The 57,391-nt window shown below is 61.9% G+C and carries 55 protein-coding genes and 1 pseudogene (1 of these 56 cut by a window edge); 31 read left to right on the top strand and 25 right to left on the bottom strand.

All coding sequences use genetic code 11. The features are described from left to right. A protein-coding gene (locus R6U53_RS09520; protein ID WP_410322128.1) for a CPBP family intramembrane glutamic endopeptidase crosses the window boundary here: on the bottom strand, nt 1–613 show its 5' portion. Its footprint begins 92 nt before the window's first position; the window shows 613 of its 705 coding nt (coding positions 1–613); its start codon is at nt 611–613; its stop codon lies off the left edge, out of view. Between the two features lie 691 nt (nt 614–1,304). On the opposite strand from R6U53_RS09520, the gene R6U53_RS09515 reads away from it, so the two are divergent. From R6U53_RS09515 to R6U53_RS09505, 3 genes are all read left to right on the top strand, one after another. Then, entirely contained in the window at nt 1,305–1,634 is a 330-nt protein-coding gene (locus R6U53_RS09515) for a ferredoxin family protein (RefSeq protein ID WP_410322127.1), read from the top strand. A 135-nt stretch (nt 1,635–1,769) separates the two neighbouring features. Next, nucleotides 1,770–2,732: a formyltetrahydrofolate deformylase gene (locus tag R6U53_RS09510; RefSeq protein ID WP_410322126.1), complete on the top strand. Its 963-nt coding sequence runs from the start codon at nt 1,770–1,772 to the stop codon at nt 2,730–2,732. Nucleotides 2,733–2,847: 115 nt separating this feature from the next. Continuing rightward, a complete protein-coding gene (locus R6U53_RS09505) occupies nt 2,848–3,066 on the top strand; it encodes a MoaD/ThiS family protein (protein WP_410322125.1) in 219 nt (72 codons plus the stop codon). 18 nt (nt 3,067–3,084) lie between these two features. On the opposite strand, the gene R6U53_RS09500 is transcribed toward R6U53_RS09505, so the two are convergent. Together R6U53_RS09500 and R6U53_RS09495 are read right to left on the bottom strand one after the other, a co-directional pair. Then, the gene (locus R6U53_RS09500; RefSeq protein ID WP_410322124.1) at nt 3,085–4,389 is read right to left on the bottom strand and encodes an acetamidase/formamidase family protein; all 1,305 of its coding nucleotides are present in this window, start codon (nt 4,387–4,389) and stop codon (nt 3,085–3,087) included. A gap of 711 nt (nt 4,390–5,100) precedes the next feature. Further along, entirely contained in the window at nt 5,101–5,859 is a 759-nt protein-coding gene (locus R6U53_RS09495; protein ID WP_410322123.1) for an IclR family transcriptional regulator, read from the bottom strand. A gap of 164 nt (nt 5,860–6,023) precedes the next feature. On the opposite strand from R6U53_RS09495, the gene R6U53_RS09490 reads away from it, so the two are divergent. Continuing rightward, nucleotides 6,024–6,842 carry an SDR family NAD(P)-dependent oxidoreductase gene (locus tag R6U53_RS09490; RefSeq protein ID WP_410322122.1) on the top strand — a complete coding sequence of 273 codons (819 nt, stop codon included), beginning with the start codon at nt 6,024–6,026 and terminating at the stop codon, nt 6,840–6,842. Nucleotides 6,843–6,854: 12 nt separating this feature from the next. Here R6U53_RS09490 and R6U53_RS09485 read toward each other — a convergent pair whose 3' ends face one another. After that, nucleotides 6,855–7,163, bottom strand: a complete 309-nt coding sequence (locus tag R6U53_RS09485) for a pyrimidine/purine nucleoside phosphorylase (protein ID WP_410322121.1) — start codon at nt 7,161–7,163, stop codon at nt 6,855–6,857. A 163-nt stretch (nt 7,164–7,326) separates the two neighbouring features. Here R6U53_RS09485 and R6U53_RS09480 point away from each other — a divergent pair, with 163 nt between their 5' ends. The 11 genes and pseudogenes from R6U53_RS09480 (at nt 7,327) to R6U53_RS09430 (ending at nt 18,666) form a co-directional block, all read left to right on the top strand. After that, nucleotides 7,327–8,436, top strand: a complete 1,110-nt coding sequence (locus tag R6U53_RS09480) for a Glu/Leu/Phe/Val dehydrogenase dimerization domain-containing protein (RefSeq protein ID WP_410322120.1) — start codon at nt 7,327–7,329, stop codon at nt 8,434–8,436. A 100-nt stretch (nt 8,437–8,536) separates the two neighbouring features. Beyond that, nucleotides 8,537–9,643 carry a pyruvate dehydrogenase (acetyl-transferring) E1 component subunit alpha gene (gene pdhA, locus R6U53_RS09475; protein ID WP_410322119.1) on the top strand — a complete coding sequence of 369 codons (1,107 nt, stop codon included), beginning with the start codon at nt 8,537–8,539 and terminating at the stop codon, nt 9,641–9,643. Nucleotides 9,644–9,646: 3 nt separating this feature from the next. Then, on the top strand, nt 9,647–10,660 hold the full coding sequence (locus tag R6U53_RS09470; RefSeq protein WP_410322118.1) for an alpha-ketoacid dehydrogenase subunit beta: 1,014 nt from the start codon (nt 9,647–9,649) through the stop codon (nt 10,658–10,660). A 12-nt stretch (nt 10,661–10,672) separates the two neighbouring features. Beyond that, nucleotides 10,673–11,344, top strand: a pseudogene (locus tag R6U53_RS09465) (FAD-dependent oxidoreductase); the annotation flags it as partial. 227 nt (nt 11,345–11,571) lie between these two features. Then, nucleotides 11,572–12,906: an ABC transporter substrate-binding protein gene (locus tag R6U53_RS09460; RefSeq protein ID WP_410322117.1), complete on the top strand. Its 1,335-nt coding sequence runs from the start codon at nt 11,572–11,574 to the stop codon at nt 12,904–12,906. 566 nt (nt 12,907–13,472) lie between these two features. After that, a complete protein-coding gene (locus tag R6U53_RS09455) occupies nt 13,473–14,609 on the top strand; it encodes a hypothetical protein (RefSeq protein WP_410322116.1) in 1,137 nt (378 codons plus the stop codon). A gap of 179 nt (nt 14,610–14,788) precedes the next feature. After that, nucleotides 14,789–15,697 carry a branched-chain amino acid ABC transporter permease gene (locus R6U53_RS09450; RefSeq protein ID WP_410322115.1) on the top strand — a complete coding sequence of 303 codons (909 nt, stop codon included), beginning with the start codon at nt 14,789–14,791 and terminating at the stop codon, nt 15,695–15,697. Next, nucleotides 15,694–16,734 carry a branched-chain amino acid ABC transporter permease gene (locus tag R6U53_RS09445; RefSeq protein WP_410322114.1) on the top strand — a complete coding sequence of 347 codons (1,041 nt, stop codon included), beginning with the start codon at nt 15,694–15,696 and terminating at the stop codon, nt 16,732–16,734. The genes R6U53_RS09450 and R6U53_RS09445 overlap by 4 nt, the downstream gene beginning before the upstream one ends. After that, on the top strand, nt 16,731–17,540 hold the full coding sequence (locus R6U53_RS09440) for an ABC transporter ATP-binding protein (protein WP_410322113.1): 810 nt from the start codon (nt 16,731–16,733) through the stop codon (nt 17,538–17,540). The genes R6U53_RS09445 and R6U53_RS09440 overlap by 4 nt, the downstream gene beginning before the upstream one ends. Next, nucleotides 17,540–18,241 carry an ABC transporter ATP-binding protein gene (locus R6U53_RS09435; RefSeq protein ID WP_410322112.1) on the top strand — a complete coding sequence of 234 codons (702 nt, stop codon included), beginning with the start codon at nt 17,540–17,542 and terminating at the stop codon, nt 18,239–18,241. The genes R6U53_RS09440 and R6U53_RS09435 overlap by 1 nt, the downstream gene beginning before the upstream one ends. 17 nt (nt 18,242–18,258) lie before the next feature. Beyond that, nucleotides 18,259–18,666 carry a PPOX class F420-dependent oxidoreductase gene (locus R6U53_RS09430; RefSeq protein WP_410322111.1) on the top strand — a complete coding sequence of 136 codons (408 nt, stop codon included), beginning with the start codon at nt 18,259–18,261 and terminating at the stop codon, nt 18,664–18,666. A 27-nt stretch (nt 18,667–18,693) separates the two neighbouring features. Here the strand turns inward: R6U53_RS09430 and R6U53_RS09425 are convergent, their stop codons facing one another. The 5 genes from R6U53_RS09425 to R6U53_RS09405 form a co-directional block, all read right to left on the bottom strand. Further along, on the bottom strand, nt 18,694–20,331 hold the full coding sequence (locus R6U53_RS09425; protein WP_410322110.1) for a thiamine pyrophosphate-binding protein: 1,638 nt from the start codon (nt 20,329–20,331) through the stop codon (nt 18,694–18,696). Nucleotides 20,332–20,398: 67 nt separating this feature from the next. After that, nucleotides 20,399–22,423 carry a hydantoinase/oxoprolinase family protein gene (locus tag R6U53_RS09420; RefSeq protein ID WP_410322109.1) on the bottom strand — a complete coding sequence of 675 codons (2,025 nt, stop codon included), beginning with the start codon at nt 22,421–22,423 and terminating at the stop codon, nt 20,399–20,401. Next, the gene (locus tag R6U53_RS09415) at nt 22,420–24,171 is read right to left on the bottom strand and encodes a hydantoinase B/oxoprolinase family protein (RefSeq protein WP_410322108.1); all 1,752 of its coding nucleotides are present in this window, start codon (nt 24,169–24,171) and stop codon (nt 22,420–22,422) included. Before R6U53_RS09415 ends, R6U53_RS09420 begins: the two co-directional genes overlap by 4 nt. Nucleotides 24,172–24,280: 109 nt before the next feature. After that, the gene (locus tag R6U53_RS09410) at nt 24,281–25,156 is read right to left on the bottom strand and encodes an NAD-dependent epimerase/dehydratase family protein (protein ID WP_410322107.1); all 876 of its coding nucleotides are present in this window, start codon (nt 25,154–25,156) and stop codon (nt 24,281–24,283) included. A 129-nt stretch (nt 25,157–25,285) separates the two neighbouring features. Next, nucleotides 25,286–26,923 carry a thiamine pyrophosphate-binding protein gene (locus tag R6U53_RS09405; RefSeq protein ID WP_410322106.1) on the bottom strand — a complete coding sequence of 546 codons (1,638 nt, stop codon included), beginning with the start codon at nt 26,921–26,923 and terminating at the stop codon, nt 25,286–25,288. Nucleotides 26,924–27,040: 117 nt separating this feature from the next. Here R6U53_RS09405 and R6U53_RS09400 point away from each other — a divergent pair, with 117 nt between their 5' ends. Further along, nucleotides 27,041–27,880 (top strand): VOC family protein, encoded by an 840-nt coding sequence (locus tag R6U53_RS09400; protein WP_410322105.1) that lies wholly within the window; start codon nt 27,041–27,043, stop codon nt 27,878–27,880. Nucleotides 27,881–27,890: 10 nt separating this feature from the next. On the opposite strand, the gene R6U53_RS09395 is transcribed toward R6U53_RS09400, so the two are convergent. Further along, nucleotides 27,891–28,697: an SDR family NAD(P)-dependent oxidoreductase gene (locus R6U53_RS09395; protein ID WP_410322104.1), complete on the bottom strand. Its 807-nt coding sequence runs from the start codon at nt 28,695–28,697 to the stop codon at nt 27,891–27,893. Nucleotides 28,698–29,379: 682 nt separating this feature from the next. Beyond that, nucleotides 29,380–29,709 (bottom strand): hypothetical protein, encoded by a 330-nt coding sequence (locus tag R6U53_RS09390; protein WP_410322103.1) that lies wholly within the window; start codon nt 29,707–29,709, stop codon nt 29,380–29,382. A gap of 141 nt (nt 29,710–29,850) precedes the next feature. Here R6U53_RS09390 and R6U53_RS09385 point away from each other — a divergent pair, with 141 nt between their 5' ends. The 4 genes from R6U53_RS09385 to purQ all read left to right on the top strand — a co-directional run bounded on the left by R6U53_RS09385 (nt 29,851) and on the right by purQ (nt 34,963). Then, a complete protein-coding gene (locus tag R6U53_RS09385; RefSeq protein ID WP_410322102.1) occupies nt 29,851–32,022 on the top strand; it encodes a type II/IV secretion system ATPase subunit in 2,172 nt (723 codons plus the stop codon). Then, the gene (locus R6U53_RS09380) at nt 32,015–33,862 is read left to right on the top strand and encodes a type II secretion system F family protein (protein WP_410322101.1); all 1,848 of its coding nucleotides are present in this window, start codon (nt 32,015–32,017) and stop codon (nt 33,860–33,862) included. The genes R6U53_RS09385 and R6U53_RS09380 overlap by 8 nt, the downstream gene beginning before the upstream one ends. A 118-nt stretch (nt 33,863–33,980) precedes the next feature. Next, nucleotides 33,981–34,232 (top strand): phosphoribosylformylglycinamidine synthase subunit PurS, encoded by a 252-nt coding sequence (gene purS / locus R6U53_RS09375; RefSeq protein WP_410322100.1) that lies wholly within the window; start codon nt 33,981–33,983, stop codon nt 34,230–34,232. 56 nt (nt 34,233–34,288) lie between these two features. Further along, nucleotides 34,289–34,963: a phosphoribosylformylglycinamidine synthase I gene (gene purQ / locus R6U53_RS09370; RefSeq protein ID WP_410322099.1), complete on the top strand. Its 675-nt coding sequence runs from the start codon at nt 34,289–34,291 to the stop codon at nt 34,961–34,963. 9 nt (nt 34,964–34,972) lie between these two features. On the opposite strand, the gene R6U53_RS09365 is transcribed toward purQ, so the two are convergent. From R6U53_RS09365 to R6U53_RS09355, 3 genes are all read right to left on the bottom strand, one after another. Next, nucleotides 34,973–36,445, bottom strand: coding sequence for an MATE family efflux transporter (locus R6U53_RS09365; RefSeq protein WP_410322098.1), 1,473 nt, complete (start codon nt 36,443–36,445; stop codon nt 34,973–34,975). Nucleotides 36,446–36,591: 146 nt separating this feature from the next. Continuing rightward, entirely contained in the window at nt 36,592–37,668 is a 1,077-nt protein-coding gene (locus R6U53_RS09360) for an archaeosine biosynthesis radical SAM protein RaSEA (protein WP_410322097.1), read from the bottom strand. 51 nt (nt 37,669–37,719) lie between these two features. Further along, complete coding sequence (locus tag R6U53_RS09355) at nt 37,720–38,130, bottom strand: VanZ family protein (protein WP_410322096.1); 411 nt, start codon at nt 38,128–38,130, stop codon at nt 37,720–37,722. A gap of 165 nt (nt 38,131–38,295) precedes the next feature. Here R6U53_RS09355 and R6U53_RS09350 point away from each other — a divergent pair, with 165 nt between their 5' ends. Then, the gene (locus tag R6U53_RS09350) at nt 38,296–40,236 is read left to right on the top strand and encodes an aldehyde ferredoxin oxidoreductase family protein (protein ID WP_410322095.1); all 1,941 of its coding nucleotides are present in this window, start codon (nt 38,296–38,298) and stop codon (nt 40,234–40,236) included. Between the two features lie 399 nt (nt 40,237–40,635). Continuing rightward, entirely contained in the window at nt 40,636–40,941 is a 306-nt protein-coding gene (locus R6U53_RS09345) for a HalOD1 output domain-containing protein (RefSeq protein WP_410322137.1), read from the top strand. 31 nt (nt 40,942–40,972) lie between these two features. Here the strand turns inward: R6U53_RS09345 and R6U53_RS09340 are convergent, their stop codons facing one another. After that, a complete protein-coding gene (locus tag R6U53_RS09340) occupies nt 40,973–42,097 on the bottom strand; it encodes a hypothetical protein (RefSeq protein WP_410322094.1) in 1,125 nt (374 codons plus the stop codon). A gap of 66 nt (nt 42,098–42,163) precedes the next feature. After that, nucleotides 42,164–42,442: a ubiquitin-like small modifier protein 1 gene (locus R6U53_RS09335; protein WP_410322093.1), complete on the bottom strand. Its 279-nt coding sequence runs from the start codon at nt 42,440–42,442 to the stop codon at nt 42,164–42,166. 142 nt (nt 42,443–42,584) lie between these two features. Here R6U53_RS09335 and R6U53_RS09330 point away from each other — a divergent pair, with 142 nt between their 5' ends. Both R6U53_RS09330 and tgtA read left to right on the top strand, forming a co-directional pair. Beyond that, nucleotides 42,585–42,875 (top strand): hypothetical protein, encoded by a 291-nt coding sequence (locus R6U53_RS09330; RefSeq protein WP_410322092.1) that lies wholly within the window; start codon nt 42,585–42,587, stop codon nt 42,873–42,875. 63 nt (nt 42,876–42,938) lie between these two features. Continuing rightward, complete coding sequence (tgtA, locus tag R6U53_RS09325; protein WP_410322091.1) at nt 42,939–44,438, top strand: tRNA guanosine(15) transglycosylase TgtA; 1,500 nt, start codon at nt 42,939–42,941, stop codon at nt 44,436–44,438. Here the strand turns inward: tgtA and R6U53_RS09320 are convergent. Next, nucleotides 44,426–44,698, bottom strand: coding sequence for a hypothetical protein (locus tag R6U53_RS09320; protein ID WP_410322090.1), 273 nt, complete (start codon nt 44,696–44,698; stop codon nt 44,426–44,428). The two genes, tgtA and R6U53_RS09320, sit on opposite strands and share 13 nt — an antisense overlap. A 116-nt stretch (nt 44,699–44,814) precedes the next feature. Here R6U53_RS09320 and R6U53_RS09315 point away from each other — a divergent pair, with 116 nt between their 5' ends. From R6U53_RS09315 to R6U53_RS09290, 6 genes are all read left to right on the top strand, one after another. Then, a complete protein-coding gene (locus R6U53_RS09315; RefSeq protein ID WP_410322089.1) occupies nt 44,815–45,465 on the top strand; it encodes an SWIM zinc finger family protein in 651 nt (216 codons plus the stop codon). Between the two features lie 65 nt (nt 45,466–45,530). Then, complete coding sequence (locus R6U53_RS09310; protein WP_410322088.1) at nt 45,531–45,890, top strand: DUF5518 domain-containing protein; 360 nt, start codon at nt 45,531–45,533, stop codon at nt 45,888–45,890. 65 nt (nt 45,891–45,955) lie between these two features. Beyond that, a complete protein-coding gene (locus R6U53_RS09305; protein ID WP_410322087.1) occupies nt 45,956–46,645 on the top strand; it encodes a YqjF family protein in 690 nt (229 codons plus the stop codon). A 52-nt stretch (nt 46,646–46,697) separates the two neighbouring features. Further along, the gene (locus tag R6U53_RS09300; protein WP_410322086.1) at nt 46,698–47,021 is read left to right on the top strand and encodes an ASCH domain-containing protein; all 324 of its coding nucleotides are present in this window, start codon (nt 46,698–46,700) and stop codon (nt 47,019–47,021) included. A gap of 81 nt (nt 47,022–47,102) precedes the next feature. Further along, nucleotides 47,103–47,528 (top strand): nickel-responsive transcriptional regulator NikR, encoded by a 426-nt coding sequence (gene nikR / locus R6U53_RS09295; RefSeq protein WP_410322085.1) that lies wholly within the window; start codon nt 47,103–47,105, stop codon nt 47,526–47,528. Nucleotides 47,529–47,630: 102 nt separating this feature from the next. Next, nucleotides 47,631–48,296 (top strand): cob(I)yrinic acid a,c-diamide adenosyltransferase, encoded by a 666-nt coding sequence (locus R6U53_RS09290; protein WP_410322084.1) that lies wholly within the window; start codon nt 47,631–47,633, stop codon nt 48,294–48,296. 16 nt (nt 48,297–48,312) lie between these two features. Here the strand turns inward: R6U53_RS09290 and R6U53_RS09285 are convergent, their stop codons facing one another. Continuing rightward, complete coding sequence (locus R6U53_RS09285) at nt 48,313–49,908, bottom strand: class I adenylate-forming enzyme family protein (RefSeq protein ID WP_410322083.1); 1,596 nt, start codon at nt 49,906–49,908, stop codon at nt 48,313–48,315. A 139-nt stretch (nt 49,909–50,047) separates the two neighbouring features. On the opposite strand from R6U53_RS09285, the gene R6U53_RS09280 reads away from it, so the two are divergent. Next, on the top strand, nt 50,048–50,857 hold the full coding sequence (locus R6U53_RS09280) for an enoyl-CoA hydratase/isomerase family protein (protein ID WP_410322082.1): 810 nt from the start codon (nt 50,048–50,050) through the stop codon (nt 50,855–50,857). A 20-nt stretch (nt 50,858–50,877) separates the two neighbouring features. Here the strand turns inward: R6U53_RS09280 and R6U53_RS09275 are convergent, their stop codons facing one another. The 7 genes from R6U53_RS09275 to R6U53_RS09245 all read right to left on the bottom strand — a co-directional run. Then, nucleotides 50,878–51,579: a thioredoxin family protein gene (locus R6U53_RS09275; protein ID WP_410322081.1), complete on the bottom strand. Its 702-nt coding sequence runs from the start codon at nt 51,577–51,579 to the stop codon at nt 50,878–50,880. Continuing rightward, nucleotides 51,576–52,319, bottom strand: a complete 744-nt coding sequence (locus R6U53_RS09270) for an ABC transporter ATP-binding protein (protein WP_410322080.1) — start codon at nt 52,317–52,319, stop codon at nt 51,576–51,578. The genes R6U53_RS09275 and R6U53_RS09270 overlap by 4 nt, the downstream gene beginning before the upstream one ends. After that, a complete protein-coding gene (locus R6U53_RS09265) occupies nt 52,316–53,074 on the bottom strand; it encodes an ABC transporter ATP-binding protein (protein ID WP_410322079.1) in 759 nt (252 codons plus the stop codon). Before R6U53_RS09265 ends, R6U53_RS09270 begins: the two co-directional genes overlap by 4 nt. Then, nucleotides 53,071–54,156, bottom strand: a complete 1,086-nt coding sequence (locus tag R6U53_RS09260) for a branched-chain amino acid ABC transporter permease (RefSeq protein WP_410322078.1) — start codon at nt 54,154–54,156, stop codon at nt 53,071–53,073. Before R6U53_RS09260 ends, R6U53_RS09265 begins: the two co-directional genes overlap by 4 nt. Beyond that, nucleotides 54,153–55,088: a branched-chain amino acid ABC transporter permease gene (locus R6U53_RS09255; RefSeq protein ID WP_410322077.1), complete on the bottom strand. Its 936-nt coding sequence runs from the start codon at nt 55,086–55,088 to the stop codon at nt 54,153–54,155. The genes R6U53_RS09260 and R6U53_RS09255 overlap by 4 nt, the downstream gene beginning before the upstream one ends. Before the next feature lie 83 nt (nt 55,089–55,171). Beyond that, complete coding sequence (locus R6U53_RS09250; protein WP_410322076.1) at nt 55,172–56,590, bottom strand: substrate-binding protein; 1,419 nt, start codon at nt 56,588–56,590, stop codon at nt 55,172–55,174. Between the two features lie 39 nt (nt 56,591–56,629). Further along, the coding region (locus R6U53_RS09245; RefSeq protein WP_410322075.1) for an AMP-binding enzyme at nt 56,630–57,391 on the bottom strand (762 nt) is incomplete at its 5' end.

Here is a 57,391-nt window from a genome sequence, read left to right as displayed (position 1 = left end):
GCTCGTAGAGAGTGCCGAAGACCACACCGACGGCGGAGATCAACAGCGCACCCGAAACGATCGGGAGGATCGAACCGGTGTAGTTGCTCAGGTGCATCGCGCCGAACAGGAGGCTCGATCCGACGATCGCCGAAAGCGGGCCGAACTGGCCGCGCAGTCGTCCCTGAATGACGCCGCGAAAGAGAAATTCCTCGACCGGAGCGACCAGTATCACCGAAAGGACGGCGAGTGCGAGAAAGAACGTCGGATCCCGAACGCCGACGTCCTCGATGACCGACCCGGGAACGAGGTCCAACACCGACAGGACGTACGAGAGTCCGATCGCGACGAACAGCGCGACGATCGTCCCCACACCGACGTAGCCAAGGTCGCGTCTCGATGGTATCTCGATCGACACCGTCACGTCCCGGTACCGAGCGTATCCGTACGCGACGGCGAAGAAGCCGAGTTGTCCGGCCGCCGTCGAGCCCACGAGTACCGGCGTCGAGTCGATATCGTATCCCAACACGAACATCGGGACGAGAAAGACGATACCGGCGGCGACGGCGATGACGAACGCGAGGATCACGAGTGCGATCACGCCGAGTATCGTTCGGCCGCTCTGTCGTGACATAGCCGAGAGTCGCGCTGCGTCGATACCAATTTGGTGGGCGATTCTCACGGGGGGTGATTACCGCGTCCCACGGCCGGATGGTCGTCGAACCACGCCACGAACGGGAACACTTCGCTTGGATATCACTTTCGAATATAGTCTCTATCCCTGAGAGATATGGTTTGGAGCGAGCGATTCACTGCCCACGCTTCGGTTCACGAGGTCGACCTACAGCCCAAGGGTGGACGAGACGTGGATCACGTCGCGGCCGACGGGACCGTGATCAAACGTAACGACGAGCAGTGCTGGCAGTGCGCTGCTGTTGATCCTGAATCAAACGACTTGCTCCACGCAAAGTCGAGCGGGTAAGAGCGACCGTTTTGCTCACGCGCTCTTCTCCGAGCTACGCGAGAAACGCGATGTCGATGACGCCGCGGTCCTCGTTGGTGGGGCACCGATGCTCCAAGCTGCTTGTGCTCGACACGGCCTCGATTTCAGATGCGAACGACGTGGGGACCGGAAAGTCCCGGATATACATTTTATGACGGGGAAATTATATTTTTCTGTTTCTCAAACGAGTTTGTCAACGTCGAAGCAGAAAATGCCGACGAGCGGCGCCGATCGTTCACGTTCGCGTGGAATCAGCGTCTCTGAACACCACCGATTCGTTCGGGCAAGTATTTAACTCAATAGCGACTCTGATACGAGTAGAATGGGTATCGATCCGAACTTCGAGGAGAATCGCGAAAACGAGGGCCAAGAGCAGGGCGTCGACGTCTGGGGACCGACGAACCCGCCCGAAGAGCTCGGCATTCGGGGTACGCACGTCGCCGTCGATTTCGATATCTGTCTCGCCGACGGGGCCTGTCTGGAGGACTGTCCGGTCGACGTGTTCGAGTGGGTTAATACCCCGGGCCATCCCGAAAGTGAAATCAAGGCCAACCCCACGAACGAGGCGCAGTGTATCGACTGTATGCTCTGTGTCGACGTCTGTCCGGTCGACGCCATCGACGTCGATCCCGGCCGTGAAAACCGGATCTGAAAGCCTCAATCGAACCGACGACGCAACCGCTGTCCTGAACGTGTCCGCGCCGACGTGGAACGTCGCCCTTTTGAAACCCCGCCCCCCAATCGGTAGTATGACTCACCCCGTCGAAACGCCCCGGAGGTGGCGGCGATGAGCCGAGAGTACACCGAGATCACGGTCGTCGGCGAGGACTCGACCGGACTCATCGCCCGCGTCACGACGCTGCTCTTCGAGCGCGACATCAACATCGAGGACCTCGATCAGGCGGTTCGCGACCGGGTATTCCGGATGACGATGACTGTCGACACCGCCGAGATGAGTTGCACCCAAGACGAACTCCGCGAGGCGCTCTCGGATCTCGCCGACGAGTTGGGCGTCGACATCCAAGTCCGGTTCCCGGCCGACCGCGAAACCCAGACTATCGCCGTGCTCGTCACCAAGGAGTCACACTGCCTCGAGGCGCTCTTCGAGGCGTGGGCGGACGGGAAACTGGGGGCCGACATCAGCGTCATCATCGGCAACCACGACGACCTCGAACCGCTGGCCGACCACTACGGCGTCGACTTTCACGACGTTGGCGACGAGAAGGGTAGTCCGGACGAGGAGCGACTCCTCGAACTCCTCGACGAGTACGACACGGACCTCATCGTGTTGGCGCGCTACATGCGCATCCTCAGCCCGAACGTCGTCTTCCGGTACGAGGACCGGATCATCAACATTCATCCCTCCCTTCTGCCCTCGTTCCCCGGCGCGGAACCGTACCGACAGGCCAGAGAGGAGGGTGTCCGCATCGCGGGTGTCACGGCCCACTACGTGACGACGGACCTCGATCAGGGACCGGTCATCGCCCAGCGCGCGTTCAACGCGCCGCCGGGCGCCTCCGTCGAGGAACTGGAGCGACGCGGCCAACCGCTGGAGGCCGAGACGCTGTTGGAGGCCGTCAGACTCCACCTCGATAAGGCGGTCTCGGTCTACCACGGTCGGACGGAGCTGCGTGACGACGCCGACGCGAGCGGCTACCAGTTCGGACTGCCGGCGTCGGTCGACGAGATGCTCGCGGATCGCCCCGTCGACGGCCTCGGCGAGGCGGTCTCGAGCGAAAGCACCGAGTGAGGACGTCGCACCCGTCCGTTTCTTGGGCATCGGCGGCGTATCGACGGGCATGCAGATTACCGTCTACGGCTAGCTTCGATCGGCGACAGGTGAGAAGACCGTCGAGTTGGATCCGGTGGAATCGGGCGCTGGGGGCGTCGAAACCGTCGGCGAAGCGCTCGAACGCTTTCTCGACACGTATCCGCGGGCTCGGCGAGACGTGCTCGATGAGACCAGGTCGATACGAAGCAGCGTTCGGATCCTCGTCGACGGCGAGCGGGCTGGCCTCGACGATGACTACCCGCCGGACGTCCGGATCCAGCTGTTCCCCGCGATGCAGGGCGGCGAGCGGTGAGGGCGCAGAGATCGGATCTTACAGGCCGTACTGCTCACGGACGACACCGTCGAGCCCGCACCCCTCGAGCAGTTCCATCGGCGCGAGCATTGACAACTGAACGACGCCCGGAAGCCGGGCGACCTCGACGCCGCCGGTGAACGTACACCGGGCGCGGACCTCGCCCTCGGTCATCCCGAACAGCGCCGACGCGCGATCGAAGGCGTTCTGCGTCGCGTCGTTGATCGTCGCGCCGGAGCCGACGAACTGGATCGGCGCGGCGTCGCCGGGGTCGTCGAGGGCGTACTCGGCGGCGAGCGCTTCGCCGGCCTCGCGCTCGGCGTCCGTGTACGGTTTCGCGATGTGCGGGAGGTCGCTCTCGTTTGGCAGCAACAGTGGGCCGTCGAGCCCGACGTCTTTGACGACCTCGACCTCCAGTTCCGTCCGACCGCTCACGTCGGTCGTGTGTAAGGAGAGTTCGCCGTCGCCCTGATTCGCGTGGAGGTCGCCGACGTACAGCCCCGCACCGTCGATCTCGACCGGACAGATCAGCGTCGCGCCGGCCCGAACGTCGTTGGAGTCCATGTGCCCGTCGGTGCGGGCTTCGAGTGCCGCCTCATCCGGCAGTCCCCAGTCGTGATCGGCTCCGATCAGGAACTGCCCGAAGTCGCCGGCGTTGTGCGAGTCGGGAAACTCCCTCGTCGGCGTCGTCCCGATATTGCCGATGAACGGCCTGAGGCGACCGAGCGTCCCGGGAATCTCGTCGGGCTTGTACAGGAGGATCGGATGTTGGCGGGAGTGTTCGGGGAGGGCCATCGCGTCGTCGGCGCGTTCTGCGAGATCGGACGCCCCCTCCGGACCGACGGTGACTCCGACGGATCGGTCGTCGTCGAAGGCGACGGTGTAGCCGAACTCGAAGCCGAACGACGACGCGTTCGCGCCGCACTCCGCACACCGAATCGACTCCTCGCCGGTCCCCTCGACGACGCTTTTCGGCCACTCGGTGCCACACTCCGGGCAGACGTGATCGACGAAGGGGTCGTCGCCGAACGCGCCTTCGCGCTCGCGCATGCTGCCCGTGCTGGTGGCGACGCTCGTCACCTCGACGTTCTTGATTCGGACGACCAGCGCGTCCCCCGGTTCGGCGTTCTCGACTCTGATTGGACGCGTCACCTCGTGACCGCCGCGGAACTCCGGCGTAATCATCGGCCCCCAACACGCCGGCGGCGTGTGCGTTCGAACCGTCCCGCCATCGGCTACCGTGCCCGCCCACTCCTGATCGGGACCGACGAGTCCGAGCGTGTACCTGTCGACATCGAGTTCTTTCTGTACTTGTTGAGACATGCGGTCGTGTGTTAGTGAACGACAAGTATAACTCCGATAGTTATCCGTTGGATAACATACGATCTAATAGTGTCTATTACCGGGGGAGAACAATTATATATATGAGATATGTGACGTTAAAGTATAATATAAAAAGAAAAATATATATGTTGAATTCGTGGAAAAGCCATCCATAATTTATATAACTGGTTGTAATACGGTTCGGGCCCAAATAAAGTATCTTCTAAAAATACAATATAAGTTATATAATAGAAAAATAGACAACTATCTGTAAGTTATTGCTTTCGTATTGTTGTATGTTAATACTGGCATCACCGTTGATTTTTTGAATTGAGTAAAATACTGATGATATCATGTTTTGTACAAATAACTGTGTCTAAATAACATTTAGTATGGCAGTATGTACAATAATAAGCTGTAAAAATAATAAATTAGAAGTATTTTCCACCACATCCTGGCTAATACGATAGATGTCTCACTAACAGGCATAATGCTGTTTGAGATACGCTGGAAGCCGCGTCATCGCTCAAGATGAGAACCGAACTCTAACGTCCATCACATGTGTATACGAGATAGTGCGTTGTTGTCCCAGATAGTGCAAATTTTCTATTATATCAGGCGGATCGGTTCTTAAAAGTCACGGATCCCATATGGTGGAGAACTCGACAGTGGTGGCGCGGTATCAAATGACGGGTATCGACGGAGCACTCCTCAAGCGAAGCGGTAGTTTATCTCGATGACGTTAGCGGCTTCTGTGACCAGTTCAGGCAACTGCTGTTCGAAAAAGTCGCCTTTCACGCGGCTTTTCGGACCGGAGACGCTGATCGCACCGACTGGCTTCTCACCTGATGGATTGATCGGAACGGCGATGCACCTAACACCTGAGACCCGCTCACCACGGTCGATGGCATACCCACGCTCACGGGTTTCGGCGAGTTCCGTCATCAACCGGTCTCGGTCAGTGATCGTGTTAGGAGTCGCTCTCGGGAGGCCGTGTTCGTCGATTATCGTATCGACCTCCGCTTCACTGAGTTCCGAGAGGATCGCCTTGCCGAGTCCGGTCTGATGAAGGTACGTCCGCTTTCCGGGCCGTGCATCCAAATACACTGCTTTGTCTCCGCTGTGGAGATACACGTACACGCCTTTGTTGTGCTCTTCGACAAGCAAGCCCGCGAGTTCACCGGTTCGATCGGCGAGTTCGTCGATCTCCGGCATGGCGATTTTGCGGATCTGGAGGCGATCTTCGATGTGCTTTCCGAGCCCTAAAAAGCGGAGACTCACTCGATACGTTTTGTCATCCTTGATCAGATATTCGTTCGCTTCAAGCGTCTGGAGGTAGTTGTGAATCGTACTTGTGGGGCGACCGAGTTCGGCAGCGATATCGGCAACACCCGCCCCGTCTAGCGTTTTGATCGTTTCGATGATTCGTAGCGTGGTTTCGGCGGACTTGATCCGGGTTTGGTTTGCCATACCGACCCAATTGATGTAGCATCATAAATGTCTATCCCATATGGTGCAATTACTGCTGATCGATCAGCGATACAGCGAGACCGAACACCTTACCGATGAGGCGAGTCGAAATGAGTGATGGTTGGCAAAACTGATTTAATCTATCCCTCAGATGATCAGCGTGTATGTCCGAAAGATTAGCCGACGAAACAGCGGTTGTAACCGGCTCAAGTAGCGGTATCGGCGCAGCGATCGCAACCAAGTTCGCCGAGGAGGGTGCGAACGTCATCACGAACTCGCGTGCGCTCGAACGCGCACAAGAAACCGCCGATGAAATAACCGCCAACGGTGGAACCGCGACCGCCGTCGAGGCTGACATCTCGAATCCCGACGATGCCCACGCACTCGCCGAATCGGCGATCGAAGAGTACGGTTCGATAGACATCATGGTCAACAATGCAGGGATCTCCGTGATCGAACCCGCGATGGAGATGGATCCGGAGGACTGGCAAAGCGTCATTAACACCAACCTCTCAGGCGTATTTTACGGCGCTCAAGCGGCCGGAACACGGATGATCGACCAGGGAACGGGTGGTCAGATCATCAACATCTCCAGTATATTTGGAAAGATCGGGATCCAGGGCCGAGCCCCCTATAACGCCTCGAAGGGCGGTGTCAACAACCTCACCCGGAACCTCGCGGTCGAACTCGCTGAACACGACATCCAGGTCAACGCACTCGCACCCGGGTTTATCAAAACCCAACTGGACGAGCAGACGCGCGAAAGCGGCGACGACGAAATGCTCGACGAGGACAACTGGCCGTACTACGGCTACGACGATACGCACATCGAACACCGCGTCCCCCTGGATCGATTCGGAACGCTCGACGAGATGCAGAACGTCGCGTTGTTTCTCGCCGAGGGGAACCACTACACGACCGGCGAGATTCTCAATGCCGACGGCGGCTGGCTGGCCTTCGGCTGGGGGAGCAAGGGTCGCTAATCTGCGAGGTGGCTACTCGTACGTACAGCAGTAATCGACGAGATCGGAAACCGAAACGTCGAATGTCGTGTTCGCTGGGACGATGAAGCTGTCACCGGCTTCGTAGGTGGTGGTTTCACCGTCGATCGTGACCTCGAGTCGCCCCGCGTACAGATCAAGATGTTCCTCGCAATCGGTTTCGAACTCGTAGTCACCGGGGTGCATGATTCCGAGCGTCCGGCGAGCGCCGTCGTCGACGAGCGTTCGGCTGGTGACACCGCCGTCGTAGTACACGTTGGCCCGTTTCGTTACCGTAACATCGTCGAACGCTTCGTTTGACATACGACGGATCTGCCGCTTCCACGTACAAAATAGTATCGGCGAGTGGAGTTCGAGTTCGACGGACACAGTGTATCGCCGCGACCGTGCTTCGGGGAGTGGCGACGAGTCGAAAGGTGAAGCGCCAGGGGACACGTTCCAAAACACATAACAACACCTGGTCTGTATGGTAATCGACGACATGGTAAATCTGCAAGCGTTACTAGCCGAGCATGGCCACAACGAATTCAAGGCGTTCCGGGACGACGAAGTCGGGCTTCGCGGATTCATCGCGATTCACGACACGACGCTCGGTCCGGCCGCGGGCGGAACCCGACGATATGCCTTCGAATCCGAAGAGGAAGCCATCGTCGACGCGCTTCGGCTCTCGCGTGCGATGACCTACAAATACGCGATCTCCGGGATCAACATGGGCGGCGGGAAGGCCGTGATCTGGGTCGACGATCCCGACCAGCGCAGCGAGGAGCTATATCGCGCGTACGGGCGCATGGTCGACAGTTTCGGCGGTCGGTTCGTCACGGGAGCGGATGTCGGGACGAACGAGGAAGCGATGCGCTGGATCGGCGACGAGACCGACTACATCATCGGACTACCCGAGCAGTTCGATCACCCCGATGGATATCACGGCGGCGGACTCGGCGTGATCAAGGCGATGGAAGCCTGTTGTGACCTCACGTACGACGATCGGGAGCTCTCCGATCTGCACATCGTCGTGCAGGGCGTCGGCGAGATGGGGACGAGCATCGTTCAGTACCTCCACGAGAGAGGGGCGCAGGTGACGGTCTCAGACATCAATGAGGCGCAAGTCGATTACCTCGAAAGCGAGTATGGCGTCGGCTCGGTCGACCCCGACGACGTCTTTGACGTCGACTGCGACGTGTTCGCGCCCTCGGCGCTCGGGTTCGTGTTGAACGACGAGACGATCCCGCGGCTACAGTGCGACATCGTCTGCGGAGCGGCGAACAATCAACTCGACGACGAGGAGCGCCACGGAACGATGCTCCACGAGGAGGACATCCTGTACGCACCCGACTACCTCGCCAACTCTGGCCGGACGATCGACGACACGGATCTCCTCCGCAGGGGCGGCTACAAACATCACAGAGCCCGCGCGATGATCGACGGCATCTACGACCGGATGATGACGATCGGACAGCGAGCGGCGGAGACGGACGAGCCGACCTACGCGATCGCCAACGGGATCGCCAGCCAGCGGATTGAGGCGATGAGGGCGATGCGCGAAAAGGTGCACACGACGCGGAAGCCACAGTGGTGACGGATGGCGAAGATCGAGGTCGACACTCCGCCGGGCGTCGACACTGTGGATGCCGACGGAGCGGCCGCGAGCTAGGCGGGAGACTACAGAAACATAACACATGAGTATCGAACCAGATTTCAGAGCGGACGAACAGATACTTGACACCGAGGGAAGAGTCCTGGAAGGCGAATCGCCGCCGGATCTCGAAGACGACGTATTCGTCGACATGTACAGCCAGATGCGGCTCTGTCGACAGTTCGACGAGCGAGCCGTGAGCCTCCAACGCCAGGGTCGTATGGGGACGTACTCGACGATGCAGGCCCACGAGGGAGCGCTCGTTGGAAGCGCTTTCGCCTTAGATGACGACGATTGGATCGTCCCGTACTACCGAGATCACGGCGCGACGATCACCCACGGACTCGGACTCGAACACATCTTGCAATACTACATGGGCTACGAGGAGGGAAGCGTCGTCCCGGAGGGTACAAACGTGTTCCCGATCTGCATCACGATCGGCGATCAGATCCCACACGCCACCGGCGCGGGAATGGTGTCGAAACTCGATGATAACGACGACAGCGCCGTCATCTGTTATTTCGGCGACGGCGCGACGAGCGAAGGTGACTTTCACGAGGGGCTCAACTTCGCGGGCGTGTTCGATACGCCGAACGTGTTCTTTTGTCTGAACAACCAGTGGGCGATCTCCACGCCGATCGAAAAGCAGACAGCAGCGTCGACTCTCGCGTCGCGTGCGGCGGGATACGGTTTCGAGGGGGTCCGAGTCGACGGGATGGACCCACTCGCCGTCTACGAGGTGACCAAACGGGCGCTCGGGAAGGCGCGCACCCCCGGCCCTGACCAGCTCCGTCCGACACTCGTCGAGGCGCTGTTGTATCGCTCGGGGGCGCACAACACGAGCGACGATCCGTCCAACTACCGCGAAGAGGCCGAGACGGAGCCGTGGCGGAAGCGCGATCCGATCTTGCGCTTGGAGACGTTCCTGCGGGATCGAGGGATTCTGAGCGACGAGCAGATCGGCGCGATCGACGAGGCGAACACCGAGGAGATCGAAGCGGCGGTTGAGATCGCCGAAGCGAACGAACCGGACCCCGACGACATCTTCGAGTACGTCTTCGAGGAGCTTCCGGACCGAATCCAAGCACAGCGCGACGAGTTCCGTAAACTGCACGAACGCTACGGTGACGAGGCGTTCCTACGGGATTGACCAATGGGAGCAACGAATCAAGATCCGGCGGCCGTCGAAACGCAGACGTTGACGCTGGTACAGGCGGTTCGGGAGGGACTGGACACGGAGATGAAACGCGACGAGCGGGTCGTCGTCCTCGGCGAAGACGTCGGTGACAACGACGGTGTGTTCCGGGCAACAGAGGGGTTGTTGGACGAGTTCGGTCCGGATCGGGTCATGGACACACCGCTTGCGGAGTCGGCCATCATCGGCACGTCGATCGGGATGGCGGTCCGGGGGCTCCGCCCCGTACCTGAGCTCCAGTTTATGGGGTTCGTCTATCCCGCGTTCGACCAGTTGGTAAACCACGCGGCGCGGTTTCGAACGCGGTCTCGGGGACGCTTTACCTGCCCGCTGACGGTTCGAGTCCCGTACGGCGGTGGTATCCGCGCGCCCGAACACCACTCCGAATCGACGGAGGCGTTCTTTGCACACCAGCCGGGGCTCAAGGTGGTCGTGCCGTCGACGCCGTACGACGCGAAGGGACTCCTCGCCAGCGCGATCGAGGACCCGGATCCGGTGATGTTTCTCGAGCCGAAGCTCATCTACCGCTCGTTCAAACACGAGGTGCCGGATGAGCGATACACGATCCCGATCGGCGAAGCGAAGGTGCTTCGCGAGGGGACGGACGTCGCCGTGTTTACCTGGGGGGCGATGACTCGACCGACGATGGAAGCCGTGGAGAAGCTCGCTAAAGACGGCATCGACTGTCACGTCGTCGACGTGCGGTCCATTTATCCCCTCGACGAAGAGACGATCGTCGAGGCGTTCAAGCGAACTGGGCGCGGCGTCGTCGTCCACGAGGCACCCGAAACTGCGGGGATGGCGGCCGAACTGACGTCCACGATTCAGCGCGAAGCCATGCTCTACCAGGAAGCGCCAATCGGGCGCGTCACCGGATACGACACACCGTTCCCGCTGTACGCGCTCGAGGACTACTATCTGCCGAGTGCGGCCCGAATCGAGCACGGGATCCGAGAGACACTCGAGTTCTAAGGCCACATGACGAGCAAGGAGTTCGAGTATGGAAGTGACGACGGGATGTTAATTACCGAGACGGAGTCCGGCGATCGCTCGACCTACGCCGCCGACCGAGTGTTAGTCGCCCTCGGTCGAGAGCCGGGTTTCGATACACTCTCGATCGAAAACGCAGAGATCGAGGCCGACGAATGGGGGTTCATCCCCACGAATGACCGCGCCCGAACTAGTCAGAAACACATCTTCGCTGCGGGCGGCGTGACCGGCGAACCGATGTTGGCGCACGTCGCGAGCATCGAAGGTATCGTCGCCGCTGAGGGGGTCGCGGGAGAAGCGGCGGCGCTCGATCGGTACGCGATTCCCGCCGCGGTCTTTCCCGACCCTGAAATCGCGACAGTCGGGCGGACGGAAGCCGAAGCACGCGAAGCTGGGGTCGAGCCGATAGTCGGACAAGTTCCCTTTTGATCGAACGAACGAGCCCTGACCGCCGCCGCCGACACTGGGTTCGTTCGGATCGTCGCGGACGGTCGAGCGAGGGTGATCCTGGGCGGGCAGATCGTTGGCCGGGAGGCGTCGGAGTTGATAACAGAGGTCGGGTTGGCGGTCGAAATGGGAGCGACGCTCGAGGACGTGTACGCGACTGTTCACATCCACCCGACGCTATCGGAAGCGATCGGGGAGGCTGCCGAACGCGCCCGCTGACGAGCGATCCACACGGTAAATTAGGAGCATCCGCAACCGAGCGACGGGAGGTATCGAAGACCCGGGAAGACGGATTGTCGAAAGCGGCTATCAGTGATACGTTCGGCGGACAACCCGTCGAGAAAAACCCTTTATGCCGACGATTATTCGAGTATTCGACGTGGTGTGGTAGATGTTACAATAGACCGGAATGTATATGTGCTCTCATCCACCATGCGGTAACAGCGATGGATAGTAACATATCACGTAGAGCAGTACTGGCTGGAACTGGCGTCTCCGTTATCGGCTCTCTGGCGGGTTGCATCGAGGGGGGTAACGGTAATGGCAACGGCGGCAACGGTGGCGGAAACGGCGGTGGCAACGGCGACGGGAACGGGAACGGCGATGGCGGAAACGGCGGCGGCAGTGATCTCGACGCCTACACGATCGGCATGATCACGCCGGAAACCGGGACGCTCGCACCATACGGACAGTACAACCTTCGTGGGCTCGAACTCGCGCTCGAGGACATCAATGCGATCGGTATCGGGCCGGACAACCTGGAGTTGGACGTCATCATCGAAGACAGCGAGAGTTCGAACGAAGCCGGGGTCAACGCCGCACAGCGGCTCATAAATCAAGAAGGCGTTCCGATGCTGTTCGGCGCCGTCAGCAGTGGTGTCTCGATCGCGATCCACGAGAGCGTCATCCAGGGAACCGACGTGGTCCAGATCGCACAGTCGAGTTCGGGGGCGACCGTGTCCGATTACCCCGACTTGCTCCGGCCAGTCCCGAGCGGTGCCGGAAAGAGTGTCGTCATGGCGGACATGATCTCCAACGACGGTCACGATACCATCGCGATCACGTGGATCAACAACGATTACGGCGAGGCACTCGGCAACGGGATCCAGGATATCTTCGAGAATGAGTACGATGGAACGGTCGCGTACAACGGCTCACACGACCCAGGTGAGGCGAGCTACGCGCCGGATCTTTCGGACATGGCAGCGACGGATGCGACTGCGTGGGTGTTCGTGACGTACGCCGACGAGGCGACGGTCATGTTCAACAACGCCTACGATCAGGGGTACCACGAGGAGGTCGACTACTACGGTGCAGAGAGCGTCATCGCCGACACGATTCTCGAGAACACGGAGCCGGGAAGCCAAGAGAACCTCAAGGGCGTTCGTGAGGGGCCGCCCTCGGATTCCGACGTGTACGACGAGTTCGAAGCCCGCTTCGAAGACGAGTACGGCGAATCGCCGACCGTCTACTCGGCGTACGTGTACGACGCGGTGCACTGGGTGGCGATGGCGATCGAGGCCGCCGACGAGTTCACGGGGCCGGGCATTGCCGAACACATCCGCGAGGTCACGAGACCGCCGGGAGAACAGATTAGTACGTTCGAAGCGGCAAAGGAGATCCTCCAAGATGGCAGCTCGGACGACGTTGACTTCATCGGCACGGGCGGCCCGGGACAGCTCGACGAGAACGGCGATCCGGTCGGCGTGTACGAAGTGTACTCCGTAGAGGACCACGAGTATCAGATCGCAGAGGAGACGATTTCGGGAGACGATATTTAATATCGCCTCCATATACAGTAAATCGTTATCCGATATCACCCAGGCAGTGTTAACGTAGCGGGAAGTTTGGACGCTTTGGCTCCTTTTGGAATTGATCGACATGAACCTCCCCGAATCGAGAAGTGCGCCGTCTATTGCACGCGTCGGTCGCGCCGTCGAGAAACACCCTGATAAATCGACGATTTTGTCCAGGAATCCCCGAGTGTGTCGCCGCGAACCGCCGATCGTACAGACAGGCGAGCTAGGACACGGTCGTCACCAGGTTTACCCGTACACAGATCACCCGTCGCCGTAGCGTGAGAACCCCGAACGCTGGCTTCAAGAACTGAAACGCCGTACTGACACGTTCTACGCCCCTTTCAGGGGAACGATGTCGAAGCCCCCGAACCATTGACTCCTTTCACATCCCCCGTTCAGACGACCAGTCCCTACGCCATCAGTGGGTTCAATAGAGCCCTGTGAACGGCGGGGCATGCTCCTAGAAATTCCGAAAACATTAAATAAGGATGTTGGTTGTTTCGCGTATGGTGCGAGATAGAACAGTACTCATCGCCGGCCTGGGCGGCGTGGGCTACGAAACGATCCAGATCCTCTGTGGTGATCCCGCGATCGACGAGATCATCGCCGCGGATGTTATGGCCGAACTCGGGCAGACAAGGTCGAACACGGCTAGATACCGGTCACTCCATCTCGGCAAAAACCCGAAGATACGTTTCGAACCCCTCGATCTATTGGATGTGGATGACATCGTCGAGCTGATCGAGTCCGTTGAGCCGGATATCGTTTTTACGGCGGCGACGCTGCTCCGGTACGCTCCTTTCGAGGAACTGCCCGAAGAACAGCGTGACAGACTCATCGGGTTCACCGCGACGGGGCCGGGATACGCCCCTATCGTTCCCGGACAGATCCCACTTGTCTACAATGTGATGCGCGGGATAGAGCGGGCCGATAGGACCGACCCTCACGTCATAAACGCCTCGATGCCGGATGTGGTGAATCCAGCGCTGGCGGGGGCCGGTTACCAGCCCCTCGTAGGTACGGGGAACGTCGGCCACCTCGTTCCACCGATAAAACGTGTCGCGAGCGATATGTATGATGTACCGATGACAGAGGTATCGGCGTACGTGGTTGCTGCCCACTCGGTCATCCACCCGATCTTATTTTATCGCAGCACCGAGGACAGACCCTTCTACGCTAAAGTCCTCGTTGACGGACGGGACGTATCAGACGAGATCGACATCGACGCCGAGTTCGAATCCCGCAGACTCCCGTTCCCGACCGAACCGTCGGCTCGGGAAATCAGCGTCCTCACCGGAACGCTCTCAGCAAGGATCGTCAAGTCCGTGTTGTGCGACTCTGGCTTGGTGATCCACGCTCCAGGACCCAATGGGATGGAGGGCGGTTACCCGGTGCGGCTGGATCGGGATGGCGCGGAGGTCGTACTCCCGGACGACATATCGCTTAACGAGGCGGAGCGGCTGAGCCAAGAGGCGAACAGGTACGACGGCATCGAGCGGATCGAAAACGACGGGGCAATCTTGTTTACCGAAACCGCTCGCGATGCAATGGACGAGATTCTGGGAGTCGATATAAAATCGTTCAGGCCGGATGAGGCGTTGGACACCACGGAGGAAATAATCCAGGGATACCAGACAGTCGCCGAGGACAACGGGATCGAACCGAAACTAGCGATCAACTGGTGACAGTGACTGACAGACCAGGAAGCCGTCCCGATGCTGTTTATTTCGGTCAGCAGCGGTGTCCGGATCGCGATCGACGGGAGCATCATCTAGGGAACCGACGTGGTCCAGATCGCAGAAAAAATAACCCCAGCGGAAGATCTATAATGGTACCCTTACGAGTATACCATCACTATTAGACGATGTCAGCGCTACAACTAGCAATAGACGGAATAGTATACGGGAGCATCATCGTTCTCGGCGGCGTGGGACTGTCGCTCGTGTACAGCATCGGCGATTTCCCGAACTTTGCTCACGGAGATCTGATGGTCCTGGGCGCGTACGGCGGACTGATGGCGAACCTGGGGCTCGTTCGACTGGGATTCGAACCGGAGAGCGTATTTTCACTCATCCTGCTCGCGACGATCGCGGTCGGCGTCGTGGTCGGCATCGTCGTCGCCGTCGGGACACATTACCTCATCTTCAAACCGCTCGACAGCGGACCGATAGCGCTGCTGATTACGAGCTTCGGCGTCGCGCTCGTGTATCGGTCACTCGTGTGGATCGGATTCGGGGCGGACGCGAACACCTACTCGTTCCCGAGAAGCGGACCGATCGGTCCGATTCGGGAGGCGACCGGTCTGGCGATCACGAACCGGATGCTCGTTATCGTGTTGACCACCGCGATCGTTGTTCTACTGCTGCACTTCGTGCTGCAGTACTCGATGCTCGGGAAGAAAATGCGTGCGGCCGCCGATAATCGCGACCTCGCTAGAATAAGCGGCATTCGACCGCGGGAAACCGTGTTGACCATGTGGGTCGGAGGCGGCGGGCTCGCCGCCCTCGGCGGTATCTTCCTCGGCCTGTTCACACTCGTTCGGCCGCTCATGGGGTTCGACATCCTGCTTCTCGTATTCGCCGCCGTGATTCTCGGCGGGATCGGTAGCATCTACGGCGCCATGCTCGGCGGGTTCGCGATCGGGCTCGCACACGAGATGACAACGCTGCTGCCCGGACTCGACTCCGAATACGGCGCCGCGGTCGCATTCGTCATCATGATACTCATCCTTCTGGTCAGACCGAGCGGAATACTCGGGAGGGCGGCGACATGAACGTTACCCTGCCGAGAACCGAGACGTCCATAGGCACCACCTCGTTAGTGTTGCTCGCGCTCACCGCGCTCACGGTGATCGCGGTGGCAGTCGGTGCGCTGAGTTTTTCGTACCTGTTGTACCTGCTCGCGCTCTCTGGCATGTACGTAATGCTCGCACTCGGCTTGAACGTCCAATGGGGGTACGGGGGGATAATTAACTTCGCAGTCGTCGCGTTTTGGGGCCTTGGTATGTACGTCACCGCGCTCTCGACCGCGCGAACATCCCCGCTTGGGCTGGATTGGCATCCACTCGTTGCACTCGTCGTCGCGATCGTTCTCAGCGTCGTCGCCGCGATCATCGTCGGGCTTCCGGCGATTCGACTCCGAGCCGATTACCTCGCCATCGCGACGCTCGGCTTCTCGGAGATATTCCGGCTGATCATGGCGAACGAGAGCGACTTCACCGCAGGAATGGCCGGGTTAGCAGGTATCCCGCGGATACTCGAAGAACTATTTCTCACCACGACGGCGACGAACCTGATGATCATCACGATACTGTCCGTCGTGGTGTACCTGCTGTTGCGCCGGATTCATCGGTCCCCATGGGGACGCGTCATGCGAACGATAAAAGCCGACGAGGAGCTGGCCGAGTCGCTCGGCAAGGACAGCTTTAGTTTCAAGATGCAGGCGTTCGTCATCGGCTGTGTAATAATGACGATCGCGGGCGTCTACTACGCCCACTTCATCAACTACGTCGATCCAACGGATCTCCAACCGCTTCAGACGTTCTACATCTGGGTGGCAGTGATCCTCGGCGGAAGCGGAAGTAATCGCGGCGCGGTCGTCGGTGGAATCGTCCTCGTCGCGGTGCTCGAAGGTACTCGGTTTGTCACGAGTATCGGGGCGTTGGCGGCGATATCCACCGGACCGGTCCGTGTGTTGACTATCGGACTCCTGATCATCCTGATAATGCGATTCAAGCCAGAGGGGATCTACCCGCCGCGAGACGAACTGATCTGGCCAAAGAGCATGACCTCAACGGAGGACGGAAAATGAGTTCGTACGACCTCACGTACGACGGTGCCCACCTGAACAAGGAAAACGCCGTCTTGGAGGTGCGAAATATTAAAAAGAGCTTCGGTGGACTGGTCGCCGCCGATGACGTCTCGCTGGACGTCGAATCCGGAACGATAACTGGTATTATCGGTCCGAACGGAGCCGGTAAATCGACGCTTTTCAACCTCATCTCCGGCTTTTACGAACCGGATGCCGGAAGCGTCGTGGTGAACGGAACCGAGGTGACCGGACGACAACCGAACCAGATCGTACAGGAAGGACTACTCAGGACGTTTCAGACGCCTCGGCGGCTCGAGAGCATGACCGTCCGAGAGGCCATGCTCACCGGAGCTCAATCGCAACTCGGCGAATCGATCCCACAGTTGTTCCTCTCCGGATCTGACGTCACGGAACAGGAACGCGAGAACCTCCACCGGGCGAGCGAACTGTTGGATTTCTTTGAGATCGACCATCTCGCGAACGAACCGACGACGAGCCTGTCGGGCGGACAAATGAAACTGTTGGCGCTCGCACGCGCACTGATGGCCGAACCCGACGTACTACTGCTCGACGAGCCGGTGGCGGGAATCAACCCGGTTCTAGTAAACGAGATCGCATCGTTCATTCGCGAACTCAACGAGGAACAGGGGTACACATTCTTTATTATCGAACACGACATCGACTTTCTCATGGAACTGGCCGAGGATGTGATCGTTCTCAACCGCGGTCGTGTGTTGCTCGAGGGCAATCCACGAACCGTGCAATCGGACGAACGCGTCATCGAAGCGTACCTGGGTGGTGCCTGATGAGCGTACTCGACGTCGAGAACGTCGACAGCGGATACGGGGACTTACAGATCCTCAACGACGTCTCGATGCATCTCGAGGAGGAGGAGATCGTGTGCATTATCGGTCCCAACGGCGCCGGAAAGAGCACGGCGATAAAAACCATATTCGGCCTTGTCCAGCCATGGAACGGGCGAATCACGCTTCGCGGAACTGAGATATCCGGACTGCTCCCCGAGGACATCGTTCGGAAAGGCGTCAGCTACGTTCCCCAGACCGACAACGTGTTCGGCACGTTGACGATCGAGGAGAACCTCGAGATCGGCGGGGTGACCGTCGATAAAACCGAGGAAATGATCGGCGAACTGTTTAATCGGTTCCCGATCCTCGAAGAGAAGCGATCCGAGAAGGCGAACACGCTCTCGGGCGGCCAGCGCCAACTGTTGGCGTTCTCGCGCGCGTTGATGATCGATCCGGACGTACTGTTGATCGACGAACCGAGCGCTGGATTGGCCCCTTCGCTCATCGAGGAAGTGTTCGAAGATATAAAGGAAATCAATGATCTGGGAACGTCGGTTTTGATGGTCGAACAAAACGCTCGAGCAGGATTGGGCATCTCAGATCGGGGGCTTGTGTTAGCCCAAGGACAGGTTAGATACGAGGACAGCGCCGACGAACTGCTCGAGAATCCAGAAGTAAACAAGCTATACCTGGGCGGATAGCCGTATACGAAAGCCAAATGCAGTCGATACCCAACGACTACGCCGACCTGTTGACGGGCACACACGTCGCACACATCGGAACGATACTCCCGGACGGCCGACCACACCAAGCGCCCGTTTGGGTCGACTACGACGGCGAGTACCTCTACGTCGGCGGCAAGGCGAACGCAAGGAAGATGAAGAACGTCGACGGCGATCCGAACGTGTCGGTCTCAGTGACCGATTCGGAGGACCCGTATCGGTTCCTTATCATCCAGGGAACGGTGATCGATCATACGACCGAGGACGCGCTCGAATTCATCGACCGGTTGTCCGAGCGATACTGGGGCTGTCCGTATCCGAACGATCGGAACGCCGATCGAAGAAATCTGACCATCGAACCAGACCACGTCGTCGCACAGACGATCGACCGACCGGACCCATAAACGCGCCGCCCCACGGCTAACCCGGCCCTACTCGTTCATGAACTCGCTGGCCTGCGGCTCGGTCGGGTCGACCGGCACCTCAACGAGAAATGGGGACGTCGACGAGAGACCGTCGGCGATCGCATCCGAGAGCTCCCCCGGAGTTCGGACACGGGTACTGGAAACGCCCATACCTTCGGCGATCGAAATGAAATCGAGCGGGGCGTTCGACCACCCGTACTCGTCGGGGTCGAGTTCGTAACGTCGTCCGGCCTCCTCGCTGATGATCGCATAATCGTTGTTGTTCAACACGACGACAGTGACGGGAATCCCCTCGGCGGCGAGCGTATGTAGCTCGTGTATACACATCATGAGGCCGCCGTCGCCGGTCACCGCGACGACCGGCATCTCCGGGTTCGCGAACTGCGCGCCGATCGCCGACGGGAGGCCCGTACCCATCGTCGCCCACGACCCCGGGTTGACGTACCGACGCGGCCCGTAGGCGTCGAAAACGTTGAGTCCCCACACGCGGAAGCCGCCCGCGTCGACGGCGACGATCGCCTCCCGTGGGAGTGCCTCGCGAACCGTCTGGAGCGCGCGAACCGACGTGATCGGTGGCATGTCGTCGAGTAACGGCTCGATCCGCCGACTGATGGCTCGCCGAACGTTCGAGGCACGGTCGTCGCCGGCGTTCGAGACGCCAGCTGCAGTGAGTCGGGTATCTAGCATATCGAGCGTCGCGCTCGCGTCGGCCACGATACCTATCGTGAGGTCGTACCCTGTTCCGATGTCGTCGATATCGAGCGCCACATGCACAAGTTGTGTCGGTAGCTCGACGGTGAAACCGCGGGTCGCGACGGCGTCGAGATCCGACCCCACCACGAGGCCGACGTCGGCCGTTCGCATGAGCGAGAGAAGTTCCGGGGACGCACTGGCGCTCAACACGCCCGCGCTCAGCTCGTGGTCTTCCGGAAAGACGCCTTTTCCTTTGTACGTAGTCACGACGGGCGAACGGAGCCGTTCGGCGACCTTCCTAAGTGACGACGCTGCGTTTGAGGCACGAACGCCACCACCGGCGATGAGTATGGGATCGTCAGCTGCTGCGAGTAAGTCGACGGCCGCCGCAAGCGGCTCCTCGGGAGGATGGTGGACGCCCTCGTCGTCGTCTTCGTCGATATCCACCTGTGTCACGTCCATCGCGAGGTGGGGTTTTGGGATGCCGACTCGGACGGGACCTCGGGGCGAGGAGCGAGCGATACTGATGGCCCGGTCGACGGTCGCAGCAACGCTGTTGGGATTCGTCACAATGAGGTTCTCCTTGAGGATTGGATCGTACGTATCCGGCGGCGTCTCGTGGATCGCATCACCACCCCGAAGCCTCGGATCAGTTTCGATAGCGACGTGTAACATCGGCGTACAGTCGTTGAGCGCGTTCTTCAAACCGTTCATCGCGTTCATATCACCCGGACCCGGGATGACGACCGTCGCGGCCATCCGACCGCTGGTTTCGGCGTACCCCCATGCCTGGTGGGTGACCGCGGTCTCGTGGCGGGCGACGATGAAATCGATTCCATCGCGGTGCTCAATGGCTTCGTTCAGTGGTAGCGACTGCTTTCCCGGGATTCCGAAGACGGTGTCGATTCCGCGTTCGATCATCCGTTCAGTTACGGCTCGACCGACGATCATACACAGACTCCCGCCCACGCCGTCTTAACGGTACGGTACCACCGACGTGGAGAGCGCGGCGGATCGGTCAGAGGTCGATGATCACGTTTCTGTCTGCGGAGATTTCGGCGGTCGTTCCCGGCGGGAGCAGCGACGTACAACCGGGTTCCTCGAGGAGGGCTGGACCTTTGAGTCGTTGTCCGCCCTCGAGGACGGATCGGCCGTAGATCGGCGTCGATCGGAATCCCCTGTCATCGAAGTACACGTTTCGCTCGTCGTGTGCGGCGACAGCGGATCTGCCGGATGACGCGGCGAGAGTTGGCGTTTCGGCTGTTCCGGTCTCGCGAAGCGTGACGACTTCGATCGGTTCGTTGCGCATTGCGTAGCCGTACAGCTGCTCGTGACGGTCGTGGAATCGGGCGACGGTCGTCGAGACGGTGGTATCAGTGACCGACTCACCGGCGAACGGGATGGTCTGTTCGTACGATTGGCCGGCGTATCGGGCGTCTATGGCGTAGCTGATCTCGATCTCGTCAGGAGCGACGTCCTGCGCGTCGAACCGACTGCGAAGCGTCGTCTCCATCGCATCGAACTGAGACCGAATACGTTCCACATCGATCGACTCGCCGCGATACGCCTGGGATTCGTCCAGTCGGACGTCGGCGAGCAAGAGTCCCCTGGCGGAGAACACGCCGGGACTCTGCGGGAGCACGACCGATTCCATATCCATCTGCCGACCGACTGCGGCCGCCTGCAGCGGCCCGGCCCCGCCGAAGGCGACCAGCGAAAACTCCGCTGGGTCCCGACCCCGTTCAACGGTGACCTTCCGGATCTGCCGACTCATCTTCGCGTTCGCCACTTTGAGAACGCTCAGCGCGGCATCCTCGATCGATTCGTCCAGCGGATCGGCGATCACGCGTCCGAAGCGCTCGCGTGCTCGGTCGGCGGCCGTCGACATGTCCCCATCGAGGAATGCGTCCGGATCGATCCGCCCCAAAACGAGGTTCGCGTCGGTGACGGTCGGATCGGTGCCGCCGCGGTCGTAGCAAATCGGCCCCGGATCGGCGCCCGAACTCTGCGGACCGACCCGGAGGCCACCCCCCTCGTCGATCCAGACGATGCTTCCGCCACCGGCACCGACGGTGTGAATATCGATCATCGGGGTGTTTATCGGGAGGTCATTGATTTCTCCGTCTGTCGAGCGGATGATGTCCCCGTCGGCGACGATACTGACGTCGGTGCTCGTCCCACCCATATCGAGTCCGATGACGTTGTCAAGCGATTCGGTCCGACACACGTCGCGGGTCGCGACGGCGCCAGCGGCGGGACCCGAAAGTACCGTCCGAATCGCGAAGTCGATCGCCTGTTGAGTCCCGAAGATACCGCCGCCGGAGTGCATGATGTTGAGCGGGACCTCGAGGTTCCGTGCGGCGATGCCGTCGTCGAGACGGGCAAAGTAGTCCTGAATCGTGATTTTGACGGCCTCGTTGAGGACCGTCGTCACGGTCCGATCGTACTCGCGGCGTTCGGGATACACCGCCGAGGAAAGCGTGTACGGGACGGACGTCGTCTCCTCGATGATCTCGCCGATTCGTCGCTCGTGGGTATCGTTGAGGTGCGAAAAGAGCATCGAGACGACGATAGAGTCGACGTCCCCGTCGGCCAACGACGTGACGACCTCGCGAACCTGCGCTTCGTCGAGCGGGTCGACGACGGAACCGGTCGCGTCGAGACGACCAAGAACCTCTCGGCGCCGCCGCCGTGGGATCAACACCGGCGGTTTCTCCGCCTGCAGATCGTACATCTCCGGGCGAGTCTGATCGCCGATCTCGAGGACGTCCCGCAGCCCCTCGTTTGTTATCAACCCGAGCGTCGGCATCTCGCCTTCCAACACCGCGTTCGTGCCGACGGTCGTACCGTGGCTCAAAAATGACACCGCTTCCGGCTCCGTCCCAGTCTGTGCGAGGATTTTGTCGATCCCCCGCAACACCCCTTCGTCGAAATTCGGTGGCGTCGAGGGGGTCTTCGTCACGTGAACGTCCTCGGAATCGGTGTCGTACAGCACCACGTCGGTGAACGTCCCGCCCGTATCGACACCGATTCGGGCGGTCATCGTGACACCTCGCCGTCGGCTGCGGCCTCCGAACGAATCTCCTCGCGGTGGGCGTTCGTGGCGTCGCAGTCGACCGTTTCACCGTCATCGGAGAGGATGACCGAGTACGCTTGCTTTGCCCGCTCGGTCGATACTTTGCCGTCGAGAACGTCGTCGAGGACCGCATCGGGGTCGCGTTCTATCGGATCGCCGTAGCCGCCCCCACCCGGAGTTCGAATGCTCACCACGTCGCCAGGGTCGAGTTTCGTCGTCGACTTCGAGCCGAGTTCTGTCTCCTCGCCCGTATCGGGGTTTCGAACGAATTTCGAAGGCTGTGCGCTCCGTCCGCCGAACACGCCCCACGGTCTCGATCGTGTTCGATCCGTCAGAAGCGAAAACGAAGCGCTGTGGTCGTAGAATTCGAGGTCTCGCCGGATACCGAGACCACCGCGCTGTCGGCCGGCACCCTCCGAATCAGCGATCAACTCGTAGCGACGGACGTAGAGTGGAATTTCCGATTCCAGCTCTTCGATCGGGCTGTTAGCGGTGTTTTGAAAGTGCGTCTGGACGCCGTCCATTCCGTCCTTCGTCGCCCGCCCGCCGTACCCGCCGGCGACCGTCTCGTAGTAGACGTACTCACCGTCGTCACGCGGATCGGTCCCGCCGTATGCGACGTTACACACCATCCCCTTCGTCGCGCCGATAGTTCGTTCGGGGACGGCATCCGCGAGCGCCTTCGTCACCAGGTCGCCCGCGCGCATCGGGATCTCCCAGCCGCCGGCGACGGGTGCGTTCTCCCCCGGGTTCACCATCGTCCCCTCCGGCGTGATTATCTCGAAGGGGCGGTAGAAGCCGTCGTTTTTCGGGAGATCTGTGCCGATGAACGCCATGATGACAGACATCGTCCCGGCGAACGCCATCGCAGGAGTGCAGTTCAGCGGGCCGACGTTCTCGGGCGCCGTTCCCGTGAAGTCGATCGTCATCTCGTCGCCGTCGACGGTGAGCGCGAGTCGTAACCGGACGGGCTCGTCGACGATCCCGTCGCCGTCCATGTGATCTTCTGCGGCGTAGTGGCCGTCAGGAAGGTCCGATATCGCCGCCCGAACCCGCCGCTCCGTGTACTCAAGGAGTTCGTCGAGATACGTTTTGACCCCCGCGTGTCCATAGGAGTCGTACAGATCGCCGAATCGCTCCTCGCCGATTCGGTTGGCACCAAGTTGTGCCTGGTAGTCACCCCGACGCATCTGGGGACTCCGGACGTTCCGAAGCACGAGGGAGAGCACGTCGTCGTCGTACTCCCAGTCACGGACCGCACGCACGCCCGGAATGATGAGCCCCTCGGCGTACAGTTCGGTGCTGTCGTTCGGGATTCCACCGGGGGTCCCACCGCCGATATCGACGTGGTGGGCGGAGTTCGCAGCGTATCCAACGATCTCGTCGTGATAAAACAGCGGCGAGATGAGCATCACATCGGGTAGGTGGACGGCCCCCTTGTCAGGATCGTTGATCAGGATTCCGTCGCCCGGGTCGAGATTGTCCTCCCAGTCGGGGACGTTCTTCGGGACGACAGAAACGAGCGAACCGATGTGTTGAGGGGCGATATCGTGTTGGGCGATATGGCGGAGGTCCGCATCGAACAGCGCGCACGTATGATCGCGCCGTATCTTGATGTTCGTCGAGTACGCGGTCCGCTGTAACGTTACACCCATTTCCTCCACGATGCTTTTCAACGAGTGTCTAAAGATCTCGAGCTCACCGGTGTCGACCATACCGTATGATCAACATCCCAGCTGATAAATGCACAGGGCGGCCGGAATACCACCGTAAGACGGCCGTTCACTACCGATACCGCTTAGACCGATCACTCCTCACGGACGGTTACTCGTCCGACGGTGGCCCGGTCCACGTCGCACCGTTGTCCTGTGGCTCGTAATCGAGAATGTCGCGGTTGTGATCGAGGTCGACCCACCGGGCGTCGTTACCGCTGACGCCCCAGAAAACGTCGAATTCGACGGTTTCGTCGGTGAGACACGCCTCGATCAACTGGTTGAGATCGCGGTGGGAGAGCCACGTTGCCTTCAGTCGATCGGCCATGTACTCGTAATCCTTGCTGTCCCGTTCCCACAGCCCCTCCTCGACGCCCTCCTCGGCGAGGCCGTACGGATGATCGTGTTCGGCGTCGCGGACGCTTTTGATCCGAAGCGAGTAAAACCGGTTGGGATACTCGCGCGTGTTCGTCCCGAACGCCGGGTGGACCGATCCCAGTGGGCTCTCGTGGCTTTCGACGTAGAGGCGACCGAGCGCCTCGCCGAACACCTTCGACAGTCCGTAGAACGAATCGGGTCGGACGGGCGTTTCGTGGTCGATCTCGAGATCGTAAGCGGGGTCGTAGATCTCGGGGGCAAAGTCGAGTTCGTACATCCCGACCGTGTGGATCGACGACGCGAAGACGAACCGTTCGACTCCGGCGTCTGCGGCCGCTTCGAGGACGTTGTACGTGCCGATTACGTTCGCCCGGAGAATCTCGTCCCACGACGCGCTGAGATCGACCAGCGCCGCGAGGTGGATCACCGCGTCTTTGTCTTCGAAATGCGGTCGGATGTCGTCGTAGTCGGTGATGTCCGCGACGACGGTCTCGCGCTCCGGGTGGTCTTCGACGTCGAGACGGGCGAACGTGAACTCCGGTCGGTCACCGATCCCCGAGAGGATCGCCTCGCCGACGGTGCCGTTGGCACCGGTGAGCAGTATATCCATAGTCAATCGAAAGGAGTTCCGAACCGACATATACGTTCGGATACCACCTAAGAGGGCCACAGAGGTTTCACAGCGAAGAATCAGACTTCCATCGTCGTCGCGAGTGTCCACGTCGCTGGGTGTGCCCCGTCAGTACGGCGGGAATCCGGGGCGGGAAACGTCGGGATCGGTTCGAACGTCGAGTACCAGTGGCTTCGATGACGCAGACCGGAGGTGTCCGTCGATCGCATCAAATCCGTCGAGCGAGCGGACGGTCTCGGCACGAGCGCCAAGTCCGCGCGCGACAGTTGCAAAATCCGGGCTTTCGTAGTCGGCAGCTGTCTGACGGCCGTACTCAAGCTGCTGGCGATGTCGAATGATCCCGTAGCTTTCGTCGTTCAGGACGATCACGATGATCGGAAGTCCGAGACGTGAGGCGGTTTCGATGTCCTGGACGACCTGTAATAATGACCCGTCACCCGCATAACAGACGACGGTTCGGTCCGGGGCGGCGACCTGTGCACCCAAAGCAGCCGGGAGCGCGTAGCCCATCGTTCCAAAGTTCCCGTTTACCAGCATCCGTCCGTCGGCGCCCATCGGGTGAAACACTGCCGGGAAGCCGGTGTTGTTACCGGAGTCGATCGTGACGATCGAATCGTCGGGGATGCGGGCGGCGACCTCACGGGTCGCCTCACGGGGGTCGAGCACACCGTCGGGCGACGAGGGTTCGAATTCGAAGCCGTTCTCGGCCCGTTCGACGATCCCTTTTACCCGTTCGGTCCGGTCGGGGACCGGGGCGATCCGCTCGGTCAACGCGTCGACAGTGGCGGCCGCGTCGCCCAGAAGTGACACCGACGGGGACCGATAGCGTGCGATCGCGTCGGGATCGATGTCTATCTGGATCACGTCGGCGTCGGCGTACAGATCACCGTATCGGGTCACCTTGCCGGACAGCTGTGCCCCGGCGGTGACGACGACGTCGGCGTCCCAAAGCAGTTCGTCATTCGCGGGCGACATGAACGTCCCCGCGATCCCCGAATACAGCGGTGCATCCGCATCGAAGAGACCCTTCCCGAAGTACGTAACCGCGATCGGGGCACCGAGCCGTTCGGCAAGCGAGGAGAGCGCGTCGGCCGCCTGGGACGCCATCGCGCCGCCACCGGCCAAAATGACTGGCGATTCGGCATTGTCGAGTAGTTCGACGGCCTCGACCACAACGGACGGGTCCGGCGAGGTTCGCTGTGACAGGACCGGTTTGGGACGGTAGGTCGCCTCGGGGGCGTCGGCCGTCTGGACGTCCGAAGGGATTTCCACGATCGCGGGACCGTGTTGTGTTCGTGCCTTTCCGAACGCGCGTCTGATCGTCTCGGGTGCAGTTTCGATCGACTCGATCCGCGTCTGGTAAACTGATATCGGACGGGTAAAAGATTGGTGGTCGAGATACTGGAGTGACGTCTCCCGGCCCTCTATCCCGGTGTCTCCGACGATGATCATGAGCGGAACGTTGTCGCGGTCCGCGGCTGCGATCCCGGTCGCACCGTTCGTGACACCTGGTCCGTGGGTCAGCGTACAGACACCGACCGAGCCGGTCGTCCGGGCGTACGCGTCAGCCATCGTGACGGCGACCTGTTCGTGGCGCGCGTAGGCGAACTCGATATCGTGGTCGTTGACCCGATCGAGAAGGTGGGCGTTCCCCTCTCCGATGAGGCCAAAGAGGGTCGACGTTCCTTCAGCTTCGAGAGCCTCCAGAATGTAATCGCTTCCCGTGGCTGGACTCTCACCTGTCATTACGTTGGATGTGCACCGCACACATAAATAGGCGTTCCGACGGGTGGCGTGAGCGAGACCGCGACGCTCGATGGGGGATACGTTTTTGCCAGAACCCGCCAAACGACAGGTAGCCACATGAAAAGACCCATCGATCATGTCGTTTTCGCTGGACGGGATCTGGACGTGCTGCAAGAATCGTTCGAAGCCGCCGGGTTCGAGACCGCCTACGGCGGCACGCACTCGAACGGCATCACCCACATGCATCTCATCGGATTCGGTAATCGATCGTACATCGAACTCATCTCCAAGAACGATCCGAACGGAACCGCCCCGTGGTGGAACGAGCAGATCGATTCCGACGCGGGCGCGACCGCGTGGTCGATCACCGTCGACGACATCGCCGCGCGCAGCGAAGAACTCGCCGCGGAGGGGATAGATATCGAGGGACCGACGAAGTTTTCCAGGGACCGGCCCGACGGGAAGAGCGTCGAGTGGGAGCTGACGATCGTCGGCGGGCGACCACAGGGAACGCCGCTCCCGATGTTGGAGATGGATCACACCCCGCTTGAGTGGCGGGTCGATATCACCACGGATCCGAAGACGACGGGGATCATGGGGTTGACCGACGTGGTGATCGGGACCGATCGGTTCGACGAGACGGTCGAAGCGTTCGAGGAGTTCTACGACGGAGCCGAAGCCGAGATCCGACGCGAGGAGGCGTTCGGTGCGCGGGTCGCCTCGATCGGGGGGACGGCCGCGACGATCGCCGAACCGCTCGAAGATGATTCGTGGCTGGCAGAGCGGATCGACCGCCACGACGCGCTGTTACCGTGTGCGTTTCTCGTCGAGGCGACCGACGTCGACGCACTCGAAGAACAGTTCGAAATCGACGAGCAGACCGCGTGGGGTGACGATACGGTGTACTGGTTCGACGTCGACATCGACGGTCGGTTCGGTTCGATCGATCGCTCCTGATCGCGGACCCCTACCGGCTCTTGCTCCCCCAGCCGAACGCGATCCAGCCACCGTCGAGCGTTAAAACTTCGCCAGTCATGTAGTGCTCACCCGCGGCCAGAAAGGCCGCACAGTTGTTGACCGCCTCGTGCGTGCCGAACCTACCGAGTGGGGTCCTGTTTTCGATGTGTTCGTCCGCGTACTCGTAGTAGGGCCACTCAGGGTGGTCCTCGATCGATTCCCCCCACGGCGCTTCCGCCAATCTTGTTCTGATGTAGCCGGGGGCGAGCGCGTTCACCTGCACGCTGCCATCGGCGAGTTCGACGGCGACGTTTCGAGTGAGGTTCTCGATACCGGCTTTCGACGCGTTGTACGGTGCACGGCCTTGCACGCCACCGCTACCGTAGATGCTGCTCATATTGATTATCTGGCAGTCGTCGTCGGTGTCGAGCATGTGTTCGCCAGCGACCTGACAGCCGAAAAACGTCCCCGTGAGATTCGTCTCGATGACGGAGCGCCACTCCGCTGGTGTCTGCTCGATGAGCGGCTTTTCGACCGTGGTGCCGGCGTTGTTTACCATTATGTCGATCGAACCGTACGTCTCGACGGCCGTCTCGATGAGTTCGATCACGTCCGCTTTTCGGGTTACATCCGCACCCACGCCGATCGACTCACCACCGGAGTCACGGATCGCCTCCGCAGTGGCCGCTGCCCGTTCCGTAGACCGTGCGTTCGTGACGACGTTCGCTCCCTCTTCGGCGAATCGCTCCGCGATCCCCTGTCCGAGTCCCGTGCTCGACCCGGTGACTACGGCGGTCTTTCCAGCTAAGCGTTTCATGCGTTTTCGAGACAAGCGCTATCGATACATAAAACAATTACGCCGGAGAGTTCCCTCCCCGAAATCTTTAGTATATATTTTGGTACGAGTAAATAAATATAAGTGAAAGTATATTAACTTATAAGTAACAATTTTATTATATTTATCGGATGAGGTCAGTACACTACCTACATCCCGGGGGGAAGAACGAGAAACTAACCGAACACGTACAGGACACTTCAGACGTGAGCGATAGCGGGTAAAGCAAACAGATCGGAGACCATCGGTTCATTTCGGAGTGATCAGGCGGTTCGTACGTAGTGGAACGGCACTGTTTAGTTAATCCAACTGAGAAGCGAGCAGTTCGTTGGTGGCTCCGACTATCAGACATCGTTCAATCGATTAGGATGGGACGATCGGCCCGACGTAATCGGGCCGAACTGGTCGAAGAGTGGTTCCACACGCAACATAGGAGTTGATTGCTTCCGTAATCCGTGGATGAGTGGTCAAGCACACGCGGATCTATTGAACAGCTTGCGCATTCCTGCAATCACTGCAGACCGTATCAATCGCTCGACGGACGAACGCCAGCCGACAAGGTCCTAAACTGGGCGGTACCAGTGGAACCCACTTCTAATGATATTAATTCATCATATATGCGAACAGTGCCGAAATCACATATAAATATTAATAACAGGATTACTTATAAGTCTGCATGCCTGTCGTCCTCGACATCTGCCAACCCCTCCGGCGAGAGTTCCTCCATCCGGCCGGCGAGCGTGGCCGCGTCCCCGGCGACCGTCGCCGGATCGACACCGGCTTCGTTCGAGACGATCCGAACGTGCGTCGCGAGCAACGACAACGCCTGTAGCCCCTCCTGTTCGGGATCATCGGCGGTCTGGGCGAACGTCGTATCGGCGGTCTCGCCGTCGCGAATGACACCCAGATAAAACGCGGTGATCGACTCGTCGTCCAGTAGTTCCCGTGCGTTCTGTCGCTCGTCGTCGAACGCCTTCTCAGAATCGTCTGCCATACTGGTCATCCGGGGGCGGAACGCAAAAAGGCGTGGGGAGCGCGGATCGTGAACGGCACGGCCTGACACACAATCCGACCGCGTGTTCGTTCGCGTTACGCCACGAGCCTTTAACTAACCCCGGCGGACAGAACGGAACGGATGGACGTTGATATACCGATAGTACCCAATCCGGTACCGCCGGACGACCACGGGGCGTGGTACGCTCCCGACGTGCACGACCAGTACGAGATCGTTCCGGGCGTCGTCGCGACGGTCGAAGCGGACGGGAGCGGGTTTTCCTACGACGTTCGCGAGCCGTCGCTTTCGGCCTCGGACGCAGCGGATCTGCGAGCCGTTTCGGAGCACTTCGCCGACGCGAAGTTGCGTCGACCGCGAACCCGACAGGGGACCGCAGAGCGGTTCGAAGCCGGCTTCGACGAGCGGTACGAGCGAATCATCGATCGCATCACGTCGTGTCGACCTGCTGGGCGTCGGCGCCTCGAATACCACGCGCTCGCCGAGTTGCGATGTCTGGGAACGCTGACGCCGCACGCACTCGACACGAAGGTGGAAGTCAGTGACGATACCGCGGACGAACTGGCGGTTCACCTCACCGATTACGCTCCCGCCAAAACGGGCATCGAGGACGCGACGTTCGCCGAACGTTTCACCGCCGAGCGGATCGAGCGCTACACCGTCGAGTTCGCCGGCTACGAACTCCCGGTCGTGCGATACCGCGAACGGGTCCTCGGCGGCGACCCCTTCGAGCGGAAATACGCGGTGCTCGAGCCAGATCGGCTCCCCGGCGACGACGAACTCATCGCCGAATGTAAAGCCCAGATTTGGGACGGTGGCGTCGACGGAATCGGTGACGAGGCGGCGTTCGAGGACCGCCTAGGGGCCGTCCGGGAGCGGAGTCGACAGCTCGTGTCGAGACGGCTGGGGGCGACGAACACCGACACGTGGATTCGGACGCTCCGACACGGGGCGAACGCAACGCTCGCCGCGTACGATCTCGCCGTCTCATCGGTCGATCGACGGTTTTCGGACGATCGAATCGACGACCTCGTCTATTACGTTCTGCGGGATCTGATCGGCTACGGACAGCTCACGATCCCGATCCGGGATCCGAACTTGGAAGACATCGAGGCGAACCGCGTCGGGGAGCGCATCAAAGTCGTTCCCCGCGGAAGCGGGCGCGAGCCGACCAACCTGGCCTTCGAGTCCGAAACCGCGTTCGTCAACGTGGTCACCCAATTAGCCGCGGACGACGGCGTGGAACTCTCGGCGAACCGACCGACCGCGAAGATCACGATCGAACCCGACGGGCTCGACCAGCCGATTCGATGTGCCGTCGCGCTCCCGGCGGTATCGGAGGGGGGGCCGCACGTCTCCATCAGAAAACAGGCCCCGGAGGCGCTTACTCCGGTCGATCTGATCGACTCCGGTTCGATCTCGACTGCGCTCGTTACGCTCCTTTGGATGCTGTACAAACACGCCGGTGTCGTGCTTTTTTCCGGGCCGACGGGCGTCGGAAAGACCACGCTACTCAACGCACACCTGCCGTTCGTCGATTACGATGCCCGGCCGATAAGTATCGATAGCGGGGCGAAAGACGTGCACGTCCCGCACGAGACCGGCGTGTCGCTCGTGAGCCGCGAACACCGAGACGAGTTCAAGGGGGTCTCGGTATCTGATCTACTGACCGAGACGGGTGATCTGAATCCGGATATCGACGTCATCGCCGAAATCGATGCCTCGGCATCCTTCGACGCCTTCGGGTCGGTGCTGCGGACCGGACGCGGTATGTTGGGGACCACGCGGGCCGAGAACGTCGACGCGTTTCTCAATCGACTCGTCGAAAAGGGACTCCCGACCCACCTGCTGTCGAAGATCGACCTCATCGTGGTTCCCACGCACGTGGATGGTGACCGCTACGTCGAGACGGCGGTCGAAGTGCTCTCCGAGGACGAAGCCGAGCAGTTAGTCTGCCCGACCGAGACGGTAGCCGCGCCGGGAGGTGCGATCCACTACAACCGGGTCGCACATCGAACCGCAGAGGACGGGTGGACGTTCGCCTACCGACATCCGAAACTCGGCGATCCGACGAGCACGCGGGAGTTGCGGACACTCGATCGGCTCGCGACGCGAACGAACCGCGTCGTATCGGACGTCGAAGCGGAGTTTCACCGAAAGCACGGGTACGTTGAGTACCTGGTTCGCGAGGGGATCTCCGATCACGACGCGTTCTTTGGGTTCTTGAACGATCTTCGGACGAACGAGGCGGCGACCGTAGAGCGGATCCATCGACAAAGAGACGACGATGAGTAACCGCCGGACCGACTCGGTGACGGCGCGGATCGATCGGCGGGTGTACGCGCTGTTTTCGCGACACGCGGATCGCGCACGTCACGGCATCGATCGGGAGCGATACCGGGGAACTAACCTCCCGATCACGTTCGAACTGTATCTCGCGCGGCTCTACGCCCTCTCGTGGGTCATCGGCGCGTGTGTCGGTGGGGTGGTGCTCGTGGTCGGGCACGCTTCGGCCGGTCCGGCACTCGTCAACGTCGTGGGCGTTCTTCCGGGAGATAGTCCCGTTCTGGCTCTCTCGCCGGGATACGTCGTGAGCACCGTCGCCGCCGGCTGCGGAGCGCTCGCAAAGCGCCTCACGATCACGGCGGGAGGTACGTACCTCCGGTGGCGGTCGAACGCCCGGCGGGCGAGCATCGAACGCACCGTCACGGGGGCGGTTCGCTACCTGCGGACGCTCGCCGACGGGAGCGACAGTCGACGGGAGATGCTCCGGAGTGTCGCGTCGCGGGACGCGTACGGCGAGACTGGAGTTGCGCTCGAACGGGTGCTCGAAACGGCTGTGCTGACGGGGAGCCTCGATACCGGTCTCCGACGTGTCGCCAAAGATACGCCGTCGAGAGAGCTCCTATCGCCGTTCCTGTTACAGTTCCGCAAGCACGCCAGCCAGGGATCGGACTCGCTCGAGGAGTATCTCCGGATGAAGTCACAGCTGTTGTCGCACCGACGCTCGCGGGCTCGCCAGCGGTCCGGCGACTACCTCGAGTTGCTCGCCGAGCTGTTCGTCGTGTTGCTCGTCTTGCCCGCGCTGATCGTCGTGGCCGTGACAGTGCTTGGCGTGCTCACTCCGGGGCTGTCGTCGACGGTCGATCTCGGGATCGCGGGTGAACCGACGCTCCGATCGGTGCTGGTCTACGGGAGCGTGACGTTCATCATCGGGGTCGGCCTGTGTGCCGCACTCCTCGTCTCGGAACTGCGGCCGTCGACGCACGGCCGGAGCTACGAGCGACCGGCGGGCGTCGACACGATACGGACGACAACGACGAATCCGGCGAGCGCAGCGTTCGCGTTCGCGTTCCCCGCCGTGGTTGTGGCGTGGCTCCTGTGGCTGCTCGACGCGCCGGCCGCAAACGTCGTCCTGTTGAGCTACGCCGCATACGGGTTTCCGGTCGGTGCTGTCGCGGTAAAACGCGAGCAGTTCGACGACGCGATGGATCGGTCGCTGCGCGATTTCGTGTACGTCGTCGCCGGACACGTGGGGCTCGGGAAACCGTTCGCCGCCGCGGTCGAGGCGGTCGCCGGTGAGGAGAGCTTCGGCCCGCTGCACGGCGACGTCGAGGATCTCGCCTTCCGACTCGGACTGACGACCGGGACCGACGGGACGGCCACCCAGCGGGAGGCGCTCGATCGGTTCGCCGAACGTATCGGAACGCCGCTGGCAGCGCAGACCGTCGGGCTGCTCACCGGTGCGTTAGAGGTCGGCAGCGACGTCGAGACCACGTTCGAGGCGCTGCAGGTCGAGGTTGGCTCGCTGTACCATCGGCGAAAGAAACTTCGATCGGCGATGTTGGTCTACGTCGTCATCGGATGGACGCTGGCGATAGTGATCATCGGCCTCGTCGTCGCCGTGAACGCGTACGTCCTCGACGGAATGGCACATCTGGCGACTGCTCCCCAAAGCGTCGCGGTCGACGTCGAACGCGATAGCTGGCGATCCTATCTCGTCACGCAGGCGACGATGCTCGCGTGTGGCTGGTTCGCCGGCGTCGCCTCCCGAGGGCGCTATGAGGCGCTGTTGCACTCGTCGGCGCTCGTCGTGATCTGCTATCTGGTCTTCGCGGGGGCCGGGATGGGCTGAGAGCGCGTGCATCGGGTCACGGACGGTGATCGAGTGCCGGGAGGGAGAGCATACACATATTCGTGTATAACAAAACGAACCCACAACCGTTTTGACGCACGAACGCGCTTTCTCACGTATGACCGCCTACACCGCGACCGTGATCGTTCGGCTGAAACGGGGTGTCCTCGATCCCGAAGCCGAAACCACGAAGCAGGCGCTCGAACGGCTCGGGTTCGAACTCGAAGATCTCCGATCGGCAGACCGATTCGAGGTAGACCTGGATGCCGACGATCTCGCCGCCGCTGAATCGCGAGCCACCGAGATGGCAGAGCGGCTGTTGGCGAATCCGACCATCCACGACTACGAAGTCGAGATCGCCGAGGCGTAGATGACCGTTTCGCTCACCACGATCAGAACGCTCGATTCGCCCACGGGAGGCTCACTGTGACCGTCGCCGTTATCCGCTTCGGCGGCTCGAACTGCGACCGCGACGCCCTGCGCGCGCTCGAGTACCTCGGGATCGACGCCGAGATCGTCTGGCACGCAGACGGTCTCTCGGACGACCCCTCCGGCATCGTCATTCCCGGCGGATTCTCCTACGGCGATTACCTCCGGGCCGGCGCGATGGCCGCCCGAACGCCGATCATCGACGAAGTCAGGGCGGCCGCCGACGCGGGGACTCCCGTGCTCGGCGTCTGTAACGGCGCACAGATCGGCTCCGAGAGCGGCCTCACTCCCGGCGCGTTCACCACGAACCGGAGCGCCAGATTCCAGTGTGAACCGGTCCACTTGCGGGTGGAAAACGCGGACACGCCCTGGACCGACGCCTACGAAGCGGGTGAGGTGATCGAAGTGCCGATCGCCCACGGTGAGGGGCGTTTCGAGATAGAGGACGATCGACTGGCCGCACTCGAGGACGACGACCGCGTCCTCTTTCGGTACTGCGACGCCGACGGCGGGGTCACCGACGAGGCCAACCCGAACGGATCGAAGCACAACATCGCGGGGATCACGGGCGCGAGCGACACCGTCGCCGTCTTGATGCCGCACCCGGAACGCGCCACGCTCCCGGATATCGCCCCGACAGGCGGCCAGGGAATTCTGAAGGCGTTCGAGTAGCCGATCCGGTCACGCCGGCGTTCCCGATTCGGGGTCGTCGATCACGCGATTCGCCCACGTTCCTCGGAGGAAGTAGCCACCGGCCAGTAGCATCATCGAGACGTTCGCGATCGCCTCGCCGTACCAGATTCCGGTCGCGCCGAAGCCCCCGGGGACCGCGAGCAGGTACGCAAACGCGGCCCGGAAAACGATGAACCCGAAGAACGCGAAGATCATCGCGAGTCGGGTGCTCCCGCTCCCGCGAAACCCGCCCTGAACGACGTAGAATACGCCCAAAAAGACGTACGTCGTGCCGACGATGCGGAGATACTCCCCGCCGATCCGAGTGACGGTCGCCGCGCCCGGTCCCTGGATGAAGATTCCGATAATCGGGTCCGCAAGGGTGTAGATCGCGAGGCTGAACAGGAGCAGACTCCCCGTGATCATCACCACGGCGGCGGCGACGCCACGTTTGGCGCGGTCGGCCTGTTCGGCACCGAGGTTCTGCCCGACGACGGTCTCGACCCCGCGAGCGAGCCCGAGCGCCGGCAACACGACCATCGAGGTAACCCGCGAGCCGATCCCGTAGGCTGCGACGGCGTCCGAGCCGGCGATGGCGACGAGCGCGGTCAGCACCGTCACGCTCAAAGCGCTCGTGCTGACCTCGACGCTGGCTGGCGCGCCGATGCGGACGAGATTGCGGATCGTCTCCGCCTCCGGGCGGAGATCCGACAGGGAGAGTTCGATGCCGACGGAGCCCGAAAAGAGCAGCCAAAAGCCGATCGCCGCACCGATACCACGCGCGGTTATCGTCGCGAGCGCCGCACCCTGGACGCCGAACCCGGCGAACCCGGTCGCCTCGTAGAGCGTCGCCTCCAGCCCCTCGAGGCCGATCCACGCGAACAGAGCGTTGTCCTGAAAGCCGAGAATAAAGAACGGGTCGATGAAGACGTTCAACGCGACGCCGAACGTCATGAGATACAGTGGCGTTCGGGTGTCACCCCATCCCTGCAACAGCGACTGGAACACGAAGAAGCCGAAGATAAACGGGATGCCGACGAACATCGTCCGGGTGTACTCGACGGCGAGTCGGTGCTCGGCGGAGCCGGGGACCGCACCGACCAACTCCAGCAGGGTCGGTGCGAGCGCGAAGCCCACGACCGAGAACACCGCCGAGACGCCCACGATGACGGTGATCGTCTGTCCGGCGACCCGGCTCACGCGATCGATGGTGCCCGCCCCTTTGTACTGGGCGACCAACACCGTCCCGGCCACCGAAAAGCCGAGCGAGAGGCTGATGATCAAAAAGACGATCGCCCACGAGTACGACAGCGCCGCGACCGCGGGCTGGCCGAGTCGGCCGACCCAGAACGTATCGGCGAGGTTGTAGCCGACCTGCAACACGTTCGTGAGAATGATCGGAACCGACAGAACGATCAGCGGCTTGATCAGATCGCCGTCGGTGACGTTGACGGCTCGATCGTGTGTCGGCGTCCGGCTCATTCGGTCGGCTCACGCTCGCTCACGGAATCCGCCGAATCGGGGGTCGCGACGTTGGGAGGGCTCATGGTGAATGAATGTTCATTTATCGGGATAACGGTTGTCTTTTCGCCGCCAGCCATCGGAGCGAACGCATTCGAAAGCGGAGGTTACCGTACCAACGGCTGGTTGTACGCAGTCTCCTCGCCCATCACGTATTGCCACGTCGCCTCACAGTCACAGAAGACCTCCTCGAACACCGATGGATCCTGTCGGAGGTTGAAGTCCTTGATAGCCCGCTGGACGAGATCGTCGCACTCCCCGCAGTTGTGCGGGCCGCGATCGGAGCCGTGGCCGACGGGGTCGGAGACGACGAGCGCGTCCTCGTCGGCGGTCGACGCGAGTATGTCGGCGACCGACCACAGCCACGGCGGGCGATAGCCGCCGTCGTGATACAGCTCCTCGACCATCGTGTACCGCTGGACGTTGCAGGGGTTCATCGAGACCGTGTGGCAGCCGTCGACGGCGGCACACCGGCGGATCGATCGCGTCATGTCCGCAGCGGCGTCGGGTTCGGCGAGAAACGGCGGTTTCATGAGTAGATACGCTTTCACGCCCGCACCGGCTGCTCGCGCCTCCGCACAGGCCCCCTCGAAGTCAGCGAAATCGAAGTACTTGTTGACGCTGTCGTGGCGGACGCGGTCGGTCGCGGTTTCGAGCCCGATCGCGACGTCGATTTCGAGGCCCTGATCGGTGAAATCCGCGAGTTTCTCGCGATCGACGAAATCGGGGAGCGATTCGAGGACCAGCCGCTCGCGGTCGGCGAAGGTTTCGGCGATCGCATCGCGCGTCTCGGCGGGGACCTCCCGCTCGTCGAGGAACGACCCGGACGTGTAAATCTTGATGAGTTCCGCGGCCTCGTCGTCGTTGTCCGCCTCGTGGTCGAGACAGTACTCGATCTGTCGCATCAAGTTCCCGTGACCGACGCTCCCCCCATCGACCGATTCGGCGACGTAGCCGCACATCGTACAGCCGCCCGCGCGGGCCCACCGACAGCCGCCGGTGTTGAGGATGATCGTGAGGGAGTTTCGTACCCCGTCGGGGGTGTTGTCCTCGTCGAGCCACACTCGGGTCGGCTCCGTTGGATCGTAACTCTGGTCGTTTCGCGCCCTGATCTCGCGCATCACCTCGTTGTGGGCGTCCATCCCCCGCCCCGTCTCGTAAACCTCCGGCGTCGGCTGACTCATTGGCCGAACTAACCGGGCGGGCCGTAAATCCGTGTCGAAAGCCCCGTCGGACTACGCCTCGGCGGTCTGTTGGTCGCCCCCGTCGGCACCGAACCACGGCGCGACGAGCCACCACCACGCCGCGCCCGCCGTCGCTCCGGCCGCGTTTATCAGTATATCCAGCGCGGACATCGTCCGATAGGGGATCGTCGCTTGAACGAGTTCGACCGCGATACCGTACAGCGCCGCAACCGTCGCGGCGACGAGAAGCGTTCGACGATCAGTCGAGAGCACGGCGTAGCAGAGAGCACCCGTGAAGCCGGCGTAGGCGATGAAGTGCAGGTAGACGGTGAAGCCGATCCCGAAGAGCGTCCGCGGGACTCCGTCGCCGGGGTCAATGACCGACCCATAGAGAATCACGATCGCACAGCCGATCGCACCGACGTATCGGAGCGACCGCGGGAGCGGCGAAATGTGTGTCACGCCCACCACTACGCACGCGAGCGTTTCAAGACGACGATTCCGCAATCGGACAGGCGAACGCGGCTACGCTCGATCTGCTCGAACCGGCGAGTAATCTATTCCGGTTACGTGGAGGTAGCAACTATTACCACAGTAGCGCACTACTAGCTAGTGTTGAACACTATCATGACCGATTTAGGCGGATTCCACGACCACGTCGCTCGCGTCGACCTCTCCGAGGCGAGCGTCGACTACGAGAGCATCGATCAAGAAGACGCGGAGAAGTATATCGGCGCGCGCGGTCTCGGCGTCAAATACGTTTTCGACCAGGGCCCCGACGTCGATCCGCTCGAACCCGAGAACCTCCTCGCGTTCATGAACGGCCCACTGACGGGGTCACAAGTGACGATGAGCGGCCGGATCGCCGTCTGTACCAAGTCACCGCTGACCGGCACCGTCACCGACTCCCACCACGGCGGCTGGTCCGGCGCCCGACTCAAGTGGGCCGGCTTCGACGGCCTCCTGTTCGAGGGAAAAGCGGACGACCCCGTCTACGCCGTCGTCGAGGACGGCGAAGTCGAGTTGCGCGACGCCTCCCACCTGTGGGGGATGGGCTTCCACGAGACGCGCGATACGCTCGAAGCCGAAGTCGACGGCGCCTACGGCAAGAACCTCTCCGTGATGGGCATCGGTGAGGCCGGCGAAAACGGCGTTCGATACGCCTGCATCATGAACGAGGACGACCGCGCCTCGGGTCGCGGCGGCACCGGCTGCGTCATGGGCTCGAAGAATCTCAAAGCCGTCGTCGTCAAATCCAGGACGAAGATGCCGAAACCCGCGGATCCAGAGACGTTCAAAAAAGGTCACAAACAGGCCATGCAGCTCATTCAGGAGTCCGACGTGACCGCGCCCAACGAGGGCGGCCTCTCGCTGTACGGCACGAACGTCCTCATGAACGCCACAGAGGAGATGTCCGGGCTCCCGACGAAAAACGGCAAGTTCACCTCGACCGGCGACGCCCGCGATGGCGGCTACAGTGACGAGAGCTTCGACGCCGAGAAGGTCTCCGGGGAGAACGTCCGCGAGAACATCCTCGTCGACGAACCGACCTGTCACTCCTGTCCCGTCGCCTGCAAGAAGGAAGTCGAAGTCGACGTGATGCACAAAGGCGAGGAGATGAACGTTCGCACGGAGTCCTACGAGTACGAATCGGCGTGGGCGCTCGGGCCGAACGCCGGGCACACCGACCGCGACGAAATCGCGCTCATGCTCCAACGCTGTAACGACCACGGCATGGACACCATCGAGGCGGGCAACATGCTCGCGATGGCCATGGAGATGACCGAGGAGGGCAAACTCGACGACCTCGGCGAGGGGATCGACTGGGGCGACTCCGAAGAGATGATCGAGATGCTCACGAAGGTCGCGAACCGCGACGGCGACCTCGCCGACCTCCTCGCCGAGGGGCCACGCCGCGTCGCAGAGCGCATGGACGCCCACGACAACTCCCTCGCGGTGAAGGGCCAGACGATCGCCGCCTACGACCCCCGCTGTATGAAGGGCATGGGTATCGCCTTCGCGACCTCGAACCGTGGCGCGTGCCACCTGCGCGGCTACACGCCATCGGCGGAGATCTTGGGCATCCCCGAGAAGGTCGACCCCGTCGAATGGGAGGGCAAGGGTGAGCTCACCGCGCTGTTCCAGGATCTGCACTCGATCTCCGACAGCTTCGATATCTGTAAATTCAACGCCTTCGCGGAAGGCATCGAGGAGTACGTCCTTCAGTACAACGGCATGACCGGCCGGGACGTGACCGAGGACGAACTGATGACCACCGGTGAGCGTATCTACGCCCTCGAGCGCTACTACAACAACCTCAACGGCTTCGACGGGGCGGACGACGATCTTCCCGCGCGGTTCGTCGAGGGTGCCGAGGGCGCGGTGCCCGGACAGGGCGGCGTCGACGGCAGCCTCGTCGAACTCGACGAGATGAAAGCCGAGTACTACGACGTCCGCGGCTGGGTCGACGGCGTCGTTACCGACGAGAAACTCGACGAGCTCGACATCGACGTCGGACCGGGAACCGGCGTCTCCGCCGGCGATTCGGCAGCCCCCGCAGACGACTAAGCGGGCGGTCCGATAGACGCGTTTTTTCCCCGCACGGTCGAAACCGGACGAGTCCGGCGATCGCGGCGTGCCATTCGAGAGCAAGCTGCCACGCTCTGAAGAGTGTAGCATTCAGCGTGAACTCCCGTTCTAACCCGATAGAAGGCCAGACGGATACTCGCCATTCAGCTTCAACGTCCCGCCGTTCGAACGCACGCCTACGGGTGCGCCTCTGCGACCGGGCTTTTGCCGACCGCAGAGATAGTTAATCCCGATGTTCTCCGACGCGGTATGAAAATGTAGCAATTGCGGAACGTACGCTTGAAAACACACATCGAACGCGGATATGAGCGAGATAGTACAGCATCTTCGAGCTAAATCGTTTTACCTACAGAGTACGTATTCGAAACGGTGACACTCATGGTTCCCGATATGAACGTGGACGGCGAGACCACCGTCAGCGAAACCCTGATCGAAGCCGTGGCGGACGCGGCACACGTCGATACGACGGTCCTCCCACCGCTGTACTACTACGTCGATCCCGACGCGCTCGATAAACTGTTCGCTCGGGGACGAACGAAATCCCCGGCGATCACGACGGAGTTCGTCTACGCCGGGTACGACGTCCGAATCACCGGCGGGGACGAGGTCACCGTGACGATCGAAGAGCGAACCCTCCCCGGATCGACAGCCGGAACGGTCGGCATCGACGCTGACATCGAGTGATCCGACGCCGGCGGTCGTCGAATCGAACCGTTCACCGCCGAAGGTCGAAGCCGACGGCCGCCGATCCGCCGATCACACCCCAAAAGACGAAGCGATACCGACCCGACTGGAGATCCGGACAGACCCGTGCGTGGTCGTGCGTCGACGTCGCTTCGATACCGTCTTCGGTCAGCCCGAACGACCACTCGAAGCCGTCACCAGGAGCGTGACCGATCGCCTCGTCGGTGTAGGCGAACGGACGATTCTCGTCGCTGACTCTCACGTCCTGCCAGCCGGCTTCGGTGTACGCCTGCAGGTTGTATTTCGCGTCGTTGCCGGTTTCGATCGGTCGGTCGGCGACGTTCGTCAGTCGAACGCGAGCCTCGTCGCCGTACTCGTAGTCGGGGTGATCGATCCGCAGCGCGAGGATCGGGTCGTCGTCGCGTTCGACGGTTCCCCACGCGAGGTCGTCGCTGTCGAACCCCGAATAGTGTCGCTCGACCCCCTCCTCGTCACACTCTAAGGCGGCGATCGGCTCCGGGTCACCGTCCGGCCGAACGACACCGTCGAGCGAGTCGAGATCGGGGCCGATCGGGTCGTCGCTGGTGGCCCGTACGGTCGCCGTTTCACCCCAGCCGTCGGTCAACTCGACGGTCGCCTCGTCGGGCGGTGCGCTATCGAAAGCGACTCTGGCGAGCGACGATGGGAACGTGATCACCTCGGCACAGCCGGTCGAGCCGTCGCTCGAATCGACGACGACCGCGTCCGCGAGGAGGTCGTCGTTCCCGACGCGAACCGAATCGATCTCGAGTTCATCGTGGCAGGCGTTCGGTCCCACCGACTCGACCGACAGGAGGCGTTCGGTTTCGTAGTCGATCCCCGAGAGGAACGCCCGGAGATCCTCCCGTCGCGACTCGGAAAGGTCGTATCGGCCGAGGACGGCTCGTTGACGCTCGCTGTCGTCGACGAGGATAACCCGACCGATGTCGTCCTCGCCGTGCCACCACGGAGAGGTGGTGTGCGTGACGAACGGGATCGTCTCCGACGCGTCGACGCCGTCGTCCGGATCGTCGCCGTTCCCGCCGTCGTCCGGTCCGTTTCGGCCGAGACAGCCAGCGAACGCGGCGATGAGGCCGGCCGCGGTACGTCGAAGCAACGTCCGTCTATTGGAGGGCATGATCGGTACGCAGATGCTCGGATGGTGAATCGCTTCCGAAACGTCAAACGATCCCTTGAGTTATCTTCACCCGCCGCTGACGGGCGGGAACAGCGCGAGTTGGTCGTCGGTCTCGAGGACGGTGTCGAACCCCTCGCCGCCGGTAAACGGATCGTCGCCGTTGTGCAACAGGCGGATGTGCTCTCGGAGGTCGCCGTCGGCGTCGACGACGATGGGTTCGAGGTCGGGATGACCACCGAGGAGTTGTTCGAAGGCGTCGCCGAGCGTGTCACCGGCCGCCGCGTCGACCTCGGCGCGCTTGGTGCCGGCGGCCTCTGCGAGGTTCGCGAAGAGTCGCCATTCCATACAGGAGGGTGGCGATCGGTCGTCTTATGCGTTTGGCATCCGGATCGAGAACGCCCCATCGGGATCCCCTACAGCCGCCCCGAAGCCGACTGCACTCGAAGCGTCGGGTTCGAACGCACGTGTCGAGGTCAGCGTACTCCTCGTGGACGACCTCCTCGATGAGATCAAGTTCGCGCTTGCCGTACCGGTCGTTCGCGACGAAGTACGGACCGAGACGCTGTCTTGCGATCCGATGCCCGTAGAGTCAATCGGCTTCGAACGCTCGGACCGCTTCGCTGAGATCGCCCTTCGTGGGGTCGGAACCGAACTCGAAGTCCGCGCCGCGATCGGACGCCAGGCGATCGAGGAGCCGCTTCGTGTCGATCGTTACCGGTGCAGGCTCGAGGAGCGACACAAAGACCCCCGAGCGTATTTTGGCTGCGACCCGAAATGAAGGGACGATCCGCGACAACCGGGTTTCAATCGGCTTATCCCTCCCGACACCGTCGACCCGCCAATGCGTGAGATCTTCGAGCTTCGGGACGCCGACGGCGCCGGGAGGATCGGCGAGTTGACCGTCCCCCGTGCTGGCGTGACCGTCGAAACGCCGGCGCTGTTGCCGGTCATCAATCCGCATCTCCGAACCGTAGAGCCCGCGACCCTCGAATCGGAGTTCGACGCGGAGATCCTCATCACGAACGGGTACATCCTGTACAAGAGCGATGAGTTCCGGGAGCGGGCGCTCGAGGACGGACTCGCCGAATTGTACGATTTCTCCGGGGCGATCATGACCGATTCGGGCTCGTTTCAGCTCTCCGAGTACGGCGAGATATCCGTGACGAACGCCGAGATACTCGAGTTCCAACGCGATATCGGCTCGCACGTTGGCACGCCGATCGACATCCCGACCCCGCCGGGCGTGTCGCGCGAACGAGCCGAATCGGAACTGGAGACGACGAAATCGAGGCTCGACGCCGCCCGATCGGTCGACGTCGGCGAGATGCTGGTCAATGCACCGATTCAGGGCTCGACGTATCCCGACCTCCGTGAATCGGCCGCGGCACACGCGTACGGGACAAACCTCGACGTGTTCCCGGTCGGAGCCGTCGTCCCGCTGATGAACGGCTACCGCTACGCCGAGATGGTCGACGTCGTCCGGGCCGCAAAGCGCGGGCTCGGAGCGGACGCACCGGTCCACCTCTTCGGAGCCGGCCACCCGATGATGTTCGCGCTCGCGGTCGCCGCCGGCTGCGACCTGTTCGACTCGGCCGCCTACGCGCTCTACGCTCGCGACGGCCGCTATCTCACCGTCGCCGGCACCGACCACCTCGACGATCTCGACTACTTCCCCTGCTCGTGTCACGTGTGTGCTGAGCACACGCCCGAATCGCTCCGATCGCTGCCGGCGGATCGGCGCGAAGAGCTGTTGGCCCGACACAACCTCCACGTCAGCTACAGGGAGCTTCGGACGGTGAAACAGGCCATCCGCGAGGGGAACCTCTTCGAGTTGCTCGAACGACGCGCGCGGAATCACCCGGCGATGGTCGACGGCTACCGGGCGCTGCTCGACGATTCGGCCGCGCTCGAACGGGCCGATCCCGTCTCGAAGGGATCGTTTTTTTACCTCTCCGCCGACTCGGCACGCCGACCGGAAGTCCACAGGCATCACGACCGCCTCTCGCGGCTCTCGGTCGAGTGCGATCGGGTGTTGCTCTCGGCGGGTGACGACAACGGCCGCTTCGACGAGACGTGGCGGCTCAACCCGCCGTTCGGCCCCGTTCCACCCGCCCTCTCCGATAGCTATCCGCTAACGGTCGAACGGCCCGAGCGGCTCGATCGAGCCGGGTACGAGGCGGCCGCCGACGGCGTTGTCACGTTGGTGGAAGCAAACCCCGACACCGAGTTCAGCGTGGCTCAGTGGGATTGGCCGGACTCGGCGCTCCGGCGGCTCCCCGACGGCGTCGACGTGCTGTCGCTCGGGCCCGAGAGCGAAGATCCCGGGACTCAATCGTCGTAGACTTCGACGCTCTCGTCGGTGATGATCGTCGGATGGTCCCAGATGATCGTCGAAACGCGGAGCGGTCGTCCCGAGTCCCAATCGAACCGTTCGAGACAGTCGATCGGGACCCAATCGTACAACGGCTCGTCGCGGTCGTACGTATCCACGCCGGCGGCACCGAATGCCCGGACGATGGCCTCGACGACAGTCTCGTCGTCCTCGATCGCGTACGTCACGAGCGGGGTAAGACCGTCCTGAATGGACGGCAACGTATCCATGACACGTCATAGCGTGTCTATTAGATAACGGTTTATGTTCGGCCGAAGGCGCCGCCTTCGTGCGGATACGGTTCGCCGAACGGCTCAATACCGTCGAGCACGTGTATTTATATACAATGACGCATCCAGCATACACACCCGCGTCATCGGACTCGCCGGCTCGCCGGCCGCTATCGCCCGATACGGAGCGGCTCGACGCTCGGGCTGCCAGAGCCTGGACCGAACCGATGGCCGTTCGACCGCTCGGTCGCGGGCGATACGCCGTCGACAGCGCCTCCGGAGCGACGTACGTCGTCGACCTGTCGGCGAGCGAATGTAGCTGTCCGGACCACGAGATCCGCGGTGAACGCTGTAAACACCTCCGGCGCGTCGCGATCGAAGTCACGGAGCGACGGGTCCCACCACCGGGGCGACGCCTCGCCGACTGTGCGGTCTGTCGCCGCCCGTCGTTCGTTCCCGAATCGACGGCGATACCCGTCTGCGACGACTGCCGACTCGGACGCAGCGATATCGCCACGGATCGCGAAACCGGCGACACCGTCGTCGTCTACCGGATGACCGACGAGACGGCCGCCGAACGCTACGTCGAGGCCGCCGACTGTACCGTCGCGGAGTACCCGAAGAACGACGGCTATCCGGCGGACGCTCCGGTCGTCGAGGTAGTCTACCCGTTCAGCGGTGATCCCGACGCCGACATCGAGGATCGACCCCGGTACGCCTTCCCCCGCTCTCGGCTCGCCGCCCGCGACGAGATGCTCATCGAGTGATCGAAAACGGCCCCATCGAGCGAAGAGGCCGGCAAACATATCCGTCCGCTCAGCCTACGGCGGATATGACTGATTGGAAAGCGGTGTCGGTCGGATTTCTGGTCGGGGTCGTCGTGAGCGTCTTCGCCTTCGCGATCCCGGTCATCGGCCACGCCGGTGCGGGCCTCATCGGCGGATTCGTCGCCGGGTACCTCGCGGACGGCGGAGTCGGAAGCGGCGCATGGCACGGGCTACTCGCCGGCGCACTGGGCGGACTGGTCGTCGCCGTCCTCCTCGCGATCGTCGTCACCATCACCGGCGTCGCGATCAGCGGTCCATTCGGCTTCCTTGGCGGATTCAGCGTCTTCGCCGTCGGGGCGGTGATCGCTCTCTTGCTCGCGATCGACAGCGCGATCGGCGGCGCGATCGGCGGCCTGCTCAACTGATCGCGACTGCGTTCTCGGACGACGGCGGACAAAAGGGATTTGCTCGCGGACGGCGAAGTGAGCGCATGGTTTTCCCCCTAGCGATGGGGTGGCGACACCTCCTGTTCGAGAACTGGCCGATCGATCCCGCGATAGCGGACGCCCACCTCCCCGCCGGGCTCACTTCGGACGTGTACGACGGTTCGGCGTGGCTCTCGGTCGTGCCGTTCACGAACGTCGCCGTCCGGCCCGCAGGCGTTCCCGAAGCGCTCGGAGTTCGACTGCCCGAACTCAACGTCAGGACGTACGTCACTCACGACGGCGTTCGGAGCGTCTACTTCTTCAGCCTCGACGCGCAGGGTCTCGCGAGCGTTCTCGGTGCCCGTCTGTTTCATCACCTCCCATACTACTACGCGCGAATCGCATTGGAGTGGACGGACGGGCGCGTACGATTCACGAGCCGTCGCAGACATCCGGGAGCCCGGCCGGCGCAATACGAGGGAATCTACTGGCCGACCGACGAACCGTTCTCGGCACCCGACGACCCGTTCGGTGAGTTCCTCGTCGAGCGCTATCGGTTCTACACCGAGGCCCAAGACGGGACGATACGGTACACTGACGTCGAGCACGAGCCGTGGACGCTTTATCCGGCGACCGCCGAGATCGAGACGGACACGCTCCTTTCGGCGAACGGCTTCGGTCGACCGGATGCGGAGCCGGTGTACTACTACAGCCCGGGCCTCGACGTGGTCGCTTCACGGAGTCAACGATCGTGATAGAGACCCGACAGTCACCGGTCGTTAAGCATCTCGCGCACCAACCGCCACTATGGTCGAAATAGATGCGGACGCGCTACTTCCGAACGACCGAGTGAAAAGCGCCGTGTTGGACGGTGACGTGACACAACTGAGCCGCGGGGCGGCGAACCGTTACGCCGAGGTGGGCGATACGTTCGATCTGAACGGCACCGAGTTCGAGGTGACCGCCGTCGACGTGCAAACGCTCGGTGAACTGACCGACGAGGACGCACGGCGGGAGGGATCACCCTCTCTGGAGGCGTACAAGGCGCGTATGGAGCGCGTTCATCCGGGCGATTTCGAGTGGGACGAAACGAGCGAGATCGTCACGTACCGGTTCGGCCGGATCGAGTAATCGCGACGTGTTCACAGCGTTAGCCGAAGCGGCAGCCACGTACACGTAATCCTTAATATAAATGATGTGTTGAGTTAATACATGACCGTGGTTAGCGTTTCGATGCCAGACTCACTGTTGGAGCGACTCGACGAATTCGCCGAAGAGCATGGCTACACGGGTCGCAGCGAGGTCGTCCGGGAAGCGTCCAGAAACCTGCTCGGCGAGTTCGAGGACAAGAAACTCGAGGGACGCGACCTGATGAGCGTCGTCACCGTCGTCTTCGACCACGAGACGTCGAGCGCCGAAGAGCGAATGATGCACATCCGTCACGACCACGAGAGGCTGGTCGTCTCGAACGTCCACAACCACGTCGGGGACCATTACTGCATGGAGCTTTTTATCCTCGAGGGAACCCTTGAAGATATTTCGACGTTCGTGGGAAAGATCCGGGCGACGAGCGACATCCTCTCGGTCGACTACTCGGTCGTCCCGATCGACGACTTCGGCGCGACGCTCGCCGAGTAGTCGGACACTCGTCGGGCGGACCGTCGATGTTCACGGAGATCGAGTGATACGCCTTCTCGAAGAGTCCGTGGGTATGATGTTCGACCACGACGAAGGGTGGGTATGACCCAGCGAAACACGCCGGGACGGGGACGAAAACCCGAGGCGCGTACGATCGGACCGGCGGCCCCCGAGGAGTTCGGCCTCACGCAGGTGTGGTGGGGCGACGGAAAGGGCAAGACGACGGCGACGCTCGGGATGGCGTTTCGGGCGGCGGGTCACGGCTATCGCGTCCACGTCCTCCAGTTCATGAAAGGCGGCGCGGACAGCGTCGAGGACGTCCGCGGCGAGTACAACGCCATCGCCGCGATGCCCGGCCTCACATACGAGAACCGCGGCCACTACGGCTGGCACGCGATGAACGACGGCAGCGAGGAACGCGATCACGAGAGCCAAGCCGAAGCGGGCTTCGAGCGAGCCCGCGAACTCGTTGAGGCCGCGGCTGACGCGGATCTCTCGACGCCGTTCGATCTCGACGGCGATCCCGAGGCCGGCGTCCACATGCTCGTACTCGACGAGATACTCTACGCGGCCGACAGGGAGCTCGTCGATCCGGCGACGGTTGTCGAGTTGGTCGAGACGAAACCGGACGGCCTCGAACTCGTCCTCTCGGGAAGCCATAGGAGACCGGAATACCTCATCGAGCACGCAGATCTCGTCACGAACGTTCGCAAAGAAAAGCATCCGATCGACGCCGGACAACGCGCCAGGAAGGGTACCGAGTACTGACTCGGACGCGACGCGATTACTCCTGGCCGACCATCCGCTCTTCGCTGTCCCAGTACTCCGAGCGGATCTCGTACTTTTGTACCTTCCCGGTCGCCGTCTCCGGGAAGTCCTCGACGAACTCGACGCTCGTCGGGGCCTTGTAGCTCGCCAGGTTGTCCTTGACGAACGAGATGACCTCCTCCTCGGTGAGGTCGGCGTCGGGTTGTTCGACGACGAGCGCCTTCGGCGTCTCGCCCCACTTTTCGCTCGGGACCGGGATGACCGCGGCCTTCAGGATGCCGGGGTGGTCGTAGAGGGCGTCCTCGACCTCGATCGAGGAGATGTTCTCACCGCCGGAGATGATGATATCCTTCTTTCGATCCTGGATCGAGACCATTCCGTCCTCGTCGATGGTCGCGAGATCGCCGGTGTGGAAGTACCCCTCGATACGTTCGTTGAACGCCTCGTGGGTGATCTCGGGCTTGTTGAGGTATCGGTCCATCACCTGGTTGCCTCGCACGACGATTTCGCCGATCGTCATGCCGTCGGCGGGGACGTCGTTGCCGTCCTCGTCGACGACGCGAACGTCCGTACAGAGGGCTTCGCTTCCCTGATTGACCTTGAGATTTCGACCGCGTTCGGCCAGCCTGCGCGGGGAGTTGCTGGTCGTGATAATCGGGGCGGTCTCCGTGAGGCCGTAGATGTGGATGATACGCCAGCCGAACTCGTCCTCGATCGCCTCGATCGTCGCGGTCGCCGGGGCGCTCCCGGCGGTCGCGATGCGCACGTCGCGGTCTCCCGTCGTCACCACGTCGTTGTTCTCGTAGTACTGGATGAGGTTGTTGAGCACCGTCGGCGCACCGCACATGAAGCTGACGTCGTACTCGCGGACGCGCTCGAAGGTGTCCTGGGCGTCAAAGGTCCGCTGACAGACGTGCGTGCCGCCGGTACCGGTGATCGCATACGTGTGTCCCCAGCCGTTGCAGTGGAACATCGGCAGCGTCCAGAGGTAGTTGTCGTCGTCGCGGATCTCCATGTGCTGGTTGAGTACCAGCGCGTGCCAGTGTTCCGTCCGGTGGGTTCGGACGACACCCTTCGGGTCGCCCGTGGTCCCCGACGTGTAGTTGATGCTGCCGTCGTCGTCCTCGGAGATATCGGGTCGATCCGGTTCGTCGGGCGACGAATCGGCCAGCAGGTCCTCGTAATCGTCCCACTCGCCGTCGATCTTGTCGGTTTCGTAGCCGACAAAATGCTCGGCAGGGACCGAATCCCGGATCGGCTCGATGTTCCCGGCGTAGTCGTAGTCCGAGATCACCAGATCGGCGTCGCAGTCGTTGAGGATGTATTCCAACTCGCCGGGCGTGAGCCGGTAGTTCATCGGCACGAACACCGCGCCGAGTTTGTTCGTCGCGTAGAGGGTCTCGATGAAGTAGTGCGTGTTCGGCGCGAGGAGCGCGACCTTGTCGCCCTGGTCGATCCCCCGTTCAGAGAGGACGTTCGCCAGTCGGTTGACGCGGGCGTTGACCTCGGCGTAGGTGTATTCTGTGCCGTCGTGAGCGATGATCCCGGTCACGTCGTCGTAGAGATCGACCGCCCGATCGAGGAAATCGGTCGTGAGCATTTCACGCTTCATAATACACGTGAGATATGCACGGCGATGGTACTTGAACATTCACCATTAATGTCAGCTAATACACCGACTACGACACTTGGAACGACGGATGGGACCGCCACAGCGAATCTTTTTGTGCGAACCTCCCGTGTCCTCTTTCATGGCAGATAGTGACAGTCGAGACGACGAGAACGCCGTTGTCACCGACACCGATGGATACGTCGGACGGATCACGCTCGATCGCCCCGAAGCGATGAACACGTTCAGTACGGGGCTCGCCGCCGAACTCGATTCGGCGCTCCACCGTCTCGAAGCGGACGCCGAGATCCGAGCGATCGTCGTCGACGGTGCGGGAAGCGCGTTCTCCGCCGGCATCGATCTCACCGAACACGCACAGTTCGACGACGAGACGGCGTACGAGGAGTGGGTCGCCGGCATGGAGGAACCGTTCGTGACCATCACCGAGATGGGCACGCCGGTGATCGCCGCCGCACACGGGCACGCCGCCGCGAACGGGTTGGGGCTCGTCGCGGCCTGCGACCTCGCCGTCGCCGCGGATGGGACTATGTTCGGCGCGACCGCACCGAAGGTCGGCCTCTTCTGTATGGGCCCTGCGGTGCCGCTCATGGACGCCGTGGTGCGGAAACGGTGTCTGGAGCTACTCTTGACCGGTGAGTTGATCGACGCGGAAACGGCCCACGAGTGGGGACTGATAAACCGCGTTGCGTCGGCCGACGGCCACGTCGAGGCGGCCATGGAGTACGCCGAAACGATCGCGTCGAAGAGCCCGACCGCGATACGCCGCGGCAAGAAGGCGTACTACGAGATGGAAGGACTGGGGTACACGGACGCGCTCGAGCACTCGAACGAGCAGTTCGCGGCGCTTTGCACGACGGCCGACGCGAGCGTCGGTATCGAGGCGTTCTTGAACGGCGATCCGCTCGACGCCGACGAGTGGCCCAACGCCTGAACAGGCAAAAGAACGACGCGCTATCGGTCGTCGTAGACTTCCGCGCAGACCGATTCGATCGTTTCGGGGCGCTGGTACCCACGAAGCGTTTCGACCAGTTCGCCGTCCTCGAAGAGCAACACCGAGGGCGCTGCCTCGACGCCGAACGTCCGACAGAAACCCGGCGTCGACTCACCGTCCACGCCCGCGACGGCGACGTCGTCCGGGAACGCCGCAAGGGTCCCGTCGAGTTCCTCTTTCATCTTCCGACAAGGAGCACAGAAGCGCTTCCAGACCGTGACCGCGACCCGGTCGTGTTCGTCGAGGAACGTCCCGTAGGAGTCGTCGTCGAGTTCGGCAACCGACCCGGGGACGGGGGATGGCGGCGCTAGACCGGTGATCATCATCGCCATGTGAGCGCGCTCGATGAGTGGATACTCGCCGTCGACGTGGGAGTTCAACGCGAGCAACGCGATGAACTGCTCGCGCGTGACCCCGAGGTCGTCGAGTCGCTCACCCGCGTCCCCGGGATCGATTCCGAAGACGTCCGAAACCGCTTTGTGGTATTCGGCCTCCTCGACGTCGGCGTACGAATCGTGGTAGATCCCGCGGGTGGATTCGAACTCCATCGTGAGCGTGACCACGTCCTCATCGTCGATCGTGACGACACCCTCGTCTTCGAGGATCTCGAGCCGTTCTTCGGGGGAGTTCTGTCCGGACACGGCGTCGGCTTCGCCGTTCATACGCCGAGGTACTCCTGTCTGACTTCCTCGTTCGCTTGAAGCTCCTCGGACGGTCCTTCGAAGACGATGGCACCCTGATCGAGAACGTAGCAGTAGTCGGCCAGTTTCATCGCTGCGACGGCGTTTTGCTCGACCAACAGAATAGTCTTCCCCTGATCGGCGATCCGCTGGATGATGTTGAGCACATCCTGGACGATCTGCGGGGCTAGTCCCTCCGACGGTTCGTCCAGCATGAGCAGTTCCGTGTCCTGTTTGAGCGTCCGGGCGATGGCGAGCATCTGCTGTTCGCCGCCGGAGAGCGTCCCAGCCTTCTGGTTGCGTCGCTCGTCGAGACGGGGGAACTGCTCGTAGACCTCCTCGTCAGTGATTCCGGTTTTCCCGGTCTCCGCGGGACGACCGATCCGATTCAGCAGGTTGCGGGAGATATCCGGAACGTGGAGGTTCTCGCTGACCGTGAGGTTCGAGAACATCCGACGCTCCTCCGGGACCAACGAGAGACCCAGCGCGGAGATGTCCTCCGGCCGTTTACCGGTGATATCCGTGCCGTCGAAGCGGATCGATCCGCTTCGAACGTTCGGCGGACGAGCACCGGTGATGCTCCTGAGCGTTGTCGTCTTACCGGCCCCGTTGCGGCCGAGTAAGGCGATGATCTGCCCCTCCTCGACGGTCATCGTCACGTCCCGAAGGATGTGACTCTCCCCGTAGTAGGAGCTCACGCCGTCGAGTTCGAGGAGGCTCATAGCTCGACCCCTCCCAGGTACGCATCCTGGACCTCCGGATCGTTCCGAATCTCGTCGGGCGTCCCGTCGGCGATCTTCGCGCCGCGGTTGAGGACCGCAATACGGTCGGAGACGCGGAAGATTATCTCCATGTCGTGTTCGATGAGGACGATGGTGACGCCACGTTCTTCCTTGATCCGCTCTATGAGGTCGACGGTGTCGTCGGTCTCGTCAGGTGACATCCCGGCCGTCGGCTCGTCGAGAAAGAGCAGGTCGGGATCGCTCGCCAGCGCCAGGGCCATTTCGAGCCGTCGCTTGTCACCGTAGGGGAGCGATTCGGCTGGAATGCCGCGCTGTTCGTACAGCCCCATGTCCCGAAGCGTCTCCTCGGCCCGCTCCGTGACGTCGTCGTAATCGACGAGTCGTCGGAGGAAGTTCAGGCTGAACGACCCGTGTTCTGCGCCGAGTGCCGCGACGGTCGCATTGCGCTGAACGGTCAGTTCCGGGAAGATCGAGGCCGTCTGGAAGGATTTGCTCAGTCCCAGTTGGACGATGCTGTGGGGCTCCTTGCCGGTGATGTCGTTGCCGCGGAAGAGCACTTTCCCTTCCGACGGATTCAACAGACCCGTGATCAGATTCACCGTAGTCGACTTGCCGGCCCCGTTGGGGCCGATAATGCTCAGCGACTCGCCCTCCTCGATCTGAAGATCTACTTCGTCGACCGCAGTGAGTTCACCGAACTTTTTCGTGAGATCTTTCGTTTCTAACAGCATCAAGAATCACTCTCCGAATCGAACACGTTTCGAACGGCCGACCGAACGTCGGTGACGATTCCCCAGATTCCGGCGGGGAACAGCCAGACGACGGTCACGAACAACACACCGAGGACGAGCAGCCAGAAGGCGATCTCGCCGGAGACGATGTTCTCGACGTACAGGAACGCAATCACGCCCGTAACCGGTCCGAAGATCGACCCGACGCCGCCGAGGACGGTCATGATCACGATGTCACCGCTCGTGATCCAGTACAGCGAGTCGACCGCGACGTACGTCGCGTGGACGGTGTGGAGTCCGCCCGCGACGCCGGCGAAGGCACCCGAGATAGTGAACGCGGCGAGTTTGTACCGCCAGACGTTGAGTCCGAGGAAATTGACGCGTTGTTCGTTTTGGTGGATGGCTTCGAAAATAGCCCCGTAGGGCGACCGGACGATCCGGACAGCAACCACGATTGCCAAGATGAAGAACCCGGCGTAGAACACGTAGCCGATGTCGTGGAGCAGAGTGCCAAGCACGCCGGCGAATCCTCGACCGAGCTCCAACGCTCCGAGCAGCGGTTCGACGCTGACGCCGGTAAAGCCGTCTTCACCGCGAGTGAGCGGTTCCAACGGGCCGAGAGCGAGATAGTAGAACATCTGTCCGAACGCCAGCGTGAGGATAGCGAAGTATATTCCGCCGCGGCGCAACGAGAGGAACCCGAGGATGAGCGCGAGGAGGACCGCGACGACCGTAGCGACGAGCACCATGAGAAGCGGCTCGCCGTAGAAGTTGGCGCTGAAGATCCCAGCGGCGTACGCGCTGGCTCCCCAGAACGCCGCGTGCCCGAACGACAGCAATCCGGTGTATCCCAAGAGGAGGTCGAACCCGATCGCGAAGATCGCCCAGATGTAGATCAACTCGACGAGGGACATGTAACCGCTGTAGGCCGGCAGATTCGTGAAGATCATCGGGAAGACTATCACGAACGCGATCGCACCGAGGATCGAGAACGACTCCCGCTCCCGGAAGCGGTCCCACCGATCGAAGAAGTCCTCCGAATCGGCGGTTTCGGTCGCGCCGACTGACTTGGTTTCTTCACTCATTCTCCCACCTCCACTGTGCCGAGGAGGCCGGCCGGCCGAACGAGCAGCACGATCGCTGCCAGAACGTAGATGCCGACCGACGACCACGTCGGGAAGTTCATCTGCAAGCCGACCTCGACGGCCCCGATCAGGAGTCCACCGACCACTGACCCGACGATACTACCGACACCACCGACGACGACGACGAGGAACGCGGGAACGAGCACACCGACGCCGATCTCCGGCACGACGCTGAAGACCGGTCCACCAACGACGCCCGCAGCACCGGCCAGTCCGGAACCGATCCCGAAAATGACCAAAAACGGGCGAGTCGCCCGGACGCCAAGCAGGTTTAGCATTTCAGTGTCTTCCGTACCGGCCCGGACGGCGAGTCCGACGTCAGTGTACTCGATATACAGGTACACCGCCAAGACCAGGACCGCCGTGATTGCGATAATGGAGAGTCGCCAGCGTGCCACGGAACCGAGCGGCCCGAGACTTATTGCGCCGGCCGCCCACTCCGGACGCGAGAAGTTGATCGATCGGCCACCGACGATCGCCCGGATCAACTCCTGGACGATCAACAACGCGCCGAACGTGACCAAGATCTGGTCGGTGTCGGGGCGATCGTAGAACGGCCGCGCCAGATATCGCTCCATAAGCAACCCGATACCGAACGCGATGATCGGGACGATGATGAGCGCGGCCAGAAAGCCCCATTCGAGCCCGAAACTCTCGATGCCGAGACTTCGTGCGATATCGCCGGAAAACCGGACCTGCAGTGCGACGAGGAGACCGAGATAGACGCCCACCAGATACAGTGCTGCGTGGGCGAAGTTCACGAACTTTAACGTCCCGAGCGTGATCGAGAGGCCGATCGCGACCAATATATAGATCGACGAAACGGCGAACGTCTGGATGATGAAACTAACGAGCGATGCGAGAACGCTCACTGAACTACCTCCGTGTTGTGATTGTTGATGTGCATGTGTCTTTATTAAATAAGGATAGGGCGATCGACGGTTCGGCGCGTGGATTACTCGTCGCCGTATTCGGGGAGCTCACACTCCGCAGCAGGCCCCTCGTCACACTCGTACCCGACGTCATCGGGATACGCCGACTGCTCGACGACCTCCCAGAGGTTGCCGGTTTCCTCCTGCGTCGCGGTGTCGTTCCCTTGGACGACGAGGATGTCCCGCATCGCTTGGTGATCGCACTCGCGCATGATCTCCTCGCCGAGACCGGCGTTGTCGTACTCGTAATCCTCGAGTTCGCGGATGACCTCGGGCGGGTAGAAGGTGCCGGCACGTTCGACGGCGGCGGCATACAACATCGTCGCCGTGTACGCGAGCCGGGCCGCGTAACTCGGTGTCTCATCGTATTCGTCCTCGAACGCCTCGACGAGCGCGTTCGTGTACTCGTCTTCGAGCTGTGAGGACCAATCCGCGCTGCCGTAGATGCCATCGATCGCGTCACCGGCGGCCTCGGCCATTGGCTCGTTGTACAACGGGACGACAATCTCCATCTCATCGTCGATCCCCGCGTCGACCGCCTGCGAGAGCGAGTTCGCGAGGTCCAGCCCGTAGTGGTTCAAGAAGAGTACCTCCGCATCGGAGTCAGCCGCCTCACTGAGGAACGTCGAGTAGTCGTCGCTCCCCAGCGGCGTCGGGACGCTCTCGACTTCACTCCAGCCCTCGGCCTCGAAGAACTCCCGCATCGACTCCTCTTGGGTCTGGCCCCAGGTGTAGTCGGCGTAGAGCTGATAGAACTCCAGCCCATCGCCGTACTCCTCGACGACGATCGGGGCGAGCGCCTGGCCGGTCATGTACGCGTTGAACATCTCCCGGAAACCATATCGCACACAGTCCTGACCAGTGGTGTCGTTCGAGTGGGTCAGACAGCACATAAAGATGACCCGCTCGCGCTGTCCGAGACCCTGTTGGGCGACCGCGGTTGCGCTCGAGGAGCCGCCGCTGAACATGATGACGTTGTCCCGCTGGATCATCCGGGAGGCGGACTCGCGGGCGGTGTCGGCATCGGTCGCCGTATCGCCGGTCACGTAGTCGATCTCGTAGCCGTTAACGCCGTCACCGGAGAGGTCTTCCCACATGTCGACCCAGCCGCCGCCGTTGTTGAGGTGGTCCGCAGCGAGCTCGTACGCGCGGAGTTCGTCGGCACCCTCCTCCTGGTATGGGCCGGTCTGGGGGACGTTGAATCCGAGCACGGCGGTGTCGCCCTCGATCGGGTAGTTGCCGAGTGACGGATAGTCATCGCCGCCCCCGTTTCCGTTGCCGTTGCCGTTGCCGTTGCCACCGTTGCCGTTGCCGTTGCCACCGTTGCCGTTACCGTTCCCTTCCCCTTCCAAGCAACCGGCGAGACCGGCGAGACCGGCCGCCCCGGCGGCGCCAGCGGTCTTCAGCACGTCGCGTCGCGATTGTGTGTCATTCTCCGTCATGTTATTATCTGAACTAACCATTATTATATTAATTTATCGTTATAGTTTCTTCGCGATGTCTTCGACGATCTCGGGGTTCCGAAGCGTGCTCGTGTTACCGAGTTCGTCGCCGTTTGCGATGTCCTCTAACAGCCGCCGCATGATCTTCCCGGACCGAGTTTTCGGGAGCTCAGGGGTGAATATGACCTCCTCGGGCCGGGCGATCGGGCCGATGGCGTCCTCCACGCCCTCGATGATTGCGGCCTCCATTTCCGCGCCCTCCTCGTAGCCGTCCTCGAGGATGACGTAGACGTAGACCGCCTCGCCTTTCATCTCGTGAACGCCGCCGACTGCCGCGGCCTCGGCGACCCCTTCGACGTCGACGACCGCCGACTCGATCTCCATCGTTCCCAACCGGTGCCCGGAGACGTTGATCACGTCGTCGACCCGGCCGAGGATGGTGATGTAGCCGTCCTCGTCGATCTTCGCGCCGTCCTCGGGGAAGTACACCCACTCGTCGGCGTCGGGATCGGAGTACGCCTCCCAGTACTCCGAAATGAACCGCTCGTCGTTTTGATACAGCGTCCGGAGCATGCCGGGCCAGGGCTTGTTGACGGTCACGTAGCCCGCCTCGCCGGGGGCGACCTCGTTCCCCGCCTCGTCGACGACCCGCGCGTCGATCCCGGGCAGCGGCGGCCCCGCCGACCCCGGCTTCATCTCCTCGATCGCCGGTAGCGTCGTGATCATCATTCCGCCGGTCTCGGTTTGCCACCAGGTGTCGACGATCGGGCACTCCTCGTCGCCGATGTGGGTGTAGTACCA

The sequence above is a fragment of the Natronomonas sp. genome, from assembly GCF_046483325.1.
GTDB lineage: Archaea > Halobacteriota > Halobacteria > Halobacteriales > Haloarculaceae > Natronomonas.
The sequence above is the reverse complement of the archived record's forward strand: the minus strand, read 5'-3'. Positions and strand labels throughout refer to the sequence as shown.

Coding starts and splice junctions, on each gene's coding strand:
- R6U53_RS09515 (WP_410322127.1), top strand. CDS start 1,305: ATGGGTATCGATCCGAACTTCGAGGAGAATCGCGAAAACGAGGGCCAA.
- R6U53_RS09510 (WP_410322126.1), top strand. CDS start 1,770: ATGAGCCGAGAGTACACCGAGATCACGGTCGTCGGCGAGGACTCGACC.
- R6U53_RS09500 (WP_410322124.1), bottom strand. CDS start 4,389: ATGTCTCAACAAGTACAGAAAGAACTCGATGTCGACAGGTACACGCTC.
- R6U53_RS09495 (WP_410322123.1), bottom strand. CDS start 5,859: ATGGCAAACCAAACCCGGATCAAGTCCGCCGAAACCACGCTACGAATC.
- R6U53_RS09490 (WP_410322122.1), top strand. CDS start 6,024: ATGTCCGAAAGATTAGCCGACGAAACAGCGGTTGTAACCGGCTCAAGT.
- R6U53_RS09485 (WP_410322121.1), bottom strand. CDS start 7,163: ATGTCAAACGAAGCGTTCGACGATGTTACGGTAACGAAACGGGCCAAC.
- R6U53_RS09480 (WP_410322120.1), top strand. CDS start 7,327: ATGGTAATCGACGACATGGTAAATCTGCAAGCGTTACTAGCCGAGCAT.
- pdhA (WP_410322119.1), top strand. CDS start 8,537: ATGAGTATCGAACCAGATTTCAGAGCGGACGAACAGATACTTGACACC.
- R6U53_RS09470 (WP_410322118.1), top strand. CDS start 9,647: ATGGGAGCAACGAATCAAGATCCGGCGGCCGTCGAAACGCAGACGTTG.
- R6U53_RS09460 (WP_410322117.1), top strand. CDS start 11,572: ATGGATAGTAACATATCACGTAGAGCAGTACTGGCTGGAACTGGCGTC.
- R6U53_RS09450 (WP_410322115.1), top strand. CDS start 14,789: ATGTCAGCGCTACAACTAGCAATAGACGGAATAGTATACGGGAGCATC.
- R6U53_RS09445 (WP_410322114.1), top strand. CDS start 15,694: ATGAACGTTACCCTGCCGAGAACCGAGACGTCCATAGGCACCACCTCG.
- R6U53_RS09440 (WP_410322113.1), top strand. CDS start 16,731: ATGAGTTCGTACGACCTCACGTACGACGGTGCCCACCTGAACAAGGAA.
- R6U53_RS09435 (WP_410322112.1), top strand. CDS start 17,540: ATGAGCGTACTCGACGTCGAGAACGTCGACAGCGGATACGGGGACTTA.
- R6U53_RS09430 (WP_410322111.1), top strand. CDS start 18,259: ATGCAGTCGATACCCAACGACTACGCCGACCTGTTGACGGGCACACAC.
- R6U53_RS09425 (WP_410322110.1), bottom strand. CDS start 20,331: ATGATCGTCGGTCGAGCCGTAACTGAACGGATGATCGAACGCGGAATC.
- R6U53_RS09420 (WP_410322109.1), bottom strand. CDS start 22,423: ATGACCGCCCGAATCGGTGTCGATACGGGCGGGACGTTCACCGACGTG.
- R6U53_RS09415 (WP_410322108.1), bottom strand. CDS start 24,171: ATGGTCGACACCGGTGAGCTCGAGATCTTTAGACACTCGTTGAAAAGC.
- R6U53_RS09410 (WP_410322107.1), bottom strand. CDS start 25,156: ATGGATATACTGCTCACCGGTGCCAACGGCACCGTCGGCGAGGCGATC.
- R6U53_RS09405 (WP_410322106.1), bottom strand. CDS start 26,923: ATGACAGGTGAGAGTCCAGCCACGGGAAGCGATTACATTCTGGAGGCT.
- R6U53_RS09400 (WP_410322105.1), top strand. CDS start 27,041: ATGAAAAGACCCATCGATCATGTCGTTTTCGCTGGACGGGATCTGGAC.
- R6U53_RS09395 (WP_410322104.1), bottom strand. CDS start 28,697: ATGAAACGCTTAGCTGGAAAGACCGCCGTAGTCACCGGGTCGAGCACG.
- R6U53_RS09390 (WP_410322103.1), bottom strand. CDS start 29,709: ATGGCAGACGATTCTGAGAAGGCGTTCGACGACGAGCGACAGAACGCA.
- R6U53_RS09385 (WP_410322102.1), top strand. CDS start 29,851: ATGGACGTTGATATACCGATAGTACCCAATCCGGTACCGCCGGACGAC.
- R6U53_RS09380 (WP_410322101.1), top strand. CDS start 32,015: ATGAGTAACCGCCGGACCGACTCGGTGACGGCGCGGATCGATCGGCGG.
- purS (WP_410322100.1), top strand. CDS start 33,981: ATGACCGCCTACACCGCGACCGTGATCGTTCGGCTGAAACGGGGTGTC.
- R6U53_RS09365 (WP_410322098.1), bottom strand. CDS start 36,445: ATGAGCCGGACGCCGACACACGATCGAGCCGTCAACGTCACCGACGGC.
- R6U53_RS09360 (WP_410322097.1), bottom strand. CDS start 37,668: ATGAGTCAGCCGACGCCGGAGGTTTACGAGACGGGGCGGGGGATGGAC.
- R6U53_RS09350 (WP_410322095.1), top strand. CDS start 38,296: ATGACCGATTTAGGCGGATTCCACGACCACGTCGCTCGCGTCGACCTC.
- R6U53_RS09345 (WP_410322137.1), top strand. CDS start 40,636: ATGGTTCCCGATATGAACGTGGACGGCGAGACCACCGTCAGCGAAACC.
- R6U53_RS09340 (WP_410322094.1), bottom strand. CDS start 42,097: ATGCCCTCCAATAGACGGACGTTGCTTCGACGTACCGCGGCCGGCCTC.
- R6U53_RS09335 (WP_410322093.1), bottom strand. CDS start 42,442: ATGGAATGGCGACTCTTCGCGAACCTCGCAGAGGCCGCCGGCACCAAG.
- tgtA (WP_410322091.1), top strand. CDS start 42,939: ATGCGTGAGATCTTCGAGCTTCGGGACGCCGACGGCGCCGGGAGGATC.
- R6U53_RS09320 (WP_410322090.1), bottom strand. CDS start 44,698: ATGGATACGTTGCCGTCCATTCAGGACGGTCTTACCCCGCTCGTGACG.
- R6U53_RS09315 (WP_410322089.1), top strand. CDS start 44,815: ATGACGCATCCAGCATACACACCCGCGTCATCGGACTCGCCGGCTCGC.
- R6U53_RS09310 (WP_410322088.1), top strand. CDS start 45,531: ATGACTGATTGGAAAGCGGTGTCGGTCGGATTTCTGGTCGGGGTCGTC.
- R6U53_RS09305 (WP_410322087.1), top strand. CDS start 45,956: ATGGTTTTCCCCCTAGCGATGGGGTGGCGACACCTCCTGTTCGAGAAC.
- R6U53_RS09300 (WP_410322086.1), top strand. CDS start 46,698: ATGGTCGAAATAGATGCGGACGCGCTACTTCCGAACGACCGAGTGAAA.
- nikR (WP_410322085.1), top strand. CDS start 47,103: ATGACCGTGGTTAGCGTTTCGATGCCAGACTCACTGTTGGAGCGACTC.
- R6U53_RS09290 (WP_410322084.1), top strand. CDS start 47,631: ATGACCCAGCGAAACACGCCGGGACGGGGACGAAAACCCGAGGCGCGT.
- R6U53_RS09285 (WP_410322083.1), bottom strand. CDS start 49,908: ATGAAGCGTGAAATGCTCACGACCGATTTCCTCGATCGGGCGGTCGAT.
- R6U53_RS09280 (WP_410322082.1), top strand. CDS start 50,048: ATGGCAGATAGTGACAGTCGAGACGACGAGAACGCCGTTGTCACCGAC.
- R6U53_RS09275 (WP_410322081.1), bottom strand. CDS start 51,579: ATGAACGGCGAAGCCGACGCCGTGTCCGGACAGAACTCCCCCGAAGAA.
- R6U53_RS09270 (WP_410322080.1), bottom strand. CDS start 52,319: ATGAGCCTCCTCGAACTCGACGGCGTGAGCTCCTACTACGGGGAGAGT.
- R6U53_RS09260 (WP_410322078.1), bottom strand. CDS start 54,156: ATGAGTGAAGAAACCAAGTCAGTCGGCGCGACCGAAACCGCCGATTCG.
- R6U53_RS09250 (WP_410322076.1), bottom strand. CDS start 56,590: ATGACGGAGAATGACACACAATCGCGACGCGACGTGCTGAAGACCGCT.